At 67.4% G+C, this 56522-nt stretch carries 53 protein-coding genes and 1 tRNA gene (2 of these 54 running past the window's edge); 28 read left to right on the plus strand and 26 right to left on the minus strand.

Annotated elements, in window-relative coordinates:
• Positions 1-1038: the 5' portion of a hydroxysqualene dehydroxylase gene (locus tag NOW55_RS04135; protein WP_256398812.1), read on the minus strand. It extends 627 nt beyond the left edge of the window; only the first 1038 of its 1665 coding nucleotides appear in the window; the start codon lies at positions 1036-1038; its stop codon lies off the left edge, out of view.
• 118 nt (positions 1039-1156) lie between these two features.
• On the opposite strand from NOW55_RS04135, the gene NOW55_RS04140 reads away from it, so the two are divergent.
• The 4 genes from NOW55_RS04140 to NOW55_RS04155 all read left to right on the plus strand — a co-directional run bounded on the left by NOW55_RS04140 (position 1157) and on the right by NOW55_RS04155 (position 4091).
• Positions 1157-1453, plus strand: coding sequence for a NifU family protein (locus NOW55_RS04140; protein WP_256398813.1), 297 nt, complete (start codon positions 1157-1159; stop codon positions 1451-1453).
• 61 nt (positions 1454-1514) lie between these two features.
• Positions 1515-1877, plus strand: coding sequence for a DUF192 domain-containing protein (locus NOW55_RS04145; RefSeq protein ID WP_256398814.1), 363 nt, complete (start codon positions 1515-1517; stop codon positions 1875-1877).
• A gap of 92 nt (positions 1878-1969) precedes the next feature.
• Complete coding sequence (locus NOW55_RS04150; RefSeq protein ID WP_256398815.1) at positions 1970-3571, plus strand: hydroxymethylglutaryl-CoA lyase-like TIM-barrel protein; 1602 nt, start codon at positions 1970-1972, stop codon at positions 3569-3571.
• Positions 3572-3626: 55 nt separating this feature from the next.
• Complete coding sequence (locus NOW55_RS04155) at positions 3627-4091, plus strand: DUF7522 family protein (RefSeq protein ID WP_256398816.1); 465 nt, start codon at positions 3627-3629, stop codon at positions 4089-4091.
• Here the strand turns inward: NOW55_RS04155 and NOW55_RS04160 are convergent.
• Complete coding sequence (locus NOW55_RS04160; RefSeq protein WP_256398817.1) at positions 4088-5068, minus strand: transcription initiation factor IIB; 981 nt, start codon at positions 5066-5068, stop codon at positions 4088-4090. The two genes, NOW55_RS04155 and NOW55_RS04160, sit on opposite strands and share 4 nt — an antisense overlap.
• 203 nt (positions 5069-5271) lie before the next feature.
• Here NOW55_RS04160 and coxB point away from each other — a divergent pair, with 203 nt between their 5' ends.
• The 4 genes from coxB to NOW55_RS04180 all read left to right on the plus strand — a co-directional run bounded on the left by coxB (position 5272) and on the right by NOW55_RS04180 (position 9630).
• Positions 5272-6129: a cytochrome c oxidase subunit II gene (gene coxB / locus NOW55_RS04165; RefSeq protein ID WP_256398818.1), complete on the plus strand. Its 858-nt coding sequence runs from the start codon at positions 5272-5274 to the stop codon at positions 6127-6129.
• A complete protein-coding gene (locus NOW55_RS04170; RefSeq protein ID WP_256398819.1) occupies positions 6126-8741 on the plus strand; it encodes a cbb3-type cytochrome c oxidase subunit I in 2616 nt (871 codons plus the stop codon). Before coxB ends, NOW55_RS04170 begins: the two co-directional genes overlap by 4 nt.
• Before the next feature lie 5 nt (positions 8742-8746).
• Complete coding sequence (locus NOW55_RS04175; protein ID WP_256398820.1) at positions 8747-9016, plus strand: cytochrome C oxidase subunit IV family protein; 270 nt, start codon at positions 8747-8749, stop codon at positions 9014-9016.
• 86 nt (positions 9017-9102) lie between these two features.
• Positions 9103-9630 carry a GNAT family N-acetyltransferase gene (locus NOW55_RS04180; protein WP_256398821.1) on the plus strand — a complete coding sequence of 176 codons (528 nt, stop codon included), beginning with the start codon at positions 9103-9105 and terminating at the stop codon, positions 9628-9630.
• Here the strand turns inward: NOW55_RS04180 and NOW55_RS04185 are convergent.
• From NOW55_RS04185 to NOW55_RS04205, 5 genes are read right to left on the minus strand one after another with little or no spacing between them, the layout of a single operon-like run.
• A complete protein-coding gene (locus NOW55_RS04185) occupies positions 9627-10769 on the minus strand; it encodes a hypothetical protein (RefSeq protein ID WP_256398822.1) in 1143 nt (380 codons plus the stop codon). The genes NOW55_RS04180 and NOW55_RS04185 overlap by 4 nt on opposite strands.
• Positions 10766-11122 carry a hypothetical protein gene (locus NOW55_RS04190; RefSeq protein WP_256398823.1) on the minus strand — a complete coding sequence of 119 codons (357 nt, stop codon included), beginning with the start codon at positions 11120-11122 and terminating at the stop codon, positions 10766-10768. The genes NOW55_RS04185 and NOW55_RS04190 overlap by 4 nt, the downstream gene beginning before the upstream one ends.
• On the minus strand, positions 11119-12492 hold the full coding sequence (locus NOW55_RS04195) for a hypothetical protein (RefSeq protein ID WP_256398824.1): 1374 nt from the start codon (positions 12490-12492) through the stop codon (positions 11119-11121). The genes NOW55_RS04190 and NOW55_RS04195 overlap by 4 nt, the downstream gene beginning before the upstream one ends.
• Complete coding sequence (locus NOW55_RS04200; protein ID WP_256398825.1) at positions 12479-13159, minus strand: DUF7546 family protein; 681 nt, start codon at positions 13157-13159, stop codon at positions 12479-12481. The genes NOW55_RS04195 and NOW55_RS04200 overlap by 14 nt, the downstream gene beginning before the upstream one ends.
• 2 nt (positions 13160-13161) lie before the next feature.
• Positions 13162-13575 (minus strand): hypothetical protein, encoded by a 414-nt coding sequence (locus NOW55_RS04205; protein WP_256398826.1) that lies wholly within the window; start codon positions 13573-13575, stop codon positions 13162-13164.
• A gap of 207 nt (positions 13576-13782) precedes the next feature.
• On the opposite strand from NOW55_RS04205, the gene NOW55_RS04210 reads away from it, so the two are divergent.
• Genes NOW55_RS04210 through NOW55_RS04225 form a run of 4 tightly spaced genes read left to right on the plus strand, consistent with a single transcriptional unit; the run spans position 13783 to position 18175 of the window.
• Positions 13783-15084 (plus strand): ABC transporter substrate-binding protein, encoded by a 1302-nt coding sequence (locus NOW55_RS04210; RefSeq protein WP_256398827.1) that lies wholly within the window; start codon positions 13783-13785, stop codon positions 15082-15084.
• 14 nt (positions 15085-15098) lie between these two features.
• Positions 15099-16109, plus strand: coding sequence for a carbohydrate ABC transporter permease (locus NOW55_RS04215; RefSeq protein ID WP_256398828.1), 1011 nt, complete (start codon positions 15099-15101; stop codon positions 16107-16109).
• On the plus strand, positions 16106-16987 hold the full coding sequence (locus NOW55_RS04220; RefSeq protein WP_256398829.1) for a carbohydrate ABC transporter permease: 882 nt from the start codon (positions 16106-16108) through the stop codon (positions 16985-16987). Before NOW55_RS04215 ends, NOW55_RS04220 begins: the two co-directional genes overlap by 4 nt.
• A 39-nt stretch (positions 16988-17026) precedes the next feature.
• The gene (locus NOW55_RS04225; protein WP_256398830.1) at positions 17027-18175 is read left to right on the plus strand and encodes an ABC transporter ATP-binding protein; all 1149 of its coding nucleotides are present in this window, start codon (positions 17027-17029) and stop codon (positions 18173-18175) included.
• 3 nt (positions 18176-18178) lie between these two features.
• Here NOW55_RS04225 and NOW55_RS04230 read toward each other — a convergent pair whose 3' ends face one another.
• Genes NOW55_RS04230 through NOW55_RS04250 form a run of 5 tightly spaced genes read right to left on the minus strand, consistent with a single transcriptional unit; the run spans position 18179 to position 22281 of the window.
• Entirely contained in the window at positions 18179-19792 is a 1614-nt protein-coding gene (locus NOW55_RS04230; protein WP_256398831.1) for a PH domain-containing protein, read from the minus strand.
• Positions 19789-20271, minus strand: coding sequence for a PH domain-containing protein (locus NOW55_RS04235; RefSeq protein WP_256398832.1), 483 nt, complete (start codon positions 20269-20271; stop codon positions 19789-19791). The genes NOW55_RS04230 and NOW55_RS04235 overlap by 4 nt, the downstream gene beginning before the upstream one ends.
• Positions 20272-20330: 59 nt before the next feature.
• Entirely contained in the window at positions 20331-20576 is a 246-nt protein-coding gene (locus tag NOW55_RS04240) for a BolA family protein (protein ID WP_256398833.1), read from the minus strand.
• A 45-nt stretch (positions 20577-20621) separates the two neighbouring features.
• On the minus strand, positions 20622-21602 hold the full coding sequence (fen, locus tag NOW55_RS04245; protein WP_256398834.1) for a flap endonuclease-1: 981 nt from the start codon (positions 21600-21602) through the stop codon (positions 20622-20624).
• A 25-nt stretch (positions 21603-21627) separates the two neighbouring features.
• Positions 21628-22281 carry a GNAT family N-acetyltransferase gene (locus NOW55_RS04250; protein WP_256398835.1) on the minus strand — a complete coding sequence of 218 codons (654 nt, stop codon included), beginning with the start codon at positions 22279-22281 and terminating at the stop codon, positions 21628-21630.
• Positions 22282-22439: 158 nt separating this feature from the next.
• Between NOW55_RS04250 and NOW55_RS04255 the strand changes: the two genes are divergently transcribed.
• The 3 genes from NOW55_RS04255 (at position 22440) to NOW55_RS04265 (ending at position 26573) form a co-directional block, all read left to right on the plus strand.
• Positions 22440-24551, plus strand: coding sequence for a bifunctional metallophosphatase/5'-nucleotidase (locus NOW55_RS04255; protein WP_256398836.1), 2112 nt, complete (start codon positions 22440-22442; stop codon positions 24549-24551).
• Positions 24552-24626: 75 nt separating this feature from the next.
• On the plus strand, positions 24627-25652 hold the full coding sequence (locus NOW55_RS04260; RefSeq protein WP_368407687.1) for a nucleoside recognition protein: 1026 nt from the start codon (positions 24627-24629) through the stop codon (positions 25650-25652).
• A gap of 60 nt (positions 25653-25712) precedes the next feature.
• A complete protein-coding gene (locus NOW55_RS04265) occupies positions 25713-26573 on the plus strand; it encodes a hypothetical protein (RefSeq protein ID WP_256398837.1) in 861 nt (286 codons plus the stop codon).
• Between the two features lie 112 nt (positions 26574-26685).
• On the opposite strand, the gene NOW55_RS04270 is transcribed toward NOW55_RS04265, so the two are convergent.
• From NOW55_RS04270 to NOW55_RS04290, 5 genes are all read right to left on the minus strand, one after another.
• A tRNA-Gly gene (locus NOW55_RS04270) sits at positions 26686-26756 on the minus strand.
• A 267-nt stretch (positions 26757-27023) separates the two neighbouring features.
• Entirely contained in the window at positions 27024-27737 is a 714-nt protein-coding gene (locus tag NOW55_RS04275) for a class I SAM-dependent methyltransferase (protein ID WP_256398838.1), read from the minus strand.
• 42 nt (positions 27738-27779) lie between these two features.
• Positions 27780-29933, minus strand: coding sequence for a type II secretion system F family protein (locus NOW55_RS04280; RefSeq protein ID WP_256398839.1), 2154 nt, complete (start codon positions 29931-29933; stop codon positions 27780-27782).
• A gap of 1 nt (position 29934) precedes the next feature.
• Complete coding sequence (locus NOW55_RS04285) at positions 29935-31632, minus strand: type II/IV secretion system ATPase subunit (RefSeq protein WP_256398840.1); 1698 nt, start codon at positions 31630-31632, stop codon at positions 29935-29937.
• A 125-nt stretch (positions 31633-31757) separates the two neighbouring features.
• On the minus strand, positions 31758-32291 hold the full coding sequence (locus tag NOW55_RS04290) for a DUF7549 family protein (protein WP_256398841.1): 534 nt from the start codon (positions 32289-32291) through the stop codon (positions 31758-31760).
• A 158-nt stretch (positions 32292-32449) separates the two neighbouring features.
• Between NOW55_RS04290 and NOW55_RS04295 the strand changes: the two genes are divergently transcribed.
• The gene (locus tag NOW55_RS04295; RefSeq protein WP_256398842.1) at positions 32450-32920 is read left to right on the plus strand and encodes a DUF5793 family protein; all 471 of its coding nucleotides are present in this window, start codon (positions 32450-32452) and stop codon (positions 32918-32920) included.
• On the opposite strand, the gene NOW55_RS04300 is transcribed toward NOW55_RS04295, so the two are convergent.
• Positions 32917-33552, minus strand: a complete 636-nt coding sequence (locus NOW55_RS04300) for an RAD55 family ATPase (RefSeq protein WP_256398843.1) — start codon at positions 33550-33552, stop codon at positions 32917-32919. The genes NOW55_RS04295 and NOW55_RS04300 overlap by 4 nt on opposite strands.
• Before the next feature lie 131 nt (positions 33553-33683).
• On the opposite strand from NOW55_RS04300, the gene NOW55_RS04305 reads away from it, so the two are divergent.
• The 8 genes from NOW55_RS04305 (at position 33684) to NOW55_RS04340 (ending at position 42237) form a co-directional block, all read left to right on the plus strand.
• Positions 33684-35060 (plus strand): phosphohexomutase domain-containing protein, encoded by a 1377-nt coding sequence (locus NOW55_RS04305; protein WP_256398844.1) that lies wholly within the window; start codon positions 33684-33686, stop codon positions 35058-35060.
• A 146-nt stretch (positions 35061-35206) separates the two neighbouring features.
• Positions 35207-36367, plus strand: a complete 1161-nt coding sequence (locus NOW55_RS04310; protein ID WP_256398845.1) for a BMP family lipoprotein — start codon at positions 35207-35209, stop codon at positions 36365-36367.
• A gap of 37 nt (positions 36368-36404) precedes the next feature.
• Positions 36405-37961, plus strand: a complete 1557-nt coding sequence (locus tag NOW55_RS04315; protein WP_256398846.1) for an ABC transporter ATP-binding protein — start codon at positions 36405-36407, stop codon at positions 37959-37961.
• Complete coding sequence (locus NOW55_RS04320; protein ID WP_256398848.1) at positions 37958-39256, plus strand: ABC transporter permease; 1299 nt, start codon at positions 37958-37960, stop codon at positions 39254-39256. Before NOW55_RS04315 ends, NOW55_RS04320 begins: the two co-directional genes overlap by 4 nt.
• Before the next feature lie 40 nt (positions 39257-39296).
• Positions 39297-40436 (plus strand): ABC transporter permease, encoded by a 1140-nt coding sequence (locus NOW55_RS04325; RefSeq protein ID WP_256399337.1) that lies wholly within the window; start codon positions 39297-39299, stop codon positions 40434-40436.
• 76 nt (positions 40437-40512) lie between these two features.
• Positions 40513-40911 (plus strand): cytidine deaminase, encoded by a 399-nt coding sequence (cdd, locus tag NOW55_RS04330; protein ID WP_256398849.1) that lies wholly within the window; start codon positions 40513-40515, stop codon positions 40909-40911.
• 35 nt (positions 40912-40946) lie between these two features.
• Complete coding sequence (locus NOW55_RS04335) at positions 40947-41768, plus strand: nucleoside phosphorylase (RefSeq protein WP_256398850.1); 822 nt, start codon at positions 40947-40949, stop codon at positions 41766-41768.
• Between the two features lie 58 nt (positions 41769-41826).
• Positions 41827-42237 (plus strand): hypothetical protein, encoded by a 411-nt coding sequence (locus NOW55_RS04340; protein ID WP_256398851.1) that lies wholly within the window; start codon positions 41827-41829, stop codon positions 42235-42237.
• Positions 42238-42418: 181 nt separating this feature from the next.
• Here NOW55_RS04340 and NOW55_RS04345 read toward each other — a convergent pair whose 3' ends face one another.
• The gene (locus NOW55_RS04345; RefSeq protein WP_256398852.1) at positions 42419-43579 is read right to left on the minus strand and encodes an NAD(P)/FAD-dependent oxidoreductase; all 1161 of its coding nucleotides are present in this window, start codon (positions 43577-43579) and stop codon (positions 42419-42421) included.
• 81 nt (positions 43580-43660) lie between these two features.
• The gene (locus NOW55_RS04350) at positions 43661-44194 is read right to left on the minus strand and encodes an Rrf2 family transcriptional regulator (protein ID WP_256398853.1); all 534 of its coding nucleotides are present in this window, start codon (positions 44192-44194) and stop codon (positions 43661-43663) included.
• 128 nt (positions 44195-44322) lie between these two features.
• On the opposite strand from NOW55_RS04350, the gene NOW55_RS04355 reads away from it, so the two are divergent.
• Positions 44323-45255, plus strand: coding sequence for an NAD-dependent epimerase/dehydratase family protein (locus NOW55_RS04355; protein ID WP_256398854.1), 933 nt, complete (start codon positions 44323-44325; stop codon positions 45253-45255).
• Positions 45256-45287: 32 nt separating this feature from the next.
• On the opposite strand, the gene NOW55_RS04360 is transcribed toward NOW55_RS04355, so the two are convergent.
• A complete protein-coding gene (locus NOW55_RS04360; protein ID WP_256398855.1) occupies positions 45288-45665 on the minus strand; it encodes a hypothetical protein in 378 nt (125 codons plus the stop codon).
• A gap of 150 nt (positions 45666-45815) precedes the next feature.
• Here NOW55_RS04360 and rocF point away from each other — a divergent pair, with 150 nt between their 5' ends.
• Positions 45816-46742 carry an arginase gene (gene rocF, locus NOW55_RS04365; RefSeq protein ID WP_256398856.1) on the plus strand — a complete coding sequence of 309 codons (927 nt, stop codon included), beginning with the start codon at positions 45816-45818 and terminating at the stop codon, positions 46740-46742.
• Position 46743: 1 nt separating this feature from the next.
• Here rocF and NOW55_RS04370 read toward each other — a convergent pair whose 3' ends face one another.
• The 5 genes from NOW55_RS04370 to NOW55_RS04390 form a co-directional block, all read right to left on the minus strand.
• On the minus strand, positions 46744-47106 hold the full coding sequence (locus NOW55_RS04370) for a hypothetical protein (RefSeq protein ID WP_256398857.1): 363 nt from the start codon (positions 47104-47106) through the stop codon (positions 46744-46746).
• Positions 47107-47186: 80 nt separating this feature from the next.
• Complete coding sequence (locus NOW55_RS04375) at positions 47187-48239, minus strand: ferredoxin--NADP reductase (protein WP_256398858.1); 1053 nt, start codon at positions 48237-48239, stop codon at positions 47187-47189.
• Positions 48240-48291: 52 nt separating this feature from the next.
• Entirely contained in the window at positions 48292-50793 is a 2502-nt protein-coding gene (gene gyrA / locus NOW55_RS04380) for a DNA gyrase subunit A (protein WP_256398859.1), read from the minus strand.
• Complete coding sequence (gene gyrB / locus NOW55_RS04385; protein WP_256398860.1) at positions 50790-52703, minus strand: DNA topoisomerase (ATP-hydrolyzing) subunit B; 1914 nt, start codon at positions 52701-52703, stop codon at positions 50790-50792. Before gyrB ends, gyrA begins: the two co-directional genes overlap by 4 nt.
• A 141-nt stretch (positions 52704-52844) precedes the next feature.
• Positions 52845-53168 (minus strand): hypothetical protein, encoded by a 324-nt coding sequence (locus NOW55_RS04390; RefSeq protein ID WP_256398861.1) that lies wholly within the window; start codon positions 53166-53168, stop codon positions 52845-52847.
• A gap of 113 nt (positions 53169-53281) precedes the next feature.
• Here NOW55_RS04390 and NOW55_RS04395 point away from each other — a divergent pair, with 113 nt between their 5' ends.
• Both NOW55_RS04395 and NOW55_RS04400 read left to right on the plus strand, forming a co-directional pair.
• A complete protein-coding gene (locus NOW55_RS04395; protein WP_256398862.1) occupies positions 53282-55759 on the plus strand; it encodes a DNA topoisomerase VI subunit B in 2478 nt (825 codons plus the stop codon).
• Between the two features lies 1 nt (position 55760).
• On the plus strand, positions 55761-56522 hold the 5' portion of the coding sequence (locus tag NOW55_RS04400; RefSeq protein WP_256398863.1) for a DNA topoisomerase IV subunit A. Its footprint extends 330 nt past the window's final position; the window shows 762 of its 1092 coding nt (coding positions 1-762); its start codon is at positions 55761-55763; its stop codon lies beyond the right edge, outside the window.

A 56522-nucleotide genomic window follows, 5' to 3' on the forward strand; every position in this document is an offset into this window, starting at 1 on the left:
CGAGTCGTAGAACACGCCGTGCCCCCGGACCGGCGCGAGGTCCTCCCGGAGGTAGAACTGCACGCCGTTCATCCAGCCGTGGTCGAGGTTCCGCACGCCGGACAGGGAGGGGGCGGCCCGCTCCAGTTCGGGTGTGAGCAGCGCCGCGACGGCGGGCGCTGGCACCGCGAGGACGTAGTGGTCGGCCTGGACGTGCTCCTCTGTTCCGCCCTCGGGCTCGCCAACGTCGGAGCCATCGTGGCGCACTCTCGCGCCGATGACGCGTTCGCCGTCGGCCTCGACGGCTGTCACTGTCGCGTTCGGGACGAACTCGACGCCGCGCCGGCGCAGGTGGTCGACCCACGGGTCGATCCAGGCCTCGTTCGTCGGGCCGTCGAGCAGCCGGTCGGCGGGTAGCTCCGGGTCGAACAGCCCGCGGAGCATCTGGAGGTAGATGCGGCCGATGGTGCGGGTGGAGGACACCTGCGGGCGCATCGCGACGAGCGACTGGGTGATGCCGTAGCCGAGGTACGTCTGGTACGCGTGGGACATCTCCTCGGCGCGGATGAACTCCCACCAGGAGCGCTGCTCGTACTCCTCGCGCCAGCGTCGCTCCGAGCTGGACAACAGCGTCAGGAGCCGGTTCGCGAAGAACGCCGCCTCGTCGCGCGGGACGTCGGAGCCGAACACGTTCTGCATGCGCTCGCGCCACTCCCGCACCGACCGGGGCGCGCCGACGCGCATCAGCCGGTGGTCGCCGTCGGTCACCGCCTGCAGGAGCTCGTCGGTGGTCGTCAACCGGTCGGCGACTGTGCCGCCGTCGACCGGAATCCTGCTCATCGTGTCAGTGACGTGCCGGTAGAACCCCGGGAAGAACCGGAATCCGTGCTCCGCCGGGAGGTGTGCCGCACCGTCCGTCGGGCCGGGGAAGCTCCGAGCCTTGCCACCGAAGCGCTCGTTGCGCTCGTACACCGTCACGTCGAAGCCGCGCTCCGCGAGCTCGTGCGCTGCGCTCAGGCCGCCGATGCCGCCGCCGAGTATCGCTACCGTTCGTGTCATTGTCTGTCGTGGAGGACGGGTGTTCACCCCCGCTAGGGAACACAGCACAAAAACCGTTCGCACGGTGAAGCGGCGTCGTATGCCAACGTCTATACTGCTCGCGTTCCTCCTGAGAGCCATGACCGACGAGGCCGAGCTTCGCGACCGTATCGGGGCGTTCCTCGACCGGAACTTCCCGCAGATCGAGATGCACGGCGGGAGCTGGGACATCGCGAGCCTCGACACCGACACCGGCGAGGTCCACCTCCTGCTCTCCGGGGCGTGCGACGGCTGTGGCATCTCCAGCCTGACGACGGAGGCGCTGCGCGCCCGGCTCCCCGCCGAGATTCCCGAACTGACCGAGGTCACCGTCGAGACCGGCATGGGCGAGGAGTCCCGGCCGACGGCGGATGACCTCTCAGATGTGCCGTTCTGAGTCTCGGCGGGCACGGACCCGACCCGCAGACATAAATCGGGGGCGGACGAAGCGTCTCCTCGTGCGACTGGTCCACTACAAGGCGAGAGGCGACGACGAGCTGACCTCCCGGACGCTCGCATCGACCGTCGAGTTCGCCGACTCGTTCCTCTCGCGGGCTCGTGGACTGATGTTCCGGCGGTCGATTCCGGACGACTACGCGGTCGTCTTCCGTTTCGACAAGCCCGGCACACAGGACCTCCACATGGTGTTCGTCCCCTTCGCCATCGACGCGCTCTGGCTGGTCGACGACGAGGTCGTCCACAAGAAGCGCCTGCGGCCGTGGGTCGGCCTCGGTCGGGCGACCGCCGACACCATCGTCGAACTGCCGGCGGGGGCGGCCGACGACGTGGAACCGGGCGACATCGTCCACGTGGAGGACTGAGCGACGGCAGTTTTTGCGGGTCCGACAGTTCGGCCTGTCCGACGGATCCGTTGATTACCGTGTGTGGCGACTCACCGAGTGGCATATGACCGGTGACCGATTTATTCGGGGGCTCCCCCGAACACGCACTCTCGAACGCTGACGTCAGCTTTCTGGACACGACACTTCGCGACGGAGAACAGGCACCCGGCGTCTCGTTGACGCCCGAGGAGAAAGTGGAGATAGCGGAGGCGCTGGAGCGGTCCGGCGTCTCGGTGGTCGAGGCGGGGTCGGCCTGCACGGGCGAGGGCGAGCGCGCGGCCATCAGCCGCGTGACCGACCTCGGGCTCGACGCGACCGTGACGAGCTTCGCCCGCGGGCTGCAGGCCGACATCGACAGCGCGCTCGGCTGCGACGTCGACGGCGTCAACCTCGTCGTCCCGTCGAGCGACCGCCACGTCGAGCGGAAGGTCGGCTCGACGCGAGCGGAGGTGCTCGACTCGACCGTCGAGCTCGTCGAGTACGCGAACGAGCACGGCCTCTGGGTCGAGGTCATCGGCGAGGACGGCTCGCGTGCGGACCTGGACTACCTCGCGGAGCTGGCCGAGGTCGCCCTCGACGCCGGCGCGGACCGGTTCTGCTTCGCCGACACGGTCGGCCACGCGGGGCCGGAGCAGACCGCCGAAGCCGTCGAGCGCCTGGCCGCGCTCGGCCCCGTGAGCGCGCACACGCACGACGACCTCGGACTGGGCGTGACGAACGCGCTGGCGGCCGTCGAGGCGGGGGCCGACCTCGTCCACGCGACGGTCAACGGGGTCGGCGAGCGTGCCGGCAACGTCGCGCTGGAGGAGGTCGTCATGGCGCTCTCGCACGTCTACGGCGTCGAGACGCTCGACACCGAGACGCTGTACGACCTCGGCAGCGTGGTCGCCCGGACGACCGGGATGCGACCGGCCCCGAACAAGGCCGTCACCGGCGCGAACGCGTTCGCCCACGAGTCCGGCATCCACACCGACGGGACGCTGAAGGACGACCGGATGTACGAGCCGTATCCGCCCGAGGCTGTCGGTCGCGAGCGCCGGCTCGTCCTCGGCAAGCACGCCGGTCGGGCCGGCGTTCGCGCCGCGCTCGCCGAACACGACGTCGACGTGACCGAGGACGAACTCGGCACCGTCGTCGGCCGCGTGAAGGATCTCGCCGAGCGGGGCCGTCGGGTGACCGACGCCGACCTGCTTGCCATCGCGGAGGACGTGACCGGCCGCGAGCGCGACCGTCGGGTCGAGCTCGTGGAGGTGACGGCGACCGCCGGCAGCGCGACCCCGACGGCGAGCGTCCGGCTGGACGTGGACCCGTCGGTGCTCGGCCCCGAGGACGTCTCTGACGCCGAGGTCGCCGAGGCAGAAGAGTCAGATGGGACCGTCGAACGCGTCGCCAGCGGCACCGGCTCCGGGCCGGTCGACGCGGCCGTCTCCGCGGTCAGGAAGGCCGTCGGCGGCGCGACGGACGTGCACCTCACGGCGTACCACGTCGACGCCATCACCGGGGGCACCGACGCCCTGGTGACCGTCGAGGTGACGATGGCCCGCGACGACGACGAGGTGACCGTCGCCCACAGCGACGCCGACATCACCCGCGCGAGCGTCGCGGCGATGGTCGACGCCCTCGACCGATTGCTTGCGGACGCAGCGCCGCGTCTCGCCCCGGCGACTGACTGACGAGGTCAAACTACCCGGTTTTTTAACCAGCAGTATCATTGTTCCGGCCGTTGGGATGACCTACGACAGCCCGACGCAGTCGCCGGCGAGGGCCCAGTTCGTCGACGAGACGCCCGCGGGGAAGCGGATCGTCGACCGGACAGACGGCATCGTCGAACGGCTGCGTGACGAACTCGGTCGCGACCTCACGATGGTCGCGGCGTACAACGCGGACGTGCTGGAGATCCACTACTTCCACGAGACGTTCCGCGAGCAGTACGAGCCGTCGGACCTCGACGCGCTCGCTGCGGACCTCTGTCTCGACGGACGCATGGGGGATGCGTTCCAGGAGGAGCTCCTCCAGCTGGGGCGGTTCAACTTCGTCGTCAAGGGGTTCGACGACGGACTGCTCCTGCGCGTTCCGCTCAGCGACGGCACGGGGGTCGCCGTCTCGACGAACCTCAACGCGGGGGAGAAGGTGGCGACGCTGGTCCCGAGTGTCGTCGAGGACTGCGACGTGCGGGTCGCGACTCGCGATTAGGGTCGTGCACCGCCGGCGTCCGCGACCTCGAGCAGCTCCTTGTAGCGGTTCCGGATGGTGACCTCGCTCACGTCGGCCACCTCGCTGACCTCGTTCTGTGTGACCCGTTCGTTGGTCAGCAGCGAGGCGGCATAGACTGCGGCCGCGGCGAGGCCGACCGGGGACTTGCCCGAGTGGATACCGGCCTCCTTGGCGTCGCGGAGCAGTTCGCGGGCGGTCAGCTCGCCCTCGTCGCTGAGGCCGATGTCGCTCGCGAACCGGGGGACGTAGCTCTCGGGGTCCGCAGGCTCGACCTCGAGACCGAGCTCGCGGACGATGTACCGGTAGGTCCGCTTGAACTCCATGTCGTCGACCCGGCTCACGCGGGCGACCTCGTCCAGGCTGCGCGGCACCCCGCCCTGTCGCGCGGCGGCGTACAGTGCGGCGGTTGCGACGCCCTCGATGGAGCGGCCGGGGAGCAGGTCCTCGCCGAGCGCGCGGCGGTAGATGACCGACGCCGTCTCGCGGATGTCGTCCGGGAGGCCGAGCGCGCTGGCCATGCGGTCGATCTCGCCCAGCGCCTGCTTCAGGTTCCGTTCGCGTGAGTCCCGGGTCCGGAACCGTTCGTCCCAGGTCCGCAGCCGCTGCATCTTCCGTCGTTGCTTCGAGCTCAGGGACCGACCGTAGGCGTCCTTGTTCTGCCAGCCGATGTTCGTCGACAGCCCCTTGTCGTGCATCATCTTCGTCGTCGGCGCGCCGACGCGTGACTTCTCGTCCTTCTCGGTCGCATCGAACGCGCGCCACTCGGGCCCGCGATCGACCGACTCCGTCTCGACGACGAGGCCGCAGTCGGCACAGACGGTCTCGCCGCGTCCATCGTCGCTCACCAGGCGGCCGTCACACTCCGGACATCGCTCTTTCGTGTGTCCCTGTTCGGAGACGTCGCGCTCGCGAACGTCCGGCTCGCGGTCGCTCGTTCGGGTACGGGTTTCTGTCATCGTGGGTGGAGGGCAAGCGCCTCGACGCCGCGTCGAGTCCTTGCTAACCGGACGTAATTAGCAGTCACTTATGAATTTTTCGCCGGTTATTAAGTAGAGGGTCGTCCCGGTTTCACCGGACGAGAGCCTGCTGTCACGGACCAAACCCCTTGGTAACACTCCCCAATAAATAAATACTCACGCGTCAGAGTCTGGCACATCCGATGCAAGGTGGACTACTGCTACAGGTCGCCGGACAGCTGGAGCCCGATGGGAGCCGGGCGGAGGTGTTCGGTACGATCTTCGAGGTGTTCCTGATCCTCGGCACCGTGGTCGGTGTCGTCGTTATCGGGTACATGCTGTACAACGCGTACAAGTACCGCGACGACGGGACCGCCCCGGCCGAGGACGAAGTCGACCGGCCCACGCTCGGGGAGCTGCCGGAGGGGGGTGGTCACGGACGGAAGCTGCTGCTCTCGTTCACGCTCAGCGCCATCATCGTCCTCTCGCTCATCCTCTGGACGTACTGGGCGCTGCTGTACGTCGAGGCGGGGGCGGCCCAGCCCGCCGAACCCGAGCTGGAGGACGGGACGACGGTGGACGTCACCGGCTACCAGTTCGGGTGGCGTTTCGAGTACCCCAACGGCAACACGAGCGAGGGGACGATGTACGTGCCAGAAGGTGAGCGCGTCCGTATCGTGGTGACCTCAGCGGACGTGATGCACAACTTCGGCATCCCCGCGTTCCAGACGAAGACGGACGCCATCCCCGGCCAGACCACGCGCACCTGGTTCGGCCCGGTGGACGAAGGACAGTACACGATCAAGTGCTACGAGCTCTGCGGCGCCGGCCACTCCTACATGACGGGGACGGTGGCGGTCATCGACGCCGACGAGTACGAGCGGATGTTCGAGGAGCCGATGAACGGTACGAACTCGACCGACGGCGGCAACGCGAGCGTCGCACCTGCGACGGCGACCGACGGGAGTGCCGCACCGGCAGTCGCCGTGCCGACTGACGGCGGCGCGACGACGACACTGGCCGCACGACCAGCAGCCACGGAGGGTGTTCTCAGGGCATGACCGACGACGAACACGAGACGACGACGGACGGTACCGACGACGAACCGACTGTGGACGACGGCGGCACGGCCAGTGACGGCGGGCTCGTCGATGACGACCGGTTCCCCACCGGCGGGGTCCCCGACACCTCCCACGAGGACGACGACGAGCACGGGCTCCCACCGACGTACTCCATCCGGCGCTGGTTCGTCACGACCAACCACAAGGACATCGGGCTGCTGTACACGGTGACAGCCCTGTTCTTCCTCATCTTCGGCGGGCTGCTGGCGCTACTGATGCGCCTCGAGCTGTGGGCCCCCGGCGCGAACGTGATGTCGGCCGGCTCGTACAACCAGGCCGTCTCCGCGCACGGGCTCATCATGGTGTTCTGGTTCCTCTCGCCGCTGGCCTTCGGCTTCGCGAACTACATCGTCCCGCTGCAGATCGGGGCGAAGGACCTCGCGTTCCCCCGGCTGAACGCGCTCTCGTACTGGCTGTACCTCTTCTCGGGCATCCTCATGGGCATCTCCTTCTTCCAGGGGAGCACGTTCAACGGCGGCTGGACGATGTACGCACCGCTGAACATGCCGGTCTACACGCCCGAGATAGGGGGGACGACGACGGTGCTGGCGTTGATACTGTTCGTCGCCTCCGCGACGGTCGGCTCCGTCAACTTCCTGACCACGATGCATCGCATGCGTGCGGAGGGGATGACCCTCCGTCGGATGCCCATCTTCACGTGGTCGATCCTGCTGACGGTGTGGATGATGCTCTTTGCGTTCGCGGCGCTGCTGGCCGCGCTGATGCTGCTCAGCTCCGACCGGCTCATCGGGACGGGCTACTTCGCGGAGAGCAGTCCCGGCGGGGCGATGCTGTGGGCGCACCTGTTCTGGTTCTTCGGCCACCCCGAGGTGTACATCGTCTTCTTCCCCGCCCTCGGCGCGATGGCGGAGATATTCCAGACGTTCACGGGTCGCCGTCTCGTCGGCCGGAAGTGGTTCATCGGAGCGATGCTGCTCGTCGCCATCCAGAGCTTCGTCGTCTGGATGCACCACATGTTCCTGACGAGCATCAACCTCGAGATCAAGACGCTGTTCATGGCGACGACCATCGGAATATCACTACCCTTCGACCTGATGGTGTTCTCGCTGATCTACACCATGTTGAAGGGGAAGATACGGTTCAAGACGCCGTTCCTCTTCGGCTTCGGCGCGCTGGTGCTGTTCATCCTCGGGGGCATCACGGGTGTCTTCCTCGGCGCGGTCGTGCTCGACTACACGCTCCGGGGCACCTACTGGGTCGTCGCGCACTTCCACTACGTGATGGTCGGCGGCGTGACGGCACTGGTCGGAGGCCTCTACTACTGGTTCCCGAAGATGACCGGCAGGATGTACGACGAGTCGCTCGGGAAGGTCCACTTCGCGATGTACTTCGTCGGGTTCAACCTGCTCTACTTCCCGATGTTCCTCGCCTGGGAGACGCCGCGTCGGGTGTTCGAGTACGCGCCCGGACTCACCGGCTGGCACCAGCTCTCGACGGTCGGGGCGTTCCTGCTCGGCTCGTCGTTCCTGGTGATGTTCTACAACCTGTTCAAGAGCGCGTTCGTCGGCGACGAGGTCGACGGACAGCCGTGGGACTTCGCCTCCACGGCCGAGTGGACGGTGCCGTCGCCGCCGCCGCTCGAGAACTTCCCCGGCGTGCCGACGTACGCGAGCGGCCGGCTGGAGTTCGAGGACGGCGGCTCCGCCCAGACCGACGGCGGCGCGGTCCACGGCAAGGCAGCCGCGCTCCCCGGTAGCGAGGCGACGGAGGTGGACCACGACGAGCACGCGGAGAGCCACGCGAGCATCTGGCCGTTCGTCCTCGGGGCCGGCGGCTTCCTCGTGTTGCTCGGTCTCTCCGGGCTGCAACGCGGCTACTTCCCCTCGGGCACGACGGGCGGACTGTACATCGGGACCGCGGTCGTCGGCGGCGTCGTCACGTTCGGCAGCCTCGTGGCGATGACCCGCGAGCGGTTCCACGGTCCCGAGGGACCGTTCGGCGAGAGCTGGCCGTTCAGCACCGTCGAGAACACGAAGCTGGGGCTGTGGATCTTCCTCGCCTCCGACGTCATCCTCTTCGGTGCGTTCATCGGCGCGTACGTGTTCTCGCGGGTGGCGTACGGCTGGACCGACTGGCACCACCTCATCCCGGCGGAGCACGTGGTGTTGCCCGGACTCATCAACACCTACCTGCTGTTGACGAGCTCGTTCGCGGTCGTCATCGCGATGGAGTTCGCCGAACGCGAGAACCGCCTCGGCGTCGTCAGCTCGCTGCTGGCGACGGTCGGCCTCGGCGTGGGCTTCCTCGTCAACAAGGGCATCGAGTGGCAGCACCTGTTCCACATCTCCACCGACGCGTTCTCGGCCGGGTGGGACCCCGGGACGAACATCGCGTCGACGACGTTCTACGTCACGACGGGCCTGCACGGCCTGCACGTCATCGTGGGCCTCATCATCGCCGGCTACATGATCATCAGGGCGTGGGGCGGTGCCTACATGGGCGACGACAAGCCCATCGAGTACTTCGGCCTGTACTGGCACTTCGTCGACATCGTCTGGCTGTTCCTGTTCCCGCTGTTCTACATCGTGTGATACCCATGTCCAGAGCAAAACTCTACACCGCGATATACGTCGTCCTGTTCGTGCTGGCGACCGTGCAGGTCGTCGTCGAGCAGGCCGGCTACCTGGAGGAATCGTACTGGCTGGCGTTCTGGGCCATCATGGTCCTGTCGGCGGTGAAGGCCGTCGTCGTCGCCGGCTGGTACCAGCACCTGCGCTGGGAGCCACGGTCGCTGACGACGCTGATGCTACTCGGCCTGCTCGGCGCGGTCGCGCTGACCGTCGCCGCGTCGTACTCCATCCTGTGACGGCGGCTCTCGTTTTCGCGCCTCGATCCCACAGCGACAGCTGTAGCACCGCAAGCACGACGTGGCCGGCGGCCCACGGTCCACCCATGCAGATCCGTGTCGCGACCGAGGACGACGTCGAGGCGATTGGGCGGGTCCACGAGGCGTCCATCCGCGGACTCGGGTCGCGGACGTACGACGACGAGCAGGTCGGGGCGTGGGCGGCGGGCGTCGAATCGGCCGACTACTCGGCAGTCACGGACGAGAACTTCTACTTCATCGTCGCGGAGGCGGGGTCGGCGGCCGTGGACGACCATCCGGTCGTCGGCTTCGGCACCCTCGCCCGGCGCGAGCCCGACGGCTACGAGGCCGACGTGGACGCCGAGGTGACCGCCGTCTACGTCCACCCGGACGTGGCCCGGGGCGGGGTCGGCACCGCACTCCTCGACGACCTCGAACGGCAGGCTCGCGCGGAGGGCTTCCGAAGCCTCGGGCTCACGGCCTCGACGAACGCGGTGCCGTTCTACGAGGCCCACGGCTACGAGCGAATTCGGGAACGGCGGCACGAGTTCTCGGGGCACGAGGGCCTTGGCGTCGAGGGAACGGTCGTCGAGATGTGGAAGACGCTCGACTAGCGGGCGCAGGTCGCCCGGACCGTCGACGCCAGCGTCACCGAACTCGCGGTCAGCAGCCCGATGGCGGCGACGAGGAAGAGCGTCGCGAGCGGCGACTCCGGGTCGGTGAACGCCCAGTACAGCGGGCTGGCGGACGCGCCGAGCGCCGCGCTGGCGATGCCGTACAGCGCCGGCCCACAACAGCAGCAGGCGGTTGCACCGGTCGTCGCGAGCGCGCCGGAGACGCCGGTGACGGTCCCCCCGTCGGTCGCGGCGGCACGGCCGTCGTCGTGGTCGTCCCCCGCCGTCCGCCAGACAGTCGTGCCGAGCGCGGCGTTGATGCCGACGAGTCCCGCGAGTATGGCGAGCGTGATACCCGTTCCGACCGACAGCGCCGCGAACAGCGGGACGCCGGGACGGTACACCTCGATGGCCGGCCAGGAGACCAGCGGGCTGACGAACGTCGTCAGGACCGCGAACGGCTCGCCGCCGGCCTGCGGGACCGGGTCGGGATTGAACGTGGCGAGGCCGGACGAGAGCGCGAAGAAGCCGGCGAAGGCGACGGCCGCAACCGAGCCCACGAGCCGTCCACGGGTGTCGACACGGGCGAGTGCGGGCCGAAGCTCCGTCCAGTGGACGTAGCCCAGCAGCGCCGGCACCGCGAGCACGAGCAGGTAGCCGAGCGGATTCCGGGAGGCGTCGCCCGGCAGTAGCGCGGGGTAGGCCACCCAGAAGCCGAGCACGGTGCCCAGGACCGGGTAGGCGTGGCGGTCGCCCCACCGGAGCTGGTAGGCGAGTACGCTGCCGAGCGCGAGTGCCATCCCGCCGAACACCGTCAGGACCGGGTAGAACTGCCGCGGGAGTGGCGTCGTCGAGAGCGGCTCGACCTGTATCTCGACGAGGCCCACCGTCGCGAGCGCCGACAGCGAGACCCCGACCACGAGCAGCCCCGCGCTCGTGCGTGGGTCGGGTCGCTGGCCGGTCCGGTCGAGCCACGCGACCCAGGCGAGGAGCGCGACCCCGACGAACAGCGTCCCGAGCAGCAGCAGGTGGGGCGTGCCGCCGTGGACGGTGCCCTCGTGGGCGCTCGCCGTCGGGACCAGCGTCGTGGCCGCGAGCCCGATGGCGAGCGTCGTGAGCGTCCGACGGTGCGGGTTCACAGGCTCAACACCACCATGTAGACGAGGACGAGCACGGCGTAGAGGCTGGCGAGCCCAGCGATGACCTTCAGGTGGTAGACGAACAGCTCGTCGGTCTCGGCCTCGACGGCGTCCTCGTAGCGTCCGCGTTCCTCGTCGGTCAGATCACCGGCGTGGACCTCGCCGAGGTGGAGGTCGTGGTGCGTCGTCGTCGGGAACGGCCGGCCGCATCGGTCACAGGTCGCCGCCGGCTCCTCGCCGGCGGGAACGTCGTACGTGGGCGGGTCGTGGCCCGGACGGTCGGCCTTCGACGACTGCGGGGACTCCTCGGTCGCGGGCGTGCCGTCGGTCGGGTGGTCGTGTGTCGTGGTCATACTGGTGGGGAGACGTAGGGCTGGCCGAGCAGCCACATGCTGATCATCGTGTAGAACACCATCACGAGGGCGAACGGGTACTGGCTGCGGATGGGCTGGAGCCGGCCGGTGAACGTCTCGAAGGCGATGGAGTGGGCGACCCAGATGGCGAGCAGGTGCCCGAGGACGACGAACGCCAGCCCCATCGAGCCGAACCAGTCCGGCAGCACGGCCACGGGGACGTTCTGTGGCGGCGTGAACGGGTCCAGCGCGAGCACCTCGACGGTCGGGACGAAGGTGAGGAAGTAGCCGAGGAAGTGCGCGAGGTGGTAGCCGGCGGCGATGGGCACCAGCGAGCCGACGAACCGGCGCTCGACCGTGCCCGCGGTGACGTAGCTCCCGGCGGTCCGACGGCCGACACGTGCCGCGAGCCGGTAGACGCCGAGGAACAGCGCGTAGCCCGCCACGATGGCGACGACGTACACCGCGAGTGCGGGCACGCCGACGTCGGCGAGCGTCCGGACCGTCGACGCGAACACCGGCGTCGACACCAGCCCGTCGAACGAGGTCGCCCAGACGAGCGCGACGACGAACCGCACGTCTGCCCGGGTCGCGCCGTCGGCGTCGTGGACGAGGCGCGAGCCGGGCAGCTCGACCGCGAACCCGTCGTCCGTCCGCTGGAACGGGGCGAGCCTGCCGTAGACGCGGAACACCCGGGAGATGGGGTCGACGGATTCGTACCACGCCGGGCCGAAGACGGCCGCGCCGGCGAGGGTGACGCCGGTGTAGGCGAGGACGACGGTCGCGAGCAGGGGAGGGTCGGAGGCGACCGGCGTGACGACCTCCAGCCAGACCATCCCGAGCAGCCCGGCCGTCGCCGGCCAGCCGCGGCTCCACGCGGGCAGGTCGCGCTCGCTCACACGTGGGAGGACCGTGCTGATGGCACGCCACGGGTTGACCGCGGGCCAGCTGTTCCCGAGCAGGTACACCGACGCGGTGTAGCCGGCCCACCAGACCGCCCAGACGGCGATGATGGCGAGGTTCCGGCGGGGGTCGGCCGGCGCGACGAACGCGACGGCGAGCAGCAACAGGAGTGCGGCGACGCTCCCGAGGCGGAGGCCGCGGACGACCCACCGCCACAGCGACGCTGTCGACGGGAGCCCGAGCCGCCGGTCGTTGAGCCACGCGATGAACTCGTGGTCGGTCGCGAAGCTCGTGAACAGGAACGACGCGCCGACGAGGCCGCCCCCGGAGACGGCGACGAGCCAGAACGGCACCGACGTCGAGGTGAGCGAGCCGGCGAGCGAGCCCGAGTGCGCGAGCACGGGCTCTGCGAGCAGGGTCGCGGCGAGGACGGCGAGGAGCACCCGTGCCGCCTCACGCCGAGGCACGCACGCTCACCCCTGGTCGCCAGTAGAGCAGCGCGACGGCGACGACGAAGACGAGCGTCGAGGCGTCGAGCGAGAAGGCATAGACGGTGCCGAGCGCGGCGGTCGTGCTGCCGGTCAGACTCGCACCGACGGAGGAGACGATGGGGAGGGCACAGCTCACGCAGGAGAACAGACCCACGAGCCCGCCGACGGACGAGCTGGCGGCCTCGACGACGGTCGCGTACACCAGATACGAGAGCGCGAGGTAGCCGAGCACCCGGAACGGGACGAGCGTCACGTGGCCGAAGGGCGCGACGTACGCGATGATGGGCCCCCAGCCGGGCGAGGCGAGCCGCACCGAGAGGCCGGTCGCCTCGGCACCCACGTCGTGCAGGCCGACGATGCCGACGAGCCAGGCGAGCAGCGCGAGGTAGCCGACGGCGACGGCGGCTGCGGCGACCTTCGTCCGTTTCGAGCCGGCGACGGGTGCGGTGTGGACGACCGCGTACGCGGCCACGTTGATCCAGACGAAGGGGTAGACGACGTAGCGCAGGTCGAGCACCCGTTCGCCGGTCGCGACGAAGTACGCCGCGAGCACGAGCAGTTCGACGGCGACCAGCAGGAGGAGCCAGAGCGTGCGCTCGCTGGGGAGCGTCTCGGGGTCGACGGTCGCCGTGTTCGCGGCCATCGTCAGGCGAGGAGGAGACTGGCCGTGATGGCGAAGAGCAACAGCGCGCCGAGCGCCCACGCACTCAGCATCGCCGCCACCGCGTTCGTGTGCCCGCGTGCGCGACTGGAGGTGAACGTGCCATAGCCGACGTACCCGACGAGCAACAGGACGCCGACACCGACGAGGACGACGCTCACGACGGCCTGCTGTGCTGCGGTCCCGGAGACGAACACGACGACGCTCGCGGCCACCGCGACGACGACGAGCAGGAACGAGAGCACCCAGACGAGTGGACTCCCCTTCAGCGACCGCAACATGGAGCTGTCCGCACTGCCGCCCGGTGCGTACCCTTTCCAGGCCCGACTCGCCAGAAAGCCGACGACGGCGACGAGGAACACCGCCATGACTGCAGAGACCCCGACCAGGTATGACATGGTATGTGGTCACAGTAATCATCCATCGCATTTAACAGTGCCGTCCAGAACAGCACGGGACCAACAGCCGGCGTCCACTCGTGGCCCGACACGTGACGCTGGACCATGGGACCGATTCACTTACTCGGAAATGAATTAATTTGGGGAACTATTAAGTAGGACCTTGCGTAAAGAATGGGTACGTCTCACATAGAGACACGTGGTGGCATGACAGGACACGATTCGGACTCCGGCGTTTCGCGGCGTACCGTTCTCAAGACAACCGGTGCAGCGGGTGCGGCCGGCATGGCCGGCCTCTCCGGCTGCCTCAGCGGGCTGACGGGCGGCGGCGAGCCCGAACCGCTCGAACTGCTCCACGCCTGGAGCGGGGGCGACGGTGCGGCGGCCATCGAGGCCCTGTTCGAGGGCTTCCAGGAGCAGCACCCGGACATCGAGCTCACCAGCGAGGGGATCGAGGGCGCGGCGACCCAGAACCTCGGACAGGTGATCAACGAAGCCATCCGCAACGACGAACCGCCGAGCACTTGGCAGAACTGGCCGGGGCAGGCGCTCACCCCGTTCGTCGAGGCGGACGCACTCGGCGACATCACCGACTCCGTCTGGAGCGAGAACGAGATGGAGTCGGCCTACCGCGAGGGCCCGAAAGAGCAGGCGAAGGGTGGCACCGACAACTACGTCTCGGTGCCCATCAACATCCACCGCATCAACAACCTGTTCTACAACACGAGCGTCGTCGAGGAGGCGGGCGTCGACCCGACCAGCCTCTCCTCGCCGTCGGACGTGGTCGACGCGTGTGCGACCATCGCGTCCGAGACCGACGCGGTCCCCTTCGCGCACCAGACGAACGGTCTCTGGTCGACGGCCCAGCTCTGGGCGACCGTGCTGCTGGCCGACTCCGGACACGGCGCGTACCAGAGCTTCTACGAGGGCAACCCGGACCGCGAGGCCGTCGTCTCCGCGCTCGAGATCGTCGCCGACCTCAGCGAGTACTACCCCGACGACGCATCCAGCATCGCGTTCACCGACGCGAACAACATGGTGATGAACGGTGAGGCCGCCTTCATCCACCAGGGTGACTGGGCCGCCGGCGCGTACCGCAACACCGACGGCTTCGAGTACGGCGAGCACTGGAGCTACGTGCCGTTCCCCGGGAGCGAGCACAGCTACCAGCTGAACATGGACGCGTTCCCGTACCCGTCCGACAACCCGACGCCGGACGAGACGCAGACGTTCCTCCAGTACTGTGGCAGCAAGGACGCCCAGATCCGGTTCAACCGCGCCAAGGGCTCCATCCCGCCGCGTGGTGACGTCGACCCCTCGGAGTTCCCGCAGTTCCAGCAGGACCAGATCGAGGACTTCGGCAGCGTCGACCACCAGCCGCCGTCCATCCATCACGGCCTCGCGCTGCCCCCGGCGACCAAGACCAGTGTCGACGAGGCCATCGGGGCGTTCATCGGCAACTACGACGTCGAGACGGCCGCCGACGAGCTCGTCTCCGCGGTCCAGTAAACCGAGCATCTCCTATGGACGCAATACGTTCGTGGTTGCGCAGACGACGCTCCAACGACGGCTCGGAGCGGGAGCTCCGGACCGACGGCGGTGTCACAGGGGCACCCGAGCGCGAGGAGGGGCTCATCGCACGCTACCGCCGGAGCGACGCCGTCAGGTCGGCCCCGTTCTGGCTGCCGGCGTTCCTGCTCGTCGGTCTGTTCGTCTACGGTGCGATCTTCTGGAACATCCTCATCTCGCTGACGGACTACTCCGGACTTGGCGACCCGCAGTACGGGAGCTTCGACCTCGAGAACTACGGTCGGCTGTTCTCCGAGACCGGCTCGTACTCGTTCACCAACGCGTTCGTGAACACGGTCATCCTGTTGATCGCGTTCACCCTCATCTGTCTGGCGTTCGGGCTGGTCGTCGCCATCCTGGTCGACCGTGACATCCGATACGAGAACACGTTCCGGACGATCTACCTCCTGCCGATGAGCCTCTCGTTCGTCGTGACGGCGAAGATGTGGCTCTGGATGTTCAGCTCCGACGGGGGGCTCGTCAACGTCCTCCTCGGCGTCGTCGGCATCGGCCCCATCGACTTCATCCGGAACCCCGACCCGAACGTCCAGCTCGCGGCGGTGACGTTCGCGCTCATCTGGCAGTTCAGCGGCTACGCCATGGTCGTCTACCTCGCCGGACTGCGCGCCATCCCCGACGAGCACTTCGAGGCCGCCCGCGTCGACGGCGCGAGTCTCGTCCGGATGTACTGGCGGGTCATCATCCCCCAGCTCCGGACCGCGACCGTGAGCGCCTCGGTCGTCCTGATGGTGTTCGCGCTGAAGGCGTTCGACTTCCTGCGCGCGCTGTACGGGAGTAGCACGCCGTCGGTCGGGACCGACATCCTCGCGACGAAGATGGTCCGCGTGGCGTTCGACAACAACCAGGTCGCGTACGGCTCGGCCATCGCGGTCGTGCTGTTCGTCATGGCGTTCTCCATCGTCACGCCGTACCTGTACAGCGAGTACCGGCGGGGGGCACTATGAGCGGGCCCGACCAGGGGTCGACGCTCAGCCGCGTCGGCCTCTACGTCGTGCTCGTCGGGCTGGTGCTGTTCTACCTCCTGCCGCTGGAGGCCGGCATCGTGACCTCGTTCAAGACGACCGGGGCGTACGGCTCGACGCAGCCGTTCCTCCCCGCGTTCGACGGGCTGACCCTGGAGAAGTGGACCGGCGCGTTCGACGAGCTGTCCGGTGGGCTGTTCAACAGCGTCATCATGGCGGTCCCGGCGACCGCGATGTCTGCGCTCATCGGCAGCATGGCGGCCTACGGGCTGACCAACGTCGACTGGCGCGGCCAGGTCGGCATCTACACCCTGTTCATCGCGGGCATCTTCGTCCCGTACCAGGCGGTGCTGGTGCCACTGAAGCGGTTCTGGTCGCAGTGGGTCCCGCTCGACGTCTGGCTCGAACCGCTCTGGCTCCTGCCCGGACTGACGAGCGACCACGGCGGCCTGTTCGCGCTGATGATCACCCACGTCGCCTACGGCATCCCCATCTGTACGCTGCTGTTCCGGTCGTACTACAAGGCCGTCTCCGACGAGATGGTCGAGGCGGCCCGGCTCGACGGGGCGAGCATCCGGCGCATCTACCGACGCATCATCCTGCCGCTGTCGGTGCCGATGTTCGCCGTCGCGCTCATCTACCAGTTCACGCAGATCTGGAACGACCTGCTGTTCGCGCTCATCCTCATCGGGGGATCGGGCGACGCGGCGGTCGTCACACAGGAACTGGTCGGTGTCGGGCAGGCCCAGGAGGCGACCGACTTCCCGCTGCAGATGGCGGCGGCGTTCGTCACCGCCCTGCCGACGCTGCTGGTGTACATCTTCTTCGGCGAACAGTTCGCGAAGGGAGTGACCGCATGACCATGAACGCTTACACATTCGGACGACGGAGGTACACGCATGGCTGAACTCGAACTCGACGGCATCACCAAGGTGTTCGTCGAGGACGACGGGAACGAGATCGTGGCCGTCGACGACGTCGACGTGACCGTCGCCGACGGCGAGTTCCTCGTCCTCGTCGGCCCCTCGGGCTGTGGCAAGTCGACGACGCTGCGGATGGTCGCCGGCCTCGAGTCCATCACCTCGGGCGAACTGCGCCTCGCAGGTGAGCGCATCAACGAGCGCAAACCCGCCGACCGGAACACCGCGATGGTGTTCCAGTCGTACGCGCTCTACCCGCACATGACCGTCAAGCAGAACATGAGCTTCGGGCTGGAGGAGTCGACCGACATGCCCGACGACGAGATCGCGAAGACGGTCACCGAGGCCGCGGAGATGATGGGTATCGGCGACCTGCTCGACCGCAAACCCGGCGAGCTCTCCGGTGGTCAGCAACAGCGCGTCGCCCTCGGCCGCGCCATCGTGCGCGACCCCGAGGTGTTCCTGATGGACGAGCCGCTGTCGAACCTCGACGCGAAGCTGCGCTCGAAGATGCGCACCGAGCTGCAGCGGCTCCAGGACGACCTCGGCGTGACGACCGTCTACGTCACGCACGACCAGACCGAGGCGATGACGATGGGCGACCGGATCGCCATCCTCGACGACGGCGAGCTCCAGCAGGTCGGTACCCCGCTGGAGTGCTACCACCGGCCCGCGAACCGGTTCGTCGCGGACTTCATTGGCGACCCGTCGATGAACTTCTTCGACGTCGAGGTCCAGGGCGACCGACTGCTCGCGGACGAGTTCGCCTACCCGGTGTCGAGCGAGACGCTCTCGGCGGTCGACGACCGCACCGAGCTGACCCTCGGTATCCGGCCGGAGGACATCGAGCTCCGGACCGAGGCGACCGGCGCGCACGACTTCGAGACCGTCGTGGACGTCGTCGAGCCGACCGGCGACGAGAACAACCTCTACCTGACGTTCGACCCGGACGCGGCCGAGCCCGAGACGTTCATCGCCACGACCGGTGGCATGAACCGCGTCGAGGCCGGCCAGCCCATGGTCGCGCACATCCCGGAGGACGCCATCCACCTGTTCGACGCGGCCACCGGCGAGGCGGTGAAGAACCGCTCGCTGGACGACACCGCGGCGATCGGTCGCACGGTCTGAACCTCAGTTCTCCCTTCGTTTTCGCCCGTGCAGTTCCAGGTCGAGCCTGTCGCGGAGCGTCCGCTGGAGCGACGAGGCCGTCGACGCGTCGATGTCGAACGCCGTCGGTGTCGCGCTGACGAGCGTGCTCGAACTGGCGGTGTCGACGACGAGCGACGCCAGCGAGAGTCGTCGCTGGAAGACGGACGCCTGCCGGATGACGGTCTGGAGCCGGTAGTACGGGACGACCTGCGTGCGCCGTCGCCAGAAGCCGGTGCGGACGACGACGGTGTGGTCGCCGACGTGGTAGCCACGGTTCGCCCACTTCAGGTGCGCCGCCGGGGGAACGAGGAGGAACAGGACCGCGGGCAGGTACCAGAGCGTGAAGCCGGCGATCACGGTCGAGGCGACGTAGGCGATGGCGAGGATGCCGACGACGACCAGTCCGAACCGGACGGCGTAGCGCCGACGGGCACGTTTCGGGGGCCGTTCGAAGTCGGGGTCGGTGAACTCGCCGAGCTCGCGTGCGAGCTCGACGACCCGTGACCGCTCGGCGACCGGAATGGCCGACTGGTTGCCCTGTTCGGCGCGTTGGGCCGCGTAGCCCGCCGTCTCCACGTCGAGGGCGGCGTAGCCGAGCAGCCGCATCGCCAGCGATTCGCGGAGCGTGACGGTCTGAATCTTGTCGGTCGGGATGGAGCCGGAGTAGCGCTGGACCAGCCCGCGTTCGTAGACGAGGTCGGTCCCGCTCCGGGCGAGCTGGAAGCCGTAGAAGCCCAGCGCGGAGAGCACGCCGCTGACGAGGTACGAGCTGACGAGCACCAGCGGGAGCGAAACGAGCCCGAGGACGAGCAGCTCGTCCGGGGTCGCCTCCAAGAGGTCCAGCGTCTCGGGGCCGCCGAACGGGTCGGCGGCCGCCAACATGAACTCGCCCGCCAGCTCGGGCAGGACGGGGATGCCGATGATGACCAGCACGATGGCCCCGGGACGGAACCGGGTGAGCGAGAGCACGGCGAGCTCGACGGGCGTGATGGCGAACAACGGCTCCAGCAGGTCCGACCCGCCGGTCCCAGTCGTCCGGTCCGTCGTGGGCGACTCCATGGGACCGCTCTCGGAGATCGGCCCTTCGTCCGTCTCCGTCGCCGCGGGCTCGGCCTCGGTGGCCCGCCGCGAGCTGTCCCGTCGTTCGCGGATCTCCCGCTGGAGCCGGTTCGCCTCCTCGAGCGAGACCACCGAGAGTTCGGCCTCCGTGCCGCCACCCCCTGCTGTCTCGATGCGGACGACGGCGACGCCGAGCACGCGGTGCCAGAGGCTCTGGGAGATGTCGACGTTCTGGATTCGCCGGAGCGGGATCTCCCGCTCGGTGCGCCCGACGACGCCCGCGGCGAAGTCGAACGTATCCGCGGTCAGTTCGTACTCGAAGCGGAGGTACGAGGCGACCCCGTAGCCGACTCCGAGCAGGCCGAACAACGGTGCAACCACGAACAGCAGGTCGATGACACTGCTGCCGAAGTCCATCCCGAGCAGCGCCTCGGCACCGCTCGACCCCACGAGCAGGAGGAAGAAGGGGATAGAGAGCGCGTTGACGCCGTACTGCAGCGCCCGGATGACCCCCGTGAGCGGGTGGAGCCGCCTCATACGGCGTCCTCCGGCTCGCTCTCGACCGCGAGCTCCCGGAGCTCGTTCCGCAGCCGCTTCGCCCGCTCCGGCGGGAGGCCGGGCACCGTCACGTCCGCGCCGCGCGAGCCAGCCGTGTAGATGACGACCGAGGAGAGCCCGAGCGCGCGGTCGACCGGCGAGCGCTGCGTGTCGACGTGCTGGACCCGGACGTACGGCACCGCCGTCTCGATGCGCGTGAGCACGCCACGTTCGAGGTACAGCGCGTCGTCCTGCAGTTCGAAGCGCCAGTCACGGTACAGCAGGACTGCGTGGACAGCGCCGAGCACGATTCCCAGAAGGCAGACGGCGAGCCCGGGCAGCAACGTCGAGACGCCGGCGTCGGCGAGTCGGTCCTCGAAGAGGACGGCTGGCACGGTGACGACGGCCGCCAGTACGACAGCCACGATGACGGCGCGCACCACCCACCTGATTCGAACTCTCGCGTGAAGGGCTTCCATAGCCGAAGCGTCGGCCCGGGAACACAAATAGCGGCGGGGTCGGTTTCCGGCCCTGCCGGTCAGCTCTCGGCTTCCTCGGGCGTGTACGTCTTCAGCTCCAGCGCGTGGATGTCCGTCGTCATGTGCTCGCCGAGCGCGTCGTAGACGAGCTCGTGCTGCTGGACCAGCGGCAGCCCCTCGAACGCGGGCGAGACGACCGTCGCCCGGAGGTGGTCGTCGTCGTGCTCGCCGCGGGCGCGCTCGACGGTTGCCTGGCAGTTCTCGATGCCCGATTCGATGAGTTCGGCGACCTCGTCGGTGTTCATGTCACACGGGTTGGTGCCGAGGGAGAAAAAGGGACAGCTTCCGGGTCAGGTCCAGCGGTCGAGGCCGGTCTGGGTGAGCGCGTCCTCGATGCGCTCGAACCCGCGGGCGACCTCGCTCTCGTCGACCTCCCACTCGTCGACGACGTACGCACGCGCGGCCTCGATGTCGGGGTCGAGGTCGGTGTCGAACGTGTACTCGTCGGTGACGTTCGGATTCCGGAACAGCTCGCGGACGAGGTCTGCGTTCTCGACGTAGACGTCCTCGTGCTCGAACACGCCCCAGAGGTCGCCGTGCTCTCGCACCTTCTTCAGGGCGGTCTTCGGGCCGTAGCCGTGGACTCCCTCGTTGAAGTCGGTGCCACAGAGGATGGCGACGTCGACGAGCTGTTCGAGCGAGATGTCGAGTTCCGCGAGCGTCTCGTCGAGAGACATGCGCTCCGGGTCGCCCTTGCTGGTGAGCTGGCGGAGCGTCGTGGGCGCACCGAACAGGAGCGCGTCGTAGTCCTCGGTGCCGACGTACTCGGCGTCGCCGCGTCTGGCGATGTGGGCGCACTGCGCCTCGCCCTCCGCGGGTGCCTCGACGACCGGGACGTCGAGCAGTTCGAGGAGCTCGCGGCTCGTCTCCTGGATGACCGGCGTTAGCCGCTGGGTCGCGGACTCCAGCCGGGCGACCTCGACGGCGTCGCCGGCCTCGCGGGCGTCCTCCAGCCGGGACTCGTACTTCTCGCGCTGTTCGCGACGTTCCTCTATCTCGTCGGCCTTGAGCTCGGAGGGACCGCCGTCGAACACCATCACGGGGTTGAGGTCGTGTTCGAGGAACTTCGGGAGTCCCTGGACGATACCGACGAGGTTCGCGACCTCGTCGCCGTCGGCGGTGGTGTACTTGCTGTCGCTCGTCCACCGCACGGTCGTCGTGAGGTAGCGGTAGAGCCAGTTGTGGGCGTCGACGGCGACGACGCCCGGGTCCAGCTCGGCGAACGGTACCGTCTCGATGTGCGCGAGGTCCCGGAGGTCTGCGTTACCCATCGGTCGCCCTACGGCCCGGGTGGCTTCAATCCTGGCGGTCCCGCTCTGGGTCCCGGGCAGACCGTCCGGGCCGGGCGTCGGTTTCCGCGGGCACCGACGGCGGATCGCGCTCGCGTTTCTCGGCGACGAACTCGCGCTCGTCGTCGGAGAGGTCCTCCCGCCCGGTGAAGACGTCGAACCCGGCGCGGTACCGATCCGGTGACCGGTCGCCGGGGCGTTCGAGCACGAGCTCCGCGATGCCGGTCTCCTCGCCGGTGAAGCCGAAACCCGCCCGGTACAGCGCCTCGTAGGAGTAGGGGTTGTTGACGGCGATGCGGACGCGCTCGTAGCCGCGTTCACGGGCCCGCTCGTACGTGAACCGGACGAGCCGGGGGCCGAGGCCCACGCCGCGGTGGTCGTCTCGGACCGTGACGTACCGGAGCCAGAGCGTGTCGGGGTCGGTGCGGTCCTCGTTGAACGCGACGGCAGCGAGGACGTGGTCGTCGAACTCGTCTCCGTCGCTCCCTCCGGCCCCGACGCTCTCGGTGTCGCTTTCGGTGTCGGCAGCCGTTTCGAGCAGGACCGCCTTCCCGGTCGAGGACATGACGAACTTCCCGGCGTAGCTGAACCGTCGGTAGTCGAGCCGGAGCGTCGGCCCGTCCTCCGGCCAGCCCAGGAGTACGGTTTCGGGGTCGCTCACGTCGAGCAAGACGGGTGGGTGACACAACGCTCTTTCGACGGGTCACGCCCGAACCTCACCACCGGCTGCGTTCAACGACGTGAAACTGTGAGAACAATACTCAACGGTGATGGTCTTTGGCAGGTTTTATCACAGAACCCACGCGTTGCCTTCGATGTATGAGACGTTTCCTTGCAATTATACTCGCGTTCGCGGTCGTCGCCGCCGGGGTGCCGGTGGCGTCGGGCGCAGGCGTATCGACAGGCGCGGACGCCGCGACGGCGTCCGGAGTCACCGCTCCCGCCACGGACGGGACGACGACTCCGACCGACAACGAGTCCGACAACTCGACGACGGTCACGCTCCTGACGTACAACGACATCCAGACGGCCATGGCACAGAACACGACCGTGCCGCGGATGATCCACCTCATCGACGAGCGCCGCGCGGCTCACGACAACCCGACGGTGGTCGTGGGTGGCGGCGACCAGGTGAGCCCGCACTCGCTGGCACCGGTGAGCCAGTGGCGGCTACCCGTCGAGGTGCTCAACGTCCTCCAGCCCGACGTGGAGGTCGTCGGCAACCACGACCTCGACTACGGCTTTGAGCCGGTGGCGAACTACTCCAACGCATCGGAGTTCCCGTGGGTCATGGCGAACATCGTGCAGGCCGACTCCGGCGAGCCCATCCCCGGCACCGAGCCGTACACCGTCGTCGAGCGCGACGGCGTGCGCGTCGGCGTCATCGGGCTCGCCGACGAGAAGATACTGGGCAAGACCGCCGTCGACTTCGACGAGCAGGGCTACGAGCTCCGCGACTACGCCGCGGTCGGCCAGCAGTACGCCACCCAGCTCCGCGAGGAGGAGAACGTCGACGTGGTCGTCGTCGCCGGGCACTTCGGCGTCCCCGTCGCACAGGACCTCGCGAACCGTACCGCGGGCATCGACGCCGTCGTCGTCGGCGACGACGAGGTCGAGTACCCGCCGCAGGAGACCAACGGCACCGTCATCGTGGAGGCCGAGGCCCGCGCCGAGCACGTCGGCGAGGTGAACCTCACCGTCTCCGACGGCGAGGTCACGAGCTGGAACGGCCGCCTCCTCTCGGTCACCGAGAACACGACGAAGAACGAGACCGCCGACCGCATCATCACCGAGACGCGGGGCGAGGCGCTCTCGCGGGTCGTCGGTGAGACGCGCACGGAACTCGACGCCCGGTTCGCGTCGAACTACCACGACGAGACCGCGCTCGGCAACCTCATCACCGATGCCTTCCGCTGGAAGGAGGGCTCCGACATCGCCATCACGAACGCCGGCGGTATCCGCTCGAACTCAGTGTACGGCCCCGGTGAGGTCACGGTAGGCGACGTGTACAACATGCTGCCGTTCGGCAACTCGCTCGTCACGGTCGAGCTGACCGGCGACGAGGTGACACAGTTGCTCGAGAGCCAGGTCGTGACGATGGAGAGCGAGACCGGCCAGCAGTACGGCGCGGAACCGCAGCTCCAGGTCTCCGGCATCACCTACGAGTACGTCCCCCACGAGGACGTCCCCGCCGACCAGCGTATCCAGGACGTCTGGGTCAACGGCGAGCCCATGCAGGACGACGAGACGTACACCGTGACGGTGAACTCCTACATGGCCGGCTGGGAGGGCTCGGTGCTGGAGAACGCGACCCGCGTCAGCGAGACGCAGGACCTCTACGGCACGGTCACGCTGGAGTACATCCAGGCCCACAGCCCCGTCTCGCCGACCGACGCGGACCGCATCCGCCGTGTGAACCACCTCGCGGGCCAGGATCCCGTCACGCTCGACGGTGAGGGCACGGTGACCGCGGAGTTCACCCTGCCGGAGAACGCGACCGACCTCCGGTCCTTCTACGCGACCGCGAACGCCTCGACGATGGTCGAGGCACAGACCGTCAGGGTCGGCGAGGAGACGGTGACGGTCACCTTCTCCGACTACGAGCTCCGGCAGCTCGCGAGCGACGACGCCGAGCTGCAGGTGTACGGCAGCTACAACAGCAGCAGCCTCGACACCGTCTACTTCGACAGTCTCCGGATGGCCGGCGACCTCGATGTGACGCTCGAATCGCCGGAGACGGCGACCCCGACCGCGACGGCCACGCCGACCGCTGCACCGACGACGGCGGAAGACACGACGGCCGCCGGGACGACGGCCGACGCGCCCGCAACGACCGAGGAAAGCGACGACGGCGGCTCCCCCGGCTTCGGGCCCGCCGTCGCACTGGTCGCGCTCGTCGCCGCCGCGCTGGTCGCGCTCCGCCGGCGCTAGCGGCGACTCGAACCGCGGTCGACGCACGAGACCGCTTCCGACGCACATTTTTCCGTGCCACGCTAACGCCCAGCCGTGACGCTCCCGGCCGCACTCGTGACGCTCCAGACCACCGTCCCGCTCGACCTGCTGGTCTCCGTGCTGCGCCGGGTCCTGTACATCCTCGTCTTCATCGGTATCGGCCTCACCCTCGCGAACCTCGCCGTCGAGTTCGGACTGGTGGAGTACGTCGCCGTCCTCTCCCGGCCGCTCACGGCACCCGCGAACCTGCCCGACGAGGTCGGGACCGCCATCCTCTCGACGGCCGCCTCGCCGACAGCCGGCTACGGCATGCTCGCCGAGTTCCGCGAGGAGGGCATCCTCGGCGACCGCGCGACACTCGTCGCCGTCACCATCAACACGTTCTTCGGCTTCGTCCAGCACATCTTCACGTTCTACGTCCCGGTGCTCATCCCCATCCTCGGCCTGCGCGTCGGGCTGCTGTATGTCGGCTCCCGGGCCGCCATCTCGCTCGCGATCACCCTGACCGGTATCGTCGCCGGCGCGGTCCTGCTCTCGCCGCCGAGCGACGCGTCCGAGGAACTACCCGACGGCGTTGCGAGCGACGGCGGTTCCGGAATCGGTGACGGCGGCGACGAGGACGGACCGCGCACCCGCCGCGAGACGGTCGTCGACGCACTGCTGAGCACCCGCGACAAACTCCGCGACATCGCCCCGCGACTCGTCCTCGTCTACACGTTCGTCGCCGTGCTCACCGCCAGCGTCGACATCTCGGCTTTCACCGTCGTCGCCGAGCCCGTCACCGGCCTGCTCGGCCTCCCCGGCGAGGCCGCCGCCGTCGTCGCCGTCTTCGCCATCGACACCACCAGCGGCGCGGCGTTCATCGCACCCATGCTCGGCGACCCGTTCACGCCGGAGACTGCCGTCGCCACGATGCTCGTCGGCGGCATCGTCTCGTTCGCGTTCTCGACGTTCAAGCGCTCCATCCCCTTCCAGTTCGGCATCTGGGGACCGGAGTTCGGCACGAAGGTCGTGGTCGTCAACACCGTCCTGAAGGTGGTGTTCATCGCTGCGACGCTGGCCGTGCTGCTGGTTCCCTGAGACGGCCTGCGCCTCCCGGAGATGGCAACTATTTTATTTCAAAGCTGACACGTCACACGTGTGCCCTCCCTCGACCTCAAGCTCGGTCTCGCCGCCGGCTCGTACGTCGGCCTCCTCGTCGCGTTCGCCACCGGCCTGCTCGTCGACGCCAGCGTCTTCGACCCCACCGTCCAGGCCACCGGTCTCCTCGCCTGTCTGCTCGTCGGGGGCGTGTTCGCGTACCGCCCCACCCTCGCCGCGCCAGTCGTCGAGCGTCACGTCCTCTCCGCCGTGCTCGCACTCCACGTCGCCGGCATCCTCGCGCTGCTCGCGGTCGCCGGGACCGACGAGGCGACCGGAGCCCATCCGCTGGTGTTCCCGTTCATCGTCAGCGCCGCCGTCGGCCTCGTCGCGTTCGTCCTCCTCCGCGACCGCCACGTCGAGACCGTCTTCGGTGGCGAAGTCGCCAGCGTCAGCTGGTACGGCGGGCCGCACGACCGGACGGTACGACGGATGCGGATCGTGGCCATCCTCGCCGGCGTGACGGTGGTCGGCGCTCCGCTCGTCGGCTTCGCCGTCATCCCGCACAGGGCCAGCTGGATCGAGTCGACACGTGCCTGGGCGCTCCTCGCCGAAGTCGGGCCGACCATCATCGGCGGCGTGCTCGGGGCGTCCATCGGGACCTTCCTCGTGACGGACCGCGACAGGCGGTTCACCGTCTACGACGGCGGTATCGTGGTCCAGACCGGCCGTTCCGGTCTCCGGTCGCGCCTTCCGTGGTGGTACATCCGCGGCTACGAGCTGACCGCCCGCGAACTCGTCGTCCACACCTGGTTCCCGCTCCAGGCCTACCGATTCGACCGGGCACACTTCGAACAGCCCGACCGGGTGGCCGACATCCTCGCCGAGTACGTGCCCGAGAGCGAGGCCACGTGGCTCTGAGTCAGGCCGCCAGCGCCACTCGCTCGATTTGGGTGCAGCAACGCGCCGGCCGGAATCGGGTCCTCCCTGATCCAGATTGCTCTCCGGGAGCTCTCCGAGTTCGGTCGAGAAATGCGCCGGCCGGGATTTGAACCCGGGCCATGAGCTTGGAAGGCTCAGGTCCTACCACTAGACCACCGGCGCTCACTGCGGTCGCTCGCCCCGAGCGCCACGTCGCTACGCTCCGTGGCACACCGGCGCTCGCTACACTTCTTCGTTGTCGCGCCGCATAATAAGACTCCTTCGGAAGCCGACGCCGCACCGGCCGCGAACCGCGGCGGTACGGAGTCGTTCGAAAGCGGTGATGAAGACCATCACCGATGACGCCCGTGCGAGCCGTGCGCGAGGGCCCACAGGGCACGCGAATCCCACACCAACGGGTGTGCGCATTGCGAAGTTCCACGTGACGACTTAAGGTCTTTTCTGTTCAGTGACGACGGCGTAGCAGTTCCCCGAGGAGACGCGTGCGGAGCGAACCGCGAGGTCGCTGGCGTCGAGGTCGGTGTCGAACTCGTCGGGGCTGTAGACGTGGTAGAACCGCGGGACGGTCTCCCCGCCGGGGAGCGTCCAGTCGACCGTCGTGTCGAACCCCTCGTCGTGATCTCGCGGGTCGCTCCGCTCCCCGCTCGAACTGTCCGAGGAGACGCCGCTCCGCTCCGGCTCCTCCCCGTCGAATCTGTCGTGGGCGGTGCTCCACGCGGAGACGAGTGCGGTGCCGTCCGGCGAGAGCACGCGAGCGAGTTCGTCGAGGCTCCGACGGCGGGCTTCGCGAGTGGGGAGGTGGTGCAGGGTGGCGACGTACACGGCGAGGTCGACGCTGTCGGTCGCGAGCGGGAGGGTGGCGGCGTCCGCCTGCACGAGATCCACGGCGAAGCCGCGCTCGCGGGCGCGTTCCCGGGCGGTCGAGAGCAGCCCCGCGGACAGGTCGAGCCCGAGGACACGTCCACACCTGTCCGCGAGCAGCTCCGCGTGACGACCGTTGCCGCAGCCGAGGTCCAGTCCCACGGTCCCCTCGCGGCCGTCGAGGAAGGACTCGACCTCGGGCCAGGCGTACTCGCGGGTCTCGGCGAAGTGGTCCGCGATGCGGTCGTACGTCGACCGCGTGTGCTCAGGCGACCGGTCCATGGCGGGAGCGTCGTCCCACAGCGGGTTAGCGGTTCCGTTCGCTCACGGCCCCGGGATGAGGACGATGAAGCAGGCGTAGGCGAGGGCGACGAGGATCGCGGCGTGTTTCGCGCCGGTGCGGACGTCTCCCGACGAGAGCTGGCCGGCGACGAAGCCGGAGAGCAACCCCTGGATGACGGTGGTGTGGAAGAAGACCAGGGTGTACTCGGCCTTGTCGATGCCGCCGGTCGCGCCGACCCCGCCGACTGCGGGAACCCCGGAGGCACCTGACTGTCCCGCGCCGGTGCCGTTGATGACGGTACTGGGGCCGCTGTCCGGCAGGTTGGGGATGAGCACGGTCGAGAGAACGACGATGATGAACAGGAAGACGAAGAAGGCGATGTAGACGACAGCCATGTAGGTGAGCATCTCCTGCCTGCGGGCCCGCTTGAGCCGGCGGTCGGCCTTGGCCTGTCCCGCCGCGATGCGCAGCACGCTCGCGAGGTCGCCGCTCGCGTTCATCGCCTGCGTGGTCAGCGTGACGACCCGCGAGATGATGGAGGTCCGCAGGCGCGACTCGAACCGCCGGAGCGCGGTCTCGACGTCCGCCCCCCAGCGGATGTCCGCCCAGACGCGCTCCAGCTCCATGTCCAGCGCACCGAGCTCGCTCCGGCGGACTCGCTCGATGGACTCGACGACCGTCATCCCGGCCTCGTTGACGCTCGCGAGGCGGTCGAGCAGGTCCGGCACCGCGGACTCGATGGCCTCCGCACGGCGCCGGTGGACCTCGAACGCGATGGCGAACGTCCCGACGACGAACAGGAGCGTCTGGATGAGCACGTCGTCGAACGAGCGCACGTCCAACCCACCCGCCGTGAGACTCGCCGGGAGTCGGAGCGCGACGATGCACAGCGCGATGGGGATCGTCACCCAGAGCACGGTCAACGGCCGTTCGATGACCGTCCGGACCGGGTTCCCGAGCTTCGACCGGAGCCAGCGGAACCGCCGGTAGGCCGAGAGCCGGTTGCGGTTCGCGACCTCGCGGTCGTCGCCGGCGTCGGCCTGCTCGTAGCCTCCGTCGGTCTCTGCGCCCGTGTTCCGGGCACCATCGGCGAGGCGGACTCCGGCGAGCCCGTCCACCGGTGCGTCGACGTCCTCGTACCCTCGCCCCGCCGACAGCGTGTCGGTCACCGAGAGCAGGTAGATGAGGAAGGCCAGGTTCGACGCCGGAAGGATGACGTAGACGAACACGCGGAGCGGTTCGAGCGTGTTGCCGACCGCGATGCCGATGACGACGAGGATGGTGATGAGAAAGAGGGGGCCGGCGACGAGCACCGTCACGTACGCCTCGGCGAGCGTCGCGAGCAGGTCGAGCAGCTTCTCCTGCTGGGACTCGGCCTCCTCCTGGAAGTCGCGGTACTGCTGTTCGAGGAACGACGAGAGCGAGCGCCCGGACTGGAGCACGCTCGCGAGGTTCTCGGAGAACTCCTTGAACTGCGAGCTCGGCGACCGACGGGCCATCGTCTGGATGGCCGTGATCATGTCCTGTCCGAACATGTCCATGTTCCGGACCGCGACGCGCACCTCGTTCGCCGACTCGCCGTAGATGCCGTCGTTCTCGGCGAGGATTCGCAGGACCTTCGGGAACTCCATGCCCGAACGCGACAGGGCGTAGATGAACGCGATGGTCCGCGGGAGCGACGCCTCGATGCGGCGCTCGCGCTCGTCGGCGACGTACTGCGGGTACCACCAGCGCAGCCAGTAGGTCGCCCCGGCGAAGGCGACGCCCAGGGTCAGGCTCGTCACGAGCATCAGTCCGAACAGCTCGAGGACGGACAGCGACGGCAGGCCGACGAAGTCGGTGAGGAAGTGCAGTTCGGGGGGGAACGTCTGACGGATGGTCTCGGCGTCGACGGCGAGCAGGACGAGGCCGAACCAGATGACGTACATCCCCATGATGGTGCCGGCGACGGCGAGCACCGCGCTGTACAGCATCGTCTTCGCCGAGTAGGTCCGGTACGTCGTCGCCATGTGCGCCGCACGGAGCTGCTTCTTCCGGATCGCCTTGTTCCGACCCTTGCTGCTGGCGTAGGTCCCGAAGATGAGCAGGGCGAACCGAGAGACGACGCGGTCCGCGTGGATGCTCACGGGGGCGAGCAGCACCGGCAGTACGATGAAGATCGCGAGTACCAGCGGCACCCAGGTCGCCCAGGACATATCAGTCCGTCTCGGCCTCGGCCATCCCGATCGGCTGGTCGACCGCCTCGATGCGCTTCAGTGCAGCCTCGGAGTCGGCGTAGTACTCGTTGATCAGCGCCGTGAACCGGCGGTAGTCGTCGATCCCCCGGTCGCGGAGGTACTCGAGGAACCGGCGGCGGTTGCGCAGCTCCTGCAGGAGCTGCTGCTGGCTCCAGGCCCGTTCGTCGCGTATCTCGTCGAGCACCTGCGAGCCGGAGGAGCCGAACGTGTCGTCGTCGGCGTTCCAGGTGAACGCGGTGGAGTAGTCGAGTTCGCCGGTCCGCTGGTCGATGCCCTCTATCTCGGCGATGGTCTTGTTCCGGCGGACGCGCTCGTTGTCGAACCGGGTGAGCGTCTGGACACAGAGGATGTCGAGGCTCTGGACCATCGACCGGGGGACGTTGATGGGCTCGTTCTCGAGGCGGTTGATGACGGTTCGGACGGAGTCGGCGTGCATCGTCGAGTACGTCGTGTGGCCGGTGTTCATCGCCTGGAACAGCGTGATGGCCTCCTCCCCACGCACCTCGCCGACGATGATGTACTCGGGGCGGTGGCGCAGTGCCGAGCGCAGCAGGTCGTACATCGTCACGTCGGTCCCCTCGTGGAGCCGTTCGCGCGTGACCGAGGAGAGCCAGTTGTCGTGGTACAGCGTCAGTTCGCGGGTGTCCTCGATGGTCAGCACCTTCGAGCGCGGGGGGATGAACATCGAGATGGCGTTCATGCTCGTCGTCTTCCCGGACGCCGTCCCGCCGGCGAAGATGAGCGACTTGTTGCTCTCGATGGCGAGCCAGAGGTACGCCATCTGGTCGACGTTGAACGTGCCGTACTCGATGAGGTCGATGGGCGTGAACGGCTCCTCTGCGTACTTCCGGATGGTGAAGGCCGAGCCACGCGGTGTCACCTCCTCGCCCAGTGCCAGTTCGGCACGCGAGCCGTCCGGCAGCGTCGTCTCGACCATCGGGTCGCCGATGGAGATGTGCCGCCCCGAGTGCTGGGCGAGGCGGACGACGAAGTTATCGAGCTCCTCCTGGGGGAATCGGACGTTCGTCTCGATGTCCGTGTGTTCGTCGTGGTAGACGAACAGCGGCAGGTCGTAGCCGTCACACGAGATGTCCTCGACGTGCGGGTCGTGCATGACGGGGTCGAGCTTGCCGTACCCACGGAACGCCCGCCAGAGGTAGTAGAACAGCTTGTGGTAGGTGCCCATGTCCACGTCGGCCCCGTACCGTTCGAGGTGGTCCAGCAGTGCGTCATCGAGCACCTCGTCCGGGTCGCCCTCCTCCACGTCCCGCTGGTAGACCAGGGGGTCGCGGACGTCCTCGAACAGCGTCTCGAGCAGCGCGTGCTCGTACTCGTCGAGTTCGGGCTCGACGACGTGATAGCGGTACTCGTTGGCCTGCTGGTCGTGGTTGATGCTGACGAAGGCGTACGGGGCGTTCACCCAGTAGCTGTCGATCTCCTCCCAGCCGTCGAGCCCGTCGAACGTGACGAGCTCGCCGTGTTCGTGCGGGTAGTAGGGCTCGCGAGAGATGGTCGTCCCGCGCAGCATCTGGAGGGTGTGCTTGATACGGTCGACGAGCGAGTCGCTTCGCCCGGAGGCGACCGCGCCGGGCGTGATGGTGCCGTCGCTCTCGTCGCTCGAGATGGTGTTCGGTGCCTGGTGGCCTGGGTCTGTCATCGTGTGCGGTCGCCTCCCCTGCGATGCCGTTCGACGAACGGAAAGACGGGTCTGGAACTCGATTGGGAGTACCGAGACTTAAATGAGGTGGCCAATCCTCGAACGAGCGCGGTCCGCCGGCGGGCTCAGGTCCGGTCCGCGAACAGGTCGAGGAGGCCGAACGCGTAGAAGAACACGAGACCGAGCAGCCCGATGGGGGCGTAGAACCCCCAGCCGAGGATGTCTGCCGGCTGGTGCAGGTGCAACTGGACCGCCGCGCCGGTGAAGGCGACGGCGAGGACGAGCATCGACGCGCCGAGGACGTAGACGCCACGCCCGGGCAGCCGCTCGACGGTCTCGTGTTCGAAGTACATCAGGATGCTCACGACGATGGCGACGACCAGCACGACCGCGGCGAGAGCCCAGACGAGGTACGCCGTCGCCTGTGCTGGGAACTGTCCGGCGTTGAGCGTGTAGTACTCCCAGGGCGTCCGGACGGTCGTCCCGTCGACGAGCCCCGTTCCGAAGACGTACTGGATGCCGAAGAACGGAAACCGGAGGACGACGAGTTCCGCCCCCTCCGCGCTGGACGCACGGACCACGGACCAGGGCAGGAAGACGGAAAGCCACGTCGTGAGCACGGCGAACTCCTCGACGTACTCCGAATTGATCCACACCATACCCACGAAGCCACACCGGTGCACGTAAAAGCTGTCGGTGCCCGGTCGCTCCGTTCGTGTCGGTCACGGAACAGCTGAAACCGGGCGGAGCCGGCCATCGTCTCGCCTGCGCCGGGCGTTACGTTCATACCGCGTGAAACCGAAGATAGCGACGTGGAATGAGGCGTGACTACTTCACTTTGCAGGTCAGCAACGTCGACTGGGTCGACGAGGACGGCAGCCCCGAGAAGCCCACGGTGACTATCTCGTTCGAGGGGCCGGTCGCGACACTGAGAGAGCGCCTCACCGGACCGGACGACGAGCCGCTCGACGCCGCCGAGACGGACGTGGCGTTCCGGCTCCAGACCGCGGTCGACGACGACGACGCCCAGGGGGTCGTCAGCGTCACGAACCGGGTCACCGGTGACTTCGTGCTCGAACTGAACGAATCGGCAGAGAACGTCCTGAAGTTCATCCGGGCGGCGAGACGCTACGGCGAGCACGCGGGCGACGAGGGCGAGTACGGCGTCCACATCCTGCTCGACGGGGACGAGTTCGTCAGCTACGACAAGAGCACCTTCCTGGTCTACAACGCCGACGGGAACCTCCTCCGGAACCAGAGTCTCATCCCGAGCGGCGTCGAGCTCTAGAACTCGGCCCACTCGCTCGGGCTGTCGACGACGCCGACGACGCGACACTCCCGCGAGTCGACACCCTGTCTGGTCTCGACGGCACCGTCGAACAGCTGTCTGAGCGTGTTCATCGTCTGCTGGTCGTGGCTGTCGTCGAGCGTCGCGATTCCGAGTCCGTCGACGCCGCTGAGACGGCCGGTGAGGATGTGCGTGAACCGGAAGACGGTCTTGACGTCCGCCTCCAGCAGCAGGTTCGAGAGCGAGTGCAACCCGAGCCGGGTCGCGGTCGCCTGCTCGTCGGCGCGCCCGAGGAACTCCGAGGCGGCCATCCCCATGCTGCTGAAGTCCGACGGTGACGCGACGTACTCGGTGTCCGGGTCGTGAGGCGTCGGCTCGCCCCGGCGTTCCGAGACGCAGTCCACGACCGAGAGTCCGGGCTCGTCGGTCGTTGTCCGGTCGGCGACCGCCGCTCTGATGTCGTCGGCCCCACGACTCGTCGAGACGACGACGCCGTGTTGTCCCCGCTCGACACCTGTCGCGAGCAGTTCACAGAGCAGTTCGTACTTCCCGACGCCCTGCGGGCCGGTCAGCAGGAGGGTGGTCCCGGGCCGGAGCTCGTCGACCGGCAGGTGGTCGCTCACGTCGTACACGTTTTCACCCCACCACGTACCCGGGCTGCGGACACGAGGGCATCGTACGTGATGCCGTCGCTTAAACCCCGGGCCCGGTGTCCGACGTGCGTATGCCACAAACTAAGTGGGCCTCGGGGCAACCCCCCGGTATGACACTGTTCGGGACGGCGGGGATACGAGGACCGGTCGCGGAGCGCGTCACACCGGAGCTGGCGATGGCGGTCGGGCGGGCCGCCGGCCACGACGGCGACCTGTTCGTCGTCGGCCGCGATGGACGAGACACCGGCCCTGCGCTGGCGGCCGCGATGGAGGCCGGACTGGAGAGTGCGGGCGCGAGCGTGGTCCGGGTCGGGCAGCTGCCGACGCCGGCGCTCGCGTTCGCCTCGCAGGGGCGGCGTGGTGTGATGCTGACCGCCAGCCACAACCCGCCCGAGGACAACGGTATCAAGCTGTTCGACGACGGGGTCGAGTACGCTCGCGACGCCGAGGAGCGAATCGAGGCTCGCGTCGACGGCGAGAACGACACCGTCCCGTGGGACGAGTGGGGCGACGGCCACACCGCCGCGGTCCTCGACGACTACTGCGACGCGGTGGTGGCGTACGCCCGAGGGACAGGTGACGGGGACGCACCGGAGGAGCCCCTCGCCGGCCAGCGCATCGCGGTCGACTGCGGCAACGGGATGGGCAGCCTCGCGACGCCCCAGGTCCTCCGGGCACTGGGTGCCGAGGTCGTCGCGGTCAACGCCAACGTCGATGGCCGGTTCCCGGGTCGACCGTCGAAGCCGACGCCGGAGACGCTGACGGAGTTCCTGACGCTGCTCGCCGACGGCTCGTTCGACATCGGTATCGCCCACGACGGCGACGCGGACCGCATCGTCGTCGCGACCGGGGATGGCGAGGTCGTCCACGAGGACACGGTGCTCGCGATGCTCGCCGGCCACTACACCGAGCTGAGCGACGCTGGCGACCCGGTCGTCGTGACGACGCCGAACGCCTCCGCCCGCATCGACGAACGTGTCGAGGCAGCCGGAGGGCGCGTCGAGCGGGTTCGCCTCGGCGCACTACACGAAGGCATCGCACGCGAGCGCGAGGCGGGCGGCGCGGACACGACGGTCGTGTTCGCCGCCGAGCCGTGGAAGCACATCCACACCGCGTTCGGCGGCTGGATCGACGGGGTGACGAGCGCGGCCGTCGTGTCGACGCTCGTCGCCGACGCGGGCGGACTGGCCGCGCTACGGGAGCCCATCGCCGAGCGACCGTATCGGAAGGTGAGCGTGGACTGTCCGGACGTCGCGAAGGCGGGCGCCATGGAACGCCTCGGCACCAGCCTGCCCGAGGCGTTCCCCGAGGGCGACGTGGACACCGACTACGGCGTCCGCATCGACCTCCCGGACGGCTCCTGGGTGCTGGTCCGGCCGAGCGGCACGGAGCCCTACGTCCGGCTGTACGCCGAGAGCGACGACGTGGACGCACTGGTCGACGAGGCCACCGATGTCGTGGAGAGGGCGGTCGCCGCCGAGAGCTGACCGAGAGCTACCAACGGGAAACCAGCTTTTATTCTTACGAGTCCGGAGACAAATTTATATAATCGGCGTTTTGCCTATCGAGACGGCCCTTACTGGCCGTCTCGCATTCCAAAGAGTTTTTTCGTGTGGTTGCAAAGGGTGCCTCCATGCGCTCGAACAGTGGTCGGCGGCGGTTCATCAAGGGTGCCGGACTGACCGGTACCATCGCGCTCGCAGGGTGTATCAGCAGTACAGACAACAACGGAGGGGGCGACGAGACGGACACGGCGACGCCCACCGAAGAGAGCGGCTCGACGGAGACCGAGTCGGGCGACGGCACCGCGACCGAGACCGAGGACGACAGTAACGCAGGTGCCGACGTGAACGTCGGGATGGTGTACGCGACGGGTGGCCTCGGCGACAAGTCGTTCAACGACATGGCGCGGCAGGGGGCCCTTCAGGCGGAGGAGGAACTCGGCATCTCCTTCGACCAGGCCCAGCCCGAGCAGAACTCCGACTTCTCACCGGCACAGCGTCAGTTCGCCGAGTCAGGTGACTACGACCTCATCTCCTGTATCGGCTTCGCGCAGACGGACGCGCTCACGCAGAACGCGGACCGCTACTCGGACCAGCACTTCCAGATCGTCGACTCGGTCGTCGACACCGGCAACGTCGCGAGCTACGTGTTCATGGAGCACGAGGGCTCGTTCCAGGTCGGCCACCTCGCTGGACTCCTGACGTCCCAGTCGTTCGAGGCCGGGCAGGGTTCGACCACCGGCGACTCGACGAACGTCGGCTTCGTCGGCGGCCTCGACGTGCCGCTCATCCGGAAGTTCCAGGCCGGCTACGAGGCCGGTGTCGAGTACGCGAACGAAGACGTCGACGTCCAGACGTCCTACGTGGGCTCGTTCAACGACGCCGCGACGGCGCGCGAGGCCGCACTCTCGATGTACGACTCCGGTGCGGACATCGTCTACCACGCCGCCGGTGCGTCCGGTCTCGGTGTGTTCCAGGCCGCACAGGAACGGGGCAAGTTCGCCATCGGCGTCGACGCCGACCAGTCCCGCAGCGAACCCGACTTCGCCGACTGGATCCTCGCGAGCATGGTCAAGCGCGTCGACACCGCGGTGTACACCGCCATCGAGTCCGAGGTCGACGGCGAGTTCGGCGGCGGCAGCGTGACGACGCTCGGTCTGGAGTCCGACGGCGTGGCCTGCGTCTACGGCGAGGCGCTCGGCGACGCCATCCCGCAGGACGTCAAGGACCAGATCGCGGCCTCCCGGCAGGCCATCATCGACGACGAGATCAGCGTCCCGACCGAGCCCTGAGCCCGGTCCCAGATGAACCACGTTCCATCGGACAGCAATGAGTAACACAGCAGTCAGACTGGCAGGTATCACGAAGCGGTTCCCCGGTGTCGTCGCGAACGACCAGGTCGACCTGATCGTCGAGAAGGGGTCGGTGCACGCACTGCTGGGGGAGAACGGGGCGGGGAAGACCACGCTGATGAACGTGCTCTACGGCCTGCTCCAGCCCGAGGAGGGCGACGTGTACGTCGACGGCGAGCGACGCGACTTCCAGTCGCCACGTGACGCCATCGACGCGGGTATCGGCATGATCCACCAGCACTTCATGCTGGTCGACCCCATGGAGATCTGGGCGAACATCGTCCTCGGCCAGGAGCCCCGGAAGTACTTCGGGCTCGCCGTCGACGAACGGCAGGCAATCCAGGAGGTGCGGGACCTGAGCGACCGGTACGGCTTCGAGGTGGATCCGACGGAGACGATAGAGGACGTGAGCGTCGGTGTCCAGCAGCGCGTCGAGATCCTGAAGGCGCTCTACCGCGGTGCGGACGTGCTCATCCTCGACGAGCCGACGGCGGTGCTCACACCGCAGGAGGTCGAGGAACTGTACGAGGTGCTCGACGAGTTGACCGCGCAGGGCAAGACGGTCATCTTCATCACCCACAAGCTCGGCGAGGCGCTGCACTCGGCTGACGACATCACCGTCCTCCGGGACGGCGAGAGCATCGCCACCGTTCCGGCCGACGAGACCAACCAGAACGAGCTCGCGGAGATGATGGTCGGCCGGGAGGTGCTGCTCGAGGTCGACGTGCCCGAGCACGAGCCCGGCGAGACCACCCTCGCCGTGGACGGCGTCACCGTCAGCGACACCGACGACATCGACCGGGTGAAGGACGTCTCGTTCGAGGTCCGCGCCGGCGAGGTGTTCGGTATCGCCGGCGTCGACGGCAACGGCCAGTCCGAGCTGGTCGAGGCAGTCACCGGCCTCGAATCGCCCACCTCGGGCCGCATCGTCGTCGAGGGTGTGGACGTCACCCGACGCTCCCGACGGGAACGCATCGAGGACGGCATGGCGTACATCCCTGAGGACCGCCACGAGCGCGGGCTCGTGATGGACTTCGACCTCGTCGAGAACGGCCTGCTCGGGAGTCAGCACTCCGAGCCGTACTCGAAGAACGGCCGCATCGACTGGGAGACCGTCAGGGGACACGCCGAGGAGATCATCGAGACGTACGACGTGCGCCCGCCGAACGCCGACGCCGACGCGCACTCGCTGTCCGGTGGGAACCAGCAGAAGTTCATCGTCGGTCGCGAGTTCGAACGCGACCCCTCCGTCGTCGTCGCCACCCACCCGACGCGTGGCGTCGACATCGGCTCGACGGAGTTCATCCACGAGGAGCTGCTCGACCTCCGCCAGCGCGACCGCGCGGTGTTGCTCGTCTCCTCGAAGCTCGACGAGGTGCGACAGCTCTCGGACCGCCTCGGCGTGATGTACGAGGGCGAACTCGTCGACGTCGTCGACCCCGACGAGACGACCGAGGAGGAGATCGGCCTGCTGATGGCCGGTGAACGACCCGACGGTGTCGCCACGGTGCGTCCGACCGGAGGCAAGCCATGAGCCGGCTTCGGGACGTACTCGAACGGCTCGTCGGCGCGTCGGGTGCCGAGCGTGCTGTCATCAGCATCGCCGCGCTCGTACTCTCCATCCTCGTCGGTGCGGTCATCGTGTTCGTCTCCGGTCTCGGGGCAGCCTGCGATGCCGGGGCGAACTACCACCTCGCCATCCCGCTACCGGGGAGCTTCGAGATATTGCTGTTCGACGGCAGACTCTCGCTGTTCGGCTACAAGTCGTGCTACGACCCCATCAACGTCTACGCGAAGCTGTTCGTCGGGGCCATCGGCGGCCTCCCGTGGGAGAGCGGCTGGCAGCCGACGAACCTCTCGATGGAGGTGTTACTCCGGCGGATGACATTGCTGTTGTTCGCAGGGCTCTCAGTCGCCGTTTCGTTCCGTGCGGGACTATTCAACATCGGCACGCAGGGACAGATGGTGTGGGGAGCGCTCGTCTCGGCTGTCACCGTCCTCTTCGTCGCCGACTTCGCACCCGCCGGGCTGGCAGGGACGGTCATCCTGCTCCCACTCGCATTGTTCTCCGGCGCGGTCGCCGGCGGCATCTGGGGCGCGATTCCCGGCGCACTGAAGGCCTACGCCGACGCCAACGAGGTCATCACGACTATCATGCTGAACTTCGTGGCGAGTTTCGGTGCGACGCTCATGATTAAGCTATTCTTCCAGGACCCAGAGTACTCAAATATCGGAACCCGTCGGATTCCGGTGAACTCCCTTGTTCCTAGTCTCCCGATGGGGTTCCAAGGTACTCGCTCCTCTATCTTAGCGCTCATATTCGCACTCCTGTTCGCGTTTATCGTCTACTTCGTGCTCTGGGGTACATCGTTCGGTTTCGATGTCCGAACGAGCGGCCTCCAGCCAGAGGCGGCGACGTATGCTGGAGTGAACGCCGAGCGTACAATCGTCCGCAGTATGACTATCTCCGGCGCGCTTGGCGGTATCGCAGGTGCTCTTTGGGTACTGCTATCTACTGGACGGATGTTGTCAGGAGGAGACGTTGCAGGAGGAAGTCTTGGATTCGATGGTATTACAGTCTCGGTACTAGCTGGAAATAATCCGATCGGTGTCATTTTCGGGTCGGCTCTGTTTGGCGTTCTAAAGAGTGGCCGCAACGCGGTTAACTTCCAGACCGACGTCCCACCCGAACTCGTAGAGGTGCTCCCTGGACTCATCATTCTGTTCGTGGCGATGCCAGAGTTCTTCCGGATGATTGGCAAGCGGATTGGCCTCGATAGCGGGCAGGGGAGTAACGTCAGGACTGATGGTGGTGAAGACGATGAATAAAGATGAACTATCGGAGTTTGTACGGAGTGTCCGCGGACTGATGAGCGGAAAAGACAGGAACGGGACTAGGCGAATGGTCGCGGGTGGGACACTCGCTGTCATCGCTCTCGTCTCGCTCTATGGCGTCTTCTTCCCCAACTCGACAGTCGGCAAAGTGTTCTGGACCGCCATCGACCAAGGCACCATCGAGTCATCGCTCCGGCTTGCAGTCCCAATTGCACTCACGGCAATTGGTGGCCTTTATGCTGAGAAGAGCGGGGTCATCAATATCGGGCTCGAAGGTCTGCTCATTATCTCAGCGTTTGTCAGTGTTCTTGTCACAGACCAACTCGGTGCCGGTCAGACCACGGGTGTCCCGCCGGTCGTTACCTGGGATCTCGGCAGTCGTGCGTATACTATCGACCCTGGACTGCAATTTGTTATCCCGAATATTTGGATCGGTTTACTCAGTGGTGTAGTCGCCAGCATGCTGCTTGCGCTCCTATTCGGAGTCATCTGCATCCGGTACGAGGCCGATCAGATTATTGCGGGACTGGCTGTGTGGCTTCTCGCCCTCGGACTCGCACCATTCGTGGCGCAAGTCGTCTACGGGAGAGTTTCGACCGAGAACGTTGGTACACTTGACACGTGGTCGATACCGTTACTGTCTAAAATCCCGTACGTTGGACCAATTCTCTTTGACGCGAATCCAACAGTCATTATCATGCTTATATCGGTCCCAGCCGCCTGGTACGGGTTGAACCGGACCAGTTTCGGCTATTGGGTCCGGGCGAGCGGTGAGAACCCGAAAGCGCTCGACACCGTCGGCATAAACGTCGACAGAGTCCGCTATGCAGCAGTACTCGTCTCCGGATTCTTCGCCGGTATTGGTGGAACTGCCCTATCATTAGGTTTCCAAGGCAGTTTTGACGGTGGTGGACCGACCATGGTCGACGGTCGTGGGTTTATCGCTATCGCAGCGTATCTATTCGGCAACTACAACCCCTTCGGTGCCTTCGCCGCGTCCTACCTTTTCTCTGGACTGCAAGCGGTGCAAATCCGTCTCCAGGGCCAAGGGGTCGCTCCGACGGAAATATTCCTAATGGCACCGTACATCGTGGTCGTCATCGTCCTCGTGCTGGTCGGACGGACCCGGCTACCCGAGGCCGCCGGCGAGCACTACGAGTCAGGCGAGGACTGACCGTCCCCCTGTCTTCTCCCGAAACCACCCCGAGAGAGCCGGGGGCTACTTCACCCTGGCCCGGGTATCGGTGCCCATGGACGACGCAGAGCTCGTAGAGCTGGCACGAACGGCGCGCGAGAACGCCTACATCCCGTACTCCGAGTACGCCGTCGGTGCGGCGCTCGTGACCGCCGACGGCACCGTCTACACCGGCTGCAACATCGAGAACGCGAACTACTCGAACAGCCTCCACGCCGAGGAGGTCGCCGTCGGGAAGGCCGTCTCTGACGGACATCAGGAGTTCGAGCGTGTGGCGGTCTCCTCTGGCGAACAGGACGGTGTCACACCGTGTGGGATGTGCCGACAGACGCTCTCGGAGTTCGCGGACGACGAGATGGTCGTGCTCTGTGACCTCGGCGACGACACCCGGTCGTACTCGCTCGGAACCCTCCTGCCCGACGCCATCTCCGCCGAGACGCTGGGCCGGGAGTGAACAGACATTTCTACTCGCACGATGAAGGCGGGGCCATGACTGACGCGAGCGAGGACCCGAACCAGGAGATGCAGTACCACGTGGAACTGACGCCGGGCGACGTCGCCGACACCGTCCTGCTGCCGGGCAATCCCGAGCGCGTGGACAAGATAACCAGCTACTGGGACGACGCCGAGGAGGTCGCCTACCACCGCGAGTACCGCACCGCGACCGGGACCTACGACGGTGAACCCATCTCGGTCACGTCGACGGGCATCGGTTCGCCCTCCGCGGCCATCGCGGTCGAGGAGCTGGCCCGCGTCGGCGCGGACACCTTCATCCGCGTGGGCTCCTGCGGGGCCATCCAGCCCGAGATGGACGTGGGCGACCTCGTCATCACGACCGGCGGGATGCGACAGGAGGGCACCAGCAAGGCGTACGTCCGCGACGAGTACCCCGCGACGGCCGACTTCGAGGTCGTCAGCGCGCTCGTCGCCGCCGCCGAGCGCCTGGGCTACGACTACCACACCGGCGTCACGATGTCCGCTGACTCCTTCTACTCAGGGCAGGGCCGCCCCGGCTTCGAGGGCTTCATGGCCGAAGGCGCGGAGGAGCTCGTGGAACACCTGCAGGAGGCGAACGTGAAGAACATCGAGATGGAGGCCGCGGCTATCATGACCATCGCCAACATCTATGGGCTCCGGGCGGGCGCGGTCTGCTCGGTGTACGCAAACCGCGTCACCGGCGAGTTCCGAACCGAGGGCGAGCGCCGGGCCTCGGAGACGGCGTCGCTGGCGACGAAGCTTCTCGCGAAGATGGACCAGGTGAAGGCGGAAGCGGGCGTCGACCGCTGGCACGCCGGACTCTCCATCGAGTAGCACGAGCCCGCGGCGTTTTTACCGGAAAGGATTCATATCGGGCGGCACAGCGGTGGATATGGACCGGCGGACGTTTCTCGCAGTTGCTGCCGTATCGGTCGCGGCAGGCTGTCTCGACAACGCATCCGGCGACAGTACCGGGGGAACGACCTCGAACGAGGATACTGGGGCCGAGCGTCGGCAGTTCGTCAGCTGTGAGGAGCAGTACATCCGAACTGAAGTCGTCGACGACGACGAACGGATAGACGGCTCACTGGATCCGACGGTGGTCGAACTCGACGCCCGGGACACCGGTGTCTACGCCGAACTCCGGACGACGTTCGGGACCATCAAGTCCTCCGAGGATTCGCCCGACCAGCGGGTCGACTACGAGGTGACGGCCTACTACTATCGCGGTGACGACGGGACGTTCCGGACGGAGGACCCGGACGAGGACTCCACCAACGGAACACGAATCCAGTGTGGGTGACGGCGATTCCGTCGACTTTCGTCTGGACCGTCTGATAGCGAACAGGCGACCCCACCACGAGCGTGGGGTGCATCGCACACCCGCCTCGTCCCCCACGCCGTCGTCGTTCAGGACACGACTGCTCTGGGTGCGGTTTCGTATATAAAGAGTCGGAGCGAGGAGGAGAGAACTGCGGCCCGTTCTACAGCGCGTCCCAGGCGTTCCAGGCGCGCTTCCAGGAGGTCAGGTCGGCAATCCAGCGGGCGGCGATGCCCTTCTTGAGCATCTTCGCGGGGAAGCCGCCGAAGGTGGTGACGGGGGAGATGTAGACGTCGTGGGCGACGGCGCTCTCGCCGACGGAGACGACGGTGCCCTTGTCCTCGTGGGTCCAGGTCTCCAGTCGCTGGCCGTTGATGGCGCGGACGACGTTGTCGGCGACGACCTCGGCGGCCTGCCAGGCGGCCTGGGCCGTCGGCGGGGCGGGGTGCTCGCCGGGCTGGTCGATGACGGCGGAGTCACCGAGGGCGAACACGCGCTCGTCGGAGGTCCGGAAGTCCATCTCGGCGTTGAGGCGGTTGTGCTCGTTCTCGACGTCGACGCCGTCCATCGCGTCCCGGCCGGTGACGCCGCCGGTCCAGAGGAAGACGTCGAAGTCGATGGGGTCGCGCTCGTCGAAGTGGATGACGTCCTCCTCGGCCTCCGTGATGGGGTCGTCCGTGAGGATCTCGATATCGTTCTCCTGCAGGCGCTTGCGGAGCGCGCCCTGGATCTCCGGGTCGCCCGGCGGGAAGATCTCCTCCAGCGCCTCGACGAGGTAGATGTCCATCGGGGCGCGGTGCTTGTCGCGGAACTCCGCGATCTCGCCGGCGGACTGGATGCCCGAGAGGCCGGCCCCACCGACGACGACCTGGGCCCTGTCGTCGCGCGTGGCGTCCTGTGCGGCGTCCTTGACCGCCTCGTGGATCTCGAGGGCGTCGTCGAGACCCTTCAGCGTGTGGGAGTACTCCTCGAGCCCGGGGATGCCGTAGTAGGCGGTCTGGCTGCCCAGCGCGACGACGACGTAGTCGTAGTCGACCGTCGTCTCGCCGTCGTCGACCTCGACGACGCGCTCGTCGGTGTCGAGTCCGGTGACCTCGCCCCGCACGAACTCGGTGCCCGGGTCGGCTATCTCGCCGACGGGGATCGTGATCTTGTGTTGTACAGCGGGGTCCCGGATGACGCGGTGGGACTCGTGGAGGACGAGGTGGTAGTCGACGTCGGCCACCCACGTCAGTTCGACGCCCTGGCCCAGTTGCTTCTGCAAGTCCTTGACCGTGCCAGCGCCCGCGTACCCCGCGCCGAGCACGACGACCTTCGTAGCCATACGGGAGCTTCAGAAACCGACCGATACAAAGGTGTTGAAACCCGGATGGGCGTGCGAGATGTTGTCAGGATAGATGCCGAGTCAGTGTTCGGGCTCTTCCGACGGCGCCGTCATCTCGTCGATGCGGAGGATGACGATGTTGTTCGTGTCGTCCTTGCCGTCGACGGTGCCCTTGATGAGCAGCTTCGAGAGCGGCGTCGGGCCCACGGTGACCTCGTCGCCCTCGTGGATGTCCCGGACCGACCCCTGGACGTGGACCTCGGCGCGGCAGAGCTCGGGATGGTGGACCGACGACAGGTCGATCTCCTCGACGATGGCCCCCTCGACGGTCTCGCCCTCGTGGCGGAACGGGACCGACGCCGGCTCGTCCATCTGCTGTATCTCGAGTGCCTCGTAGGCGGCCGCGGTCGGCTTGTAGCCGCCCTTCGGGCCGGGCACGCCTTCGACCAGCTGGAGCGCCTTCAGGCTCTGCATCTGGTTCCGGATGGTGCCCGCGTTCCGGTCGACCCGCTGCGCGATGTCCTCCCCCTTTACGGCGTTCTCGTCCTCCCGGTGGAGGTTGATCAGCGCCTGCAAGATGTTTTTCTGGCTCGGCGTAAGTTCGATAGACGACATACCGTCTGGTTGGTCGCTCGCGTCCTTAAATCCGTGGGATGGACCTGCACACCGGCGCGGGCCTCGTTGGTGGGCCAACGACCCCGTGAAGCGACAATGCTACAAACGCCCCCGTCGAACCCCAATGTATGAACGGGAACCGGGTCCTCGTCACAGGGGGCGCTGGCTTCATCGGGTCGAACCTCGCGAACCACCTCGCCGCCGACAACGAGGTGGTCGTCGTCGACGACTGCTTCCTCGGCACACCAGAGAACCTGGACGAGAGCGTCGAGTTCCACGAGCAGAGCGTGCTCGACGACGACCTTCCGACCGAGGGCGTCGACGCGGTGTTCCACCTCGCCGCGCTCTCCTCGCTGAAGATGCACGAGGACTCCCGCGAGAACCTCTGTACCGGGCTGCGGGTGAACGTCGAGGGCTTCGCCAACACCGTCGAGCAGGCCCGCGAGGACGGCTGTGACACCGTCGTCTACGCCTCGACGTCCTCCATCTACGGCGACCGGACCGAGCCCTCGCCGGAGTCGATGGACGTGGCGGCCAACACCGGCTACGAGGCCTCGAAGCTCGCCCGTGAGCGGTACGCCGAGTACTTCCACAACTACCACGACATGTCGATGGCGGGGCTGCGCTTCTTCTCGGTGTACCAGGGGTACCGGGGCGCAGAGGCACACAAGGGCGAGTTCGCGAACATCATCGCGCAGTTCGCCGACGACGTGGCCAACGGCGAGTCGCCGGTCATCTACGGCGACGGCACGCACTCGCGTGACTTCACGCACGTCCAGGATATCGTCCGCGGCATCGAGCTCGCGGCGGACCACGAGCTCCAGGGCATCTACAACCTCGGCACGGGCGAGCAGTACACCGCCAACGAGGTCGTGGAGCGCCTCTGTGCGATCCTGGGCAGCGAAGTCGAGCCCGAACACGTCGAGAACCCAATCGACGACGACGTGTTCGTCCAGCACACGATGGCCGACGCGACGAAGATGCGCGAGGCCACCGGCTGGGAACCGGAGATATCGTTCGAGAAGGGGCTGGAGCTCGTCTGCGAGCCCTACCTGGAGTAATCAACCGGGTCGTCGCCCGCGCCGTCGCCGTGTCAGTCGAAGTCGCGGCCGTCGGTGATGCTCTCCCACTTCCGGGCCTCCTCGTACTCGGCCCGGTCCGTCGCGTAGGTCATCAGCTTCACGACGACGAGCGGCAGGGTGTACATGCCGATGAACCCCGCCGAGGCCATGAAGACGATGGCGACGACGTCGTGCCGGGCGACGAAGATGGTCCAGTAGAAGAAGCTCCCGAGCACGGCCAGCGTCCCGAGCCGGATGGCCACCTGCTCCGCCCTGAGTTGTCGGAGATCGTACAGTGAGTTGTTGTCGAACACCCGCCCCAGCAGTATCACCGCGAGGACCCAGACGACGAATCGGAGGAGGAGGCTGCGCTGGCCCGCCTCGTCCGAGTAGTACTCGTCGGTACTCATATGGTTCCGAGTCTCCGTGTGGACACAAATACTTCATCGTAGGTTAAATGTTCACCGTTGTCACCGTGGCCGACGAGCGCGGGGGCGCGTGACGGCGTGGTGGGACAGCGGACCGGACTCTTCATACGGCATCCCCGTAAAATCCCGTCCATGAGCAGAGAGGTCCGTATCATCGGGGCACCGACAGACTACGGGGCGAACCGACGTGGCGTCGACATGGGGCCGTCGGCGATCCGGTACGCGGGGCTCGCCGACGAGCTGACGGCGGCGGGTGTCGACGTGGTCGACACCGGTGACCTGCTGGTTCCGACGGCCGAGACCCGCGACCCGACCGTGGACGAGCCCGAGGAGGAGGGCCGCAAGGCGAAGTTCGTCCGCGAGGTCGAGGACGTCTCGCTCCGTCTCGCCGACCAGGTAGCAGAGGCCATCGACGAGGGCGGCGTCCCGCTCGTCCTCGGCGGCGACCACTCCGTCGCCATCGGCTGTCTCTCCGGCTCCAGCCGTGACGCCGACATCGGCGCCATCTGGTTCGACGCACACGGCGACTACAACACGCCAGAGACCTCGCCCAGCGGCAACATCCACGGGATGCCGCTGGCGGCGGCGCTCGGCTACCGCGACCTCGCGGACGTCGAGTGGGCGAACGCTCCCGGTCTGTCCGAGGAGAACGTCGTCTGGGTGGGGCTTCGCTCCCTCGACGAGGCGGAACGCGAGGGTATCCGCGAGAGCGAGGGCACCGCGTTCACCATGTCGGACATCGACGAGCACGGCATGAGCGAGATAATCGACCGCGCGCTCGAGATCGCCACGGACGGCGTCGACGGCATCCACGTCAGCCTCGACCTCGACTGGCTCGACCCCAACGAAGCGCCCGGCGTCGGGACGCCGGTCCACGGCGGTGCGACGTACCGGGAGGCTCACTACGCGCTCGAACGGGTCGCGGAGTACGACGAGAGACACGACGGGCTACGGTCGATGGACGTCGTCGAGGTGAACCCGGTGCTCGACGAGCACAACCAGACGGCGAAGCTGGCGACGGAGCTCGCCGCCAGCGCGCTCGGAAAGCGGATCCTGTAGCTCAGGGACCACGCGGCCCGGAGGGTGCCCAGGACCGTGAACTCGGCCCCTTCTCCTTGATGAGGTAGCCGACCACGAGGAGCGAGACGAGTGCTCCGCCCATGCCGATGCTCCGCCCGTCCATGAACAGTGCTGCATTCACGACGAACGCGAGGAACGCACCGAGGATACCCCCTGTGAACCCCCAGTCTCGGCCGTCGAGGAGGCCGAATCCGACGACGAACATCGCGAGACCGACCACGATGGCGAACTGCCCGGTGCCCTGGTCCATGGAGCCCAGCCCGAGCGAGCCGAACAAGAGTGCGCTCAGGATGAAGTAGGCCCCGATGAGCCGGACGCCAGTTGATGTATGGTTGACAGCCATACTCTTCACTCCGAACAGCTCAGTAAAAAACTGTTGGTCGGCAGTTCTGTCGGCCGCATCCTGCGGTCCGGGGCTGTCGTCTACCCGAAGCCCTCGAATTGTGTCGCGTCCCGGGGGACGCCGATCACCCGGGTGGCGGCGACGAGCTGCTCGACCATCGCCGAGATGCCGCAGGCGTACACGTCGACCGAACCGGGGTCGATGCGTGCCGCGACGGCCCTGGCCGGTGGCTCCGCGACGAACCTCGCGAGCTCGGGTCGGAGTTCGTCGGTGTCGACCGCGTCGTCGTCGACGTACTTCAGCAGGACGCGCTGGACGTAGTCGGACTCGCCGGTCCAGTCGGTGAGGTGGTGCTCGCGGGTGAGCGTCGGCACGAAGTGGAACCCGTCGTACCGGCGGTCGTACTCGCGGAACGCCTCGCGGTACGCGAGGTCGTCCTCCCACGCGCAGCCGAGGAACACCCACACGTCGCGCTCGACTCCGTCGACGACGTTCCGGCCGGTGTCGAACAGGTAGTCAACCATCCCCTTGAACGGCGCAACGCCGGTTCCCGTGGCGAGGAACACGAGGTCGTTCGCCGACGGGGGGCCGAGCACCATCTCGCCGTTCGGTCCCCGGACGGTCACCTCGTCGCCCTCGTCGAGATGCTGGAACAGATCGGTCGTGAGCCGCCCACCGGGGACGCGCCGGATGCAGAACTCCACCTCGTTTCTGGTCGGTGAACTGGCGATGGAGTACGGCCGCGGGTGCCCGTCGAAGGTCACCGTCGCGTACTGCCCCGGCGCGAACTCGAACGGGGTGTCGTCGTCGATACGGACCCGAACGCGGAGCAACGACGGATACGGGCGCACGAACCGGCCCCCGAGGTCCGACAGCGCGTCGAGTTCTGCATCGGAGAAACCCGCTTCGGCCGCCCGCGACTGGAGGTCCTCCCAGTCGACGTCCGAGCCAATCTCTTCCTCGTCGTACCAGTCGCCGACGTCGTTCCGGTCGAGGAGGGCCCGGACGACCTGTTCGACCTCGTCGACCCGGTTCTCGTCCATCACCGTCACGTCAGTCACCGTCGCCGACTCGGTCACCAGCGGGAGTTCCGCGGCCGCCTCGTGGTGGCCGAGGTGTCGCGGCACGTCCATGGCGGACGGTTCAGCGGGGAGAAAGGAAAATACTCGGGGTGCGGTTCGTGGACTACTCCTCGTCGGCTTCGGGCTCGGCGTCGGCGTCAGCCTCGTCCGTGGACTCCGGGGTCGGAATCACGTCGACGGTCGCGACCGCGTCGTCATCGATCACGTCCATCACGGTGACACCCATCGTGTTGCGGCCCTGCAGCGAGATGTCCGAGACGCGGGTCCGCATGATCTGGCCCTGCTCGGACATGACGACGAGGTGGTCGTCCTGCTCGACCGCCTTCACCGACGTGACGTGACCGTTGCGCTCGTTGGTCTTGATGTCGATGAGGCCCTTGCCGTACCGGGACTGCCGCCGGTAGTTCGACAGGAGCGTGCGCTTGCCGTACCCCCGCTTCGTCACGGTCAACAGCGCCTTGTCGTCGTCCTCCTCGGTGGCGACGAGGCCGGCGACGTGGTCGCCCTCGGTGAGCCTGATGCCCCGGACACCACGCGTGTTTCGGCCCATCGTGCGCACCTCGTCCTCGTCGAACCGGATGGTCATGCCGTCCTCGGTGGCGATGACGAGGTCCTTCGTGCCGTCGGTGACGTCCACGTCGACCAGCTCGTCGTCCTCGTCGAGCTTCGCGGCGATGATACCCGTCGAGAGGATGTTCTGGAAGTCCTCGGTCTTCGTCCGCTTCACGTAGCCGTTCCGGGTGACCATCGTGATGGCCTCGTCCGGCTCGAAGTCGTCGGTGTTGACGACGGCTGTTATCTCCTCGCCGTCGTCGAGGTCGAGGATGTTCACCGCCGACTTCCCGCGCGCCGTGCGGGACATCTCCGGTATCTGGTAGGCCTTCAGCTGGTACACCTGACCGTGGTTCGTGAAGCACAGCAGGTAGTCGTGGGTGCTCGCGCGGAACACCTTCGAGACGCGGTCGCCCTCCTTGATGTCGCCGCCGATGATGCCCTTCCCGCCGCGGTGCTGGGCGTCGAAGGCGTCGACGGGCATCCGCTTGACGTAGTCGTCCTCGGTGACGACGACGAGCACGTCCTCCTCCGGGATGAGGTCCTCGTGGGTGACCTCGCCGGTGTCCTCGACGAAGGAGGTGCGACGGTCGTCGTCGTACTCGTCTTTCACGTCGCGGAGCTCGTCCTTGATGACGCCGAGGAGCTTCTCCTCGCTGTCGAGGACGGACTGGAGGTACTCGATGGTCTCCTGGACGCGCTCGTACTCCTGCTCGATCTCCGTGCGCTCCATGCTGGTCAGCGAGCCGAGCTGCATCCGGACGATGTGCTCGGACTGGTCCTCGGAGAGGTCGTACTCCTCCCGCAGGCCCGCCTTCGCCGCGTCGCGGTCCTCGGAGTTGCGGATGAGCTCGACCACGTCGTCGACGTTGTCGAGCGCGATGAGCCGACCTTCGAGGATGTGCGCGCGGTCCTCGGCCTCGTCGAGTTCGAACTGCGTGCGCCGGCGGACGACCTCCTTGCGGTGGTCGACGTAGTGCGCCAGCGTCTCCTTCAGCGAGAGCACCTTCGGCTGGCCGTCGACCAGCGCGAGGTTGATGACGCCGAACGTCTTCTCCAGGTGGTGCTCGATGAGCTGGTTCTTCACCACGTCGACGTTCGCGCCGCGCTTGAGGTCGATGGCGATGCGGACGCCGTTGCGGTCGGACTCGTCGCGCAGGTCCGAGATGTCCTCCAGCTTGCCCTCGTTGACGTTCTCGGCGATGCGCTCGACGAGCCGGGCCTTGTTCTCCTGGTAGGGCAGCTCGGTGATGACGATGCGTTTTCGGTCCTTCTTCCAGTCCTCGACCTCGAACTCGGCGCGGACGCGGAGGCGACCACGGCCGGTCGCGTACGCCTTCCGGACGGCGTTGCGGCCGACGATGTTCGCGCCGGTCGGGAAGTCCGGCCCCTTGACGTGCTCCATCAGGTCGTTGGTGTCGCAGTCGGGGTTGTCGATGAGCTCGATGGTCGCATCGATGACCTCGCCGAGGTTGTGCGGCGGGACGTTCGTCGACATCCCGACCGCGATGCCCGTGCTGCCGTTGACGAGCAGGTTCGGGTACGCCGCCGGCAGCACGTCGGGCTCGGTCAGGCGGTCGTCGTAGTTGCCCGAGAAGTCGACCGTGTCCTTCTCGATGTCCTCGAGCAGCGTCTCGGCGATGGGTGCCATCCGGGCCTCGGTGTACCGCATGGCCGCGGCCGGGTCGCCGTCCATCGAGCCGAAGTTCCCCTGCCCGTCCACGAGCGGGTAGCGCATCGAGAACTCCTGTGCCATGCCGACGAGCGTGTCGTAGATGGCCTGGTCGCCGTGGGGGTGGTAGTCACCCATCGTCTCGCCGACGATGGAGGAGCTCTTGCGGTGGCTCGTCCGGCTGGTGACGCCCATCTCGTGCATCGCGTAGAGGATACGCCGGTGGACGGGCTTGAGCCCGTCGCGCACGTCGGGCAGCGCACGCCCGACGATGACGGACATCGCGTAGTCGATGTAGCTCTGCTCCATCTCGTCCTCGATGCGGACGTGCTCGACGCGGTCCGCCGGGACGTCGGGAGCGTCGGGGGCTTCCGAGCTCATATGTCCACCCAGTTCGCCTCGGGCGCGTGGTCCTTGATGAACTGCTTGCGCGGACCGACGGCGTCGCCCATCAGCACGGAGAACATCTTGTCAGCCGCGGCGGCGTCCTCGATGTCGATGCGCTTCAGGACGCGGTTGTCGGGGTCCATCGTCGTCGACCAGAGCTGCTTCGGGTTCATCTCGCCGAGGCCCTTGAACCGCTGGACCTGCGTGGGGTTCCCGTTGCACTTCTCGCGGACGACCTCCTCGCGCTCGGCCTCGGTCATCACGTCGTACGTGTTGCCGTCGTACCGGATACGGTACAGCGGCGGCTTCGTCGCGTAGACGTAGCCGGCCTCGACGAGCGGGCGCATGTGCCGGTAGAGGAACGTCAGCAGCAGGGTCCGGATGTGCGCGCCGTCCACGTCGGCGTCGGTCGCCATGATGATCTTCTCGTAGCGAGCGTCCTCGATGTCGAACTCGTCGCCGATGCCCGTGCCGATGGCGGTGATGAGGTTGCGGATCTGCTCGTTCTCCAGGATGCGGTCGAGGCGGTGCTTCTCGACGTTCAGCACCTTCCCACGGATGGGGAGGACGGCCTGGAACTCGGGGTTCCGTGCCTGCTTCGCGCTCCCGCCGGCGGAGTCGCCCTCGACGATGAACAGCTCGGCCTTCGAGGGGTCCTTCGTCTGGCAGTCCGAGAGCTTGCCCGGCAGCGCGGTGTTCTCCAGCGCGCTCTTGCGCCGGGTCAGCTCCTCGGCCTTCTGGGCGGCCTTGCGGGCCTTCGCGGCCTCGACGGCCTTCCCGATGATGGCCTCGGCGGTGGTCGGGTGCTCCTCGAAGTAGGTGTCGAGGCCGTCGTGCATCGCGCTCTCGACGATGCCCCTGACCTCCGAGTTCCCGAGCTTCGTCTTGGTCTGTCCCTCGAACTGCGGGTCGGGGTGCTTGATGGAGATGACCGCGGTCAGCCCTTCGCGGATGTCCTCGCCCTTGAGCGTGTCGTCGAGGTCCTTCAGCATCCCGTTGGTCGTCGCGTAGTCGTTGACGACCCGCGTGAGCGCGGTCTTGAACCCGGTGAGGTGGCTGCCGCCCTCGCGCGTGTTGATGTTGTTGGCGAAGGCGTGGATGGAGCCCTGAAGCTCGTCCGTGGCCTGCATCGCGACCTCGACCTGGATGTTCTCCTCCTCGTCCTCGAAGTAGATGACGTCCTCGTGGAGCGCCGTCTTGGTCTCGTTGAGGTACCGGACGAACGCCTTGATGCCGCCCTCGTAGTGGAACGTCTCCGACTCACCGTCGCGCTCGTCGACGATGCCGATGTTGACGCCGGAGTTGAGGAACGCGAGCTCGCGCAGGCGGTTCGCGAGCGTCTTGTAGGAGAAGTCGTTGGACTCGAATATCTCCTCGTCGGGCCAGAACCGGATGGTGGTGCCGGTCTCCTCGTCGGCGTCCATGTCGCGGACGCGGTCGAGTTCGCCCTTCGGGACGCCGCGTTTGAACGCCTGCTTCCAGACTGCGCCGTCGCGTGTCACCTCGACCTCGAGGCGCTTCGACAGCGCGTTGACGACGCTGACACCGACGCCGTGGAGGCCGCCGGACACCTGGTAGGACTTGTTGTCGAACTTCCCGCCGGCGTGGAGGACGGTCATGATGACCTCCAGTGCGGGCTTGTCGTGCTCCTCGTGTGTGTCGACGGGGATACCGCGCCCGTCGTCGGAGACGCTCACGGAGTCGTCCTCGTGGATGGTCACCGTGATGTCGTCGCAGTAGCCGGCGAGGGCCTCGTCGATGGAGTTGTCGACCACCTCGTAGACGAGGTGATGGAGGCCACGAGAGTCTGTAGAACCGATGTACATCGCCGGCCGTTTTCGGACGGCCTCCAGGCCCTCGAGGACCTGGATTTGACCGGCGCTGTACTCATTTTCGTTGGACATGAAAACCTGATTCCGGGTAGATGGCGTGGGGTAATAAAACTCACGTGTGCGCGCTCGCGCGTGAACCCGGAATCACCACGCACTGTCGGGAAATCTGTCGTTACCATGGGTGCAGAAACGACGCTCGCAGTCCCAGATTGATCAGTGCTGTCCACGGCTGTCGGTGGTGTGGTCGAGCACCCACCGGTACGCGCCGAGCGCCGCGAGCATGACCCCCGCCCCCGCGAGCAACAGCGGCGTCGGCACGGGCCTGTCCGCCGCCAGCATGTAGCCCGTGAGCACGACGAGCAGGAGGGCGTTGGCCTCGCAGACGGCGACGCCAGCCGAGAGCCACGGCCGACCGTCTCCGAAGGCACCGCGCTGGACGAGCAGCATCGTCGTCCGCGTCGCCACGACCAGCGCCACGAGGGACACGCCGGTCAGGAGAACGCCGTAGCCGGGTGCACTCGCCGTGGAGACGACCATCCCTTGTTCGGTTGATACGATTGGTCCCGTTTTGACTCTGCTGGCCGTTCGGTTCACTTTCACTCCGCCAGCGTACCCCTTTTAACCTCGGCCGCGGAAAGGGGGAGTACAGAATGACGTCCTTCCAGCAGACACTCGGCGAGGAGGAGGGCATCGCCGAGGAGTTGGCCGAGAGCCAGCGGGCCATCTCCATCGCCGAGTTCTTCGAGAAGAACAAGCAGATGCTCGGGTTCGACTCCGAGGCCCGGGCGCTCGTCACGGCCGTCAAGGAGGCCGTCGACAACGCGCTGGACGCCACGGAGGAGGCCCGTATCCGACCGAACATCTCGGTCGAGATCGCGGAGTCGGGCGACTACTACCGACTCGCCGTCGAGGACAACGGTCCCGGCATCACGAAGGAGCAGATCCCGAAGATCTTCGGGAAGCTCCTGTACGGGAGCCGGTTCCACGCGCGCGAGCAGTCCCGCGGCCAGCAGGGTATCGGTATCTCCGCGGCCGTGCTGTACTCCCAGCTTACCAGCGGTAAGCCGGCGAAGGTCACCTCCCGGACGAAGGGGTCGGGGACGGTGATGGAGTTCGAGCTCGTCATCGACACCGACGACAACGAGCCGGAGATTCGCGAGGAACGCGAACTCACGCCGGGCGAGTCCGACCTCGGCGACACACACGGCACGCGTATCGAGCTGGAGATGGCGGCGAACATGCGCGCCCGCCAGCAGCTCCACGACTACATCAAACACACCGCGGTCGTCAACCCGCACGCGACCATCTCCTTCTCCGAGCCGAACGACGAGTTCGTCGCGAAGGCCGACTACGACGCCGACCTCCCCGAGGAGACCGAGGAGATCCGGCCACATCCACACGGCGTCGAACTCGGGAACGTCCTCAAGATGCTGAAGGCGACCGACTCGCACTCGGTGTCGGGCTTCCTCCAGACCGAGTTCACCCGCGTCGGGCGCAAGACCGCCGACAACATCGTCGACGCCTTCCGCGACCGGCACTACGGCCGCGAGATGGCGTGGTCGCTCCCCGACGACGACGCGGTCGTCGCGGCGGTCACCGAGGCCGTGAACAACAAACCCTCCGAGGCAGTCGGCGCGTTCGCCGACCAGGTCGTCACAGCGCTCGACGACCGGGCCGCCGACGGCCGCGTGGCCCACCATCAGGTCGCCGCGGCGGTCGAGGCAGCCGCCGGGGCCGTCGAGGCCGACGCCCAGTTCGGTTCGACCGTTCGCGAGAACGTCGTCGAGGGCGTCTGGACTGCCATCACGGGCTACGGCGTGACGAGCGCGGACGAGGAGACCGACGACGCCGCGCGGATCCGCGACGACGTGCGCGCCCACGCCGACGCGGCCACCTCGGTCCAGAAGGACGACGCCGTCGTCGTCGCCTTCGCCGACCGGCTAGCCGCGAAGTTCGTGCCCGAGGGGGAGGACGCCGAGGACCCGGCCGTTCGCCGGAACCGACTCCACAGGGACACCGTCCGGGACTACGTCGACCGGGCCGCGGACATGACCGAGGAGCGCGAGGACGCCACCTTCGGCGACACCGCACGCGAGAACATCGTCGAGGAGCTCTGGAGCACGATGGTGACGGTGCCGGACGACCCGCCGAAGGTCCGCGACCTCGCCGGGGACAGACAGGGCGTCGGCGACCTCGTCGCCGCGATGCGGAAGACCGACATCATCGCGCCACCGACCTCGTGTCTCTCGCCCATCTCGGCCGAACTCGTCGAGGCCGGCCTCCGCAAGGAGTTCGACGCGGAGTTCTACTCGGCGGCGACCCGCGACGCCGAGGTCACCGCGGGCGACCCGTTCGTCGTGGAGGCCGGCATCGCCTACGGCGGCGACATCGAGGCCGAGGGGCAGGCCAACCTGCTCCGATACGCCAACCGCGTCCCGCTCGTCTACAAGCGGGGCGGCTGTGCCATCACGCAGGTCATCCAGAACATCGGCTGGCGGAACTACAACCTCGACCAGCCGGGCGGCCGCGGCGTGCCCACCGGCCCGGCCGTCATCATGGTCCACGTCGCTTCGACGAACGTCCCCTTCACCAGCGAGTCGAAGGACGCCGTCGCCTCGGTGCCCGAGATCGAGGACGAGATCGAGCTCGCCGTGCGCGAGGCCGCACGCGACCTGAAATCGTATCTGAAGAAGCAGCGTTCGATGCGCAAACGTCAGCAGAAGCAGAACGTCCTCGCGGACATCCTGCCCCGGATGGCGACGAAGGTCGCCGAGGTGACCGGGCGACCGGAGCCGAACTTCGACGACGCACTGGCCCGCATCATGAACAACGTCCTCGTCGAGCGCGAGACCAAGGAGAACGGCGACAGTCAGACCGTGACCGTCCGCGTCGAGAACAACGCCTCGACGAAGGAGTCGCCGGAGCTGACGGACATCGTCACCGCCGAACCCTCGAACCTGACCGACGGCGCGACCGTCGTCGAGATGGACGGCGAGTGGTTCGTCAAGTGGCAGCCGGAGGTGAGCTCGGGAGACGAGGCCGTCCTCGAGTACACCGTCGCGACCGACGCATCGTTCGACCTCTCCGTCAGCGGGGTCGAGGGACCGAAACTGACCGTGACCAACTGATATGAGCACCGACACAGACGCAGACGCACGACAGCAACTCATCGACCTCGCCGCGGAGTTCTACGACCAGTTCGAGGACGGGAACGTCCCGACCATGACGCTCCCGACCCGGACGAAGTCGAACATCGAGTACGACGAGGAGAGCAACGTCTGGGTGTACGGCGACCGCACGTCCACCCGCTCGGCCAACTCGGTCCGGGGCGCACGAAAGCTCCTGAAGGCCATCTACACCATCGAGTTCCTCTCGCGCCAGCTGGACGAGGACCGCTCCTCCACCCTGCGTGAGCTGTACTACCTCTCCGAGTCGTGGGACGCCGAGGAGGCCCAGTTCAACGGGCAGGACGAGTCGAACAAGCTCGTCGAGGACCTGGAGATCGTCAGCGAGGTCAAGCGGGAGGACTTCCACATGCGCCCGGAGGAGTCGGGCGCGACCCTCATCGGCCCGCTCGAACTCATCGAGCAGACCCGCCGGGGCGAACGACAGATACACTGTCAAGAGGACGTGGGCGAGGGCGGCTACCAGATTCCCAACAACCCCGACACCATCGAGTTCACCGACCACGACATCGACTTCGTCCTCTGCGTGGAGACGGGTGGGATGCGCGACCGGCTCGTCGAGAACGGGTTCGACACGGACTACAACTGCCTCGTCGTCCACCTGAAGGGTCAGCCCGCCCGGGCGACCCGGCGCATCACGAAACGGCTCCACGACGAGCTCGACCTCCCGGTGCTGGTGTTCACTGACGGCGACCCGTGGTCGTAC

Source organism: Haloarchaeobius litoreus (assembly GCF_024495425.1).
In the GTDB taxonomy this organism is placed as follows: Archaea; Halobacteriota; Halobacteria; order Halobacteriales; family Natrialbaceae; genus Haloarchaeobius; species Haloarchaeobius litoreus.

What these genes read in the sequence shown, in the direction of transcription:
- NOW55_RS04375 (WP_256398858.1), bottom strand. Translation starts at nt 48,239, where the DNA reads ATGGACGTGCCGCGACACCTCGGCCACCACGAGGCGGCCGCGGAACTC.
- NOW55_RS04160 (WP_256398817.1), bottom strand. Translation starts at nt 5,068, where the DNA reads ATGACAGAAACCCGTACCCGAACGAGCGACCGCGAGCCGGACGTTCGC.
- NOW55_RS04170 (WP_256398819.1), top strand. Translation starts at nt 6,126, where the DNA reads ATGACCGACGACGAACACGAGACGACGACGGACGGTACCGACGACGAA.
- NOW55_RS04220 (WP_256398829.1), top strand. Translation starts at nt 16,106, where the DNA reads ATGAGCGGGCCCGACCAGGGGTCGACGCTCAGCCGCGTCGGCCTCTAC.
- NOW55_RS04315 (WP_256398846.1), top strand. Translation starts at nt 36,405, where the DNA reads ATGAGTAACACAGCAGTCAGACTGGCAGGTATCACGAAGCGGTTCCCC.
- NOW55_RS04235 (WP_256398832.1), bottom strand. Translation starts at nt 20,271, where the DNA reads ATGGAAGCCCTTCACGCGAGAGTTCGAATCAGGTGGGTGGTGCGCGCC.
- NOW55_RS04175 (WP_256398820.1), top strand. Translation starts at nt 8,747, where the DNA reads ATGTCCAGAGCAAAACTCTACACCGCGATATACGTCGTCCTGTTCGTG.
- coxB (WP_256398818.1), top strand. Translation starts at nt 5,272, where the DNA reads ATGCAAGGTGGACTACTGCTACAGGTCGCCGGACAGCTGGAGCCCGAT.
- NOW55_RS04305 (WP_256398844.1), top strand. Translation starts at nt 33,684, where the DNA reads ATGACACTGTTCGGGACGGCGGGGATACGAGGACCGGTCGCGGAGCGC.
- NOW55_RS04205 (WP_256398826.1), bottom strand. Translation starts at nt 13,575, where the DNA reads ATGTCATACCTGGTCGGGGTCTCTGCAGTCATGGCGGTGTTCCTCGTC.
- NOW55_RS04325 (WP_256399337.1), top strand. Translation starts at nt 39,297, where the DNA reads ATGAGCGGAAAAGACAGGAACGGGACTAGGCGAATGGTCGCGGGTGGG.
- NOW55_RS04225 (WP_256398830.1), top strand. Translation starts at nt 17,027, where the DNA reads ATGGCTGAACTCGAACTCGACGGCATCACCAAGGTGTTCGTCGAGGAC.
- NOW55_RS04395 (WP_256398862.1), top strand. Translation starts at nt 53,282, where the DNA reads ATGACGTCCTTCCAGCAGACACTCGGCGAGGAGGAGGGCATCGCCGAG.
- gyrB (WP_256398860.1), bottom strand. Translation starts at nt 52,703, where the DNA reads ATGTCCAACGAAAATGAGTACAGCGCCGGTCAAATCCAGGTCCTCGAG.
- NOW55_RS04280 (WP_256398839.1), bottom strand. Translation starts at nt 29,933, where the DNA reads ATGTCCTGGGCGACCTGGGTGCCGCTGGTACTCGCGATCTTCATCGTA.
- NOW55_RS04215 (WP_256398828.1), top strand. Translation starts at nt 15,099, where the DNA reads ATGGACGCAATACGTTCGTGGTTGCGCAGACGACGCTCCAACGACGGC.
- NOW55_RS04390 (WP_256398861.1), bottom strand. Translation starts at nt 53,168, where the DNA reads ATGGTCGTCTCCACGGCGAGTGCACCCGGCTACGGCGTTCTCCTGACC.
- NOW55_RS04140 (WP_256398813.1), top strand. Translation starts at nt 1,157, where the DNA reads ATGACCGACGAGGCCGAGCTTCGCGACCGTATCGGGGCGTTCCTCGAC.
- rocF (WP_256398856.1), top strand. Translation starts at nt 45,816, where the DNA reads ATGAGCAGAGAGGTCCGTATCATCGGGGCACCGACAGACTACGGGGCG.
- NOW55_RS04345 (WP_256398852.1), bottom strand. Translation starts at nt 43,579, where the DNA reads ATGGCTACGAAGGTCGTCGTGCTCGGCGCGGGGTACGCGGGCGCTGGC.
- NOW55_RS04240 (WP_256398833.1), bottom strand. Translation starts at nt 20,576, where the DNA reads ATGAACACCGACGAGGTCGCCGAACTCATCGAATCGGGCATCGAGAAC.
- NOW55_RS04155 (WP_256398816.1), top strand. Translation starts at nt 3,627, where the DNA reads ATGACCTACGACAGCCCGACGCAGTCGCCGGCGAGGGCCCAGTTCGTC.
- NOW55_RS04180 (WP_256398821.1), top strand. Translation starts at nt 9,103, where the DNA reads ATGCAGATCCGTGTCGCGACCGAGGACGACGTCGAGGCGATTGGGCGG.
- NOW55_RS04295 (WP_256398842.1), top strand. Translation starts at nt 32,450, where the DNA reads ATGAGGCGTGACTACTTCACTTTGCAGGTCAGCAACGTCGACTGGGTC.
- NOW55_RS04350 (WP_256398853.1), bottom strand. Translation starts at nt 44,194, where the DNA reads ATGTCGTCTATCGAACTTACGCCGAGCCAGAAAAACATCTTGCAGGCG.
- NOW55_RS04210 (WP_256398827.1), top strand. Translation starts at nt 13,783, where the DNA reads ATGACAGGACACGATTCGGACTCCGGCGTTTCGCGGCGTACCGTTCTC.
- NOW55_RS04230 (WP_256398831.1), bottom strand. Translation starts at nt 19,792, where the DNA reads ATGAGGCGGCTCCACCCGCTCACGGGGGTCATCCGGGCGCTGCAGTAC.
- NOW55_RS04290 (WP_256398841.1), bottom strand. Translation starts at nt 32,291, where the DNA reads ATGGTGTGGATCAATTCGGAGTACGTCGAGGAGTTCGCCGTGCTCACG.
- NOW55_RS04310 (WP_256398845.1), top strand. Translation starts at nt 35,207, where the DNA reads ATGCGCTCGAACAGTGGTCGGCGGCGGTTCATCAAGGGTGCCGGACTG.
- NOW55_RS04275 (WP_256398838.1), bottom strand. Translation starts at nt 27,737, where the DNA reads ATGGACCGGTCGCCTGAGCACACGCGGTCGACGTACGACCGCATCGCG.
- NOW55_RS04200 (WP_256398825.1), bottom strand. Translation starts at nt 13,159, where the DNA reads ATGGCCGCGAACACGGCGACCGTCGACCCCGAGACGCTCCCCAGCGAG.
- NOW55_RS04355 (WP_256398854.1), top strand. Translation starts at nt 44,323, where the DNA reads ATGAACGGGAACCGGGTCCTCGTCACAGGGGGCGCTGGCTTCATCGGG.
- cdd (WP_256398849.1), top strand. Translation starts at nt 40,513, where the DNA reads ATGGACGACGCAGAGCTCGTAGAGCTGGCACGAACGGCGCGCGAGAAC.
- NOW55_RS04340 (WP_256398851.1), top strand. Translation starts at nt 41,827, where the DNA reads ATGGACCGGCGGACGTTTCTCGCAGTTGCTGCCGTATCGGTCGCGGCA.
- NOW55_RS04190 (WP_256398823.1), bottom strand. Translation starts at nt 11,122, where the DNA reads ATGACCACGACACACGACCACCCGACCGACGGCACGCCCGCGACCGAG.
- NOW55_RS04335 (WP_256398850.1), top strand. Translation starts at nt 40,947, where the DNA reads ATGACTGACGCGAGCGAGGACCCGAACCAGGAGATGCAGTACCACGTG.
- NOW55_RS04360 (WP_256398855.1), bottom strand. Translation starts at nt 45,665, where the DNA reads ATGAGTACCGACGAGTACTACTCGGACGAGGCGGGCCAGCGCAGCCTC.
- NOW55_RS04285 (WP_256398840.1), bottom strand. Translation starts at nt 31,632, where the DNA reads ATGACAGACCCAGGCCACCAGGCACCGAACACCATCTCGAGCGACGAG.
- NOW55_RS04370 (WP_256398857.1), bottom strand. Translation starts at nt 47,106, where the DNA reads ATGGCTGTCAACCATACATCAACTGGCGTCCGGCTCATCGGGGCCTAC.
- gyrA (WP_256398859.1), bottom strand. Translation starts at nt 50,793, where the DNA reads ATGAGCTCGGAAGCCCCCGACGCTCCCGACGTCCCGGCGGACCGCGTC.
- fen (WP_256398834.1), bottom strand. Translation starts at nt 21,602, where the DNA reads ATGGGTAACGCAGACCTCCGGGACCTCGCGCACATCGAGACGGTACCG.
- NOW55_RS04320 (WP_256398848.1), top strand. Translation starts at nt 37,958, where the DNA reads ATGAGCCGGCTTCGGGACGTACTCGAACGGCTCGTCGGCGCGTCGGGT.
- NOW55_RS04255 (WP_256398836.1), top strand. Translation starts at nt 22,440, where the DNA reads ATGAGACGTTTCCTTGCAATTATACTCGCGTTCGCGGTCGTCGCCGCC.